53 protein-coding genes and 4 pseudogenes (2 of these 57 only partly in view) are annotated in these 56162 nt (G+C 63.3%); 28 read left to right on the top strand and 29 right to left on the bottom strand.

Annotated elements, in window-relative coordinates:
• The 10 genes from SFA35_RS10465 to SFA35_RS10510 form a co-directional block, all read left to right on the top strand.
• Positions 1 to 584 carry the final stretch of a molybdopterin cofactor-binding domain-containing protein gene (locus tag SFA35_RS10465; RefSeq protein WP_320577966.1) on the top strand. 2995 nt of this gene lie to the left of the window's left edge, so only the last 584 of its 3579 coding nucleotides appear in the window; its start codon lies beyond the left edge, outside the window; it ends in the stop codon at positions 582 to 584.
• Positions 585 to 669: 85 nt separating this feature from the next.
• Positions 670 to 1353: a TetR/AcrR family transcriptional regulator gene (locus SFA35_RS10470; protein WP_320577968.1), complete on the top strand. Its 684-nt coding sequence runs from the start codon at positions 670 to 672 to the stop codon at positions 1351 to 1353.
• Positions 1354 to 1996: 643 nt separating this feature from the next.
• A complete protein-coding gene (locus tag SFA35_RS10475) occupies positions 1997 to 3055 on the top strand; it encodes an aromatic ring-hydroxylating dioxygenase subunit alpha (protein WP_320577970.1) in 1059 nt (352 codons plus the stop codon).
• Positions 3042 to 3998, top strand: a complete 957-nt coding sequence (locus SFA35_RS10480) for a PDR/VanB family oxidoreductase (RefSeq protein WP_320577972.1) — start codon at positions 3042 to 3044, stop codon at positions 3996 to 3998. The genes SFA35_RS10475 and SFA35_RS10480 overlap by 14 nt, the downstream gene beginning before the upstream one ends.
• Before the next feature lie 76 nt (positions 3999 to 4074).
• A complete protein-coding gene (locus tag SFA35_RS10485; RefSeq protein WP_320577974.1) occupies positions 4075 to 5325 on the top strand; it encodes an FAD-dependent monooxygenase in 1251 nt (416 codons plus the stop codon).
• Between the two features lie 117 nt (positions 5326 to 5442).
• On the top strand, positions 5443 to 6663 hold the full coding sequence (locus SFA35_RS10490) for an ABC transporter substrate-binding protein (RefSeq protein WP_320577976.1): 1221 nt from the start codon (positions 5443 to 5445) through the stop codon (positions 6661 to 6663).
• A gap of 85 nt (positions 6664 to 6748) precedes the next feature.
• The gene (locus tag SFA35_RS10495; protein ID WP_320577979.1) at positions 6749 to 8686 is read left to right on the top strand and encodes an ABC transporter permease; all 1938 of its coding nucleotides are present in this window, start codon (positions 6749 to 6751) and stop codon (positions 8684 to 8686) included.
• Complete coding sequence (locus tag SFA35_RS10500) at positions 8683 to 9465, top strand: ABC transporter ATP-binding protein (protein ID WP_320577981.1); 783 nt, start codon at positions 8683 to 8685, stop codon at positions 9463 to 9465. Before SFA35_RS10495 ends, SFA35_RS10500 begins: the two co-directional genes overlap by 4 nt.
• Positions 9462 to 10217, top strand: coding sequence for an ABC transporter ATP-binding protein (locus tag SFA35_RS10505; protein WP_320577983.1), 756 nt, complete (start codon positions 9462 to 9464; stop codon positions 10215 to 10217). The genes SFA35_RS10500 and SFA35_RS10505 overlap by 4 nt, the downstream gene beginning before the upstream one ends.
• Positions 10218 to 10324: 107 nt before the next feature.
• Positions 10325 to 10723, top strand: a complete 399-nt coding sequence (locus SFA35_RS10510) for a RidA family protein (protein WP_320577986.1) — start codon at positions 10325 to 10327, stop codon at positions 10721 to 10723.
• 11 nt (positions 10724 to 10734) lie between these two features.
• Here the strand turns inward: SFA35_RS10510 and SFA35_RS10515 are convergent.
• A pseudogene (locus SFA35_RS10515) lies at positions 10735 to 11001 on the bottom strand (diaminopimelate epimerase); the annotation flags it as partial.
• On the bottom strand, positions 10974 to 11375 hold the full coding sequence (locus SFA35_RS10520) for an ACT domain-containing protein (RefSeq protein WP_320577988.1): 402 nt from the start codon (positions 11373 to 11375) through the stop codon (positions 10974 to 10976). The gene SFA35_RS10520 and the pseudogene SFA35_RS10515, both read right to left, overlap by 28 nt.
• 223 nt (positions 11376 to 11598) lie before the next feature.
• On the opposite strand from SFA35_RS10520, the gene SFA35_RS10525 reads away from it, so the two are divergent.
• The 4 genes from SFA35_RS10525 to SFA35_RS10540 are packed head-to-tail and all read left to right on the top strand — an operon-like array spanning position 11599 to position 15325.
• The gene (locus SFA35_RS10525; protein ID WP_320577990.1) at positions 11599 to 12390 is read left to right on the top strand and encodes a nuclear transport factor 2 family protein; all 792 of its coding nucleotides are present in this window, start codon (positions 11599 to 11601) and stop codon (positions 12388 to 12390) included.
• A gap of 57 nt (positions 12391 to 12447) precedes the next feature.
• Positions 12448 to 13869: an FAD-dependent oxidoreductase gene (locus tag SFA35_RS10530; protein WP_320577992.1), complete on the top strand. Its 1422-nt coding sequence runs from the start codon at positions 12448 to 12450 to the stop codon at positions 13867 to 13869.
• A complete protein-coding gene (locus SFA35_RS10535) occupies positions 13866 to 14207 on the top strand; it encodes a cupin domain-containing protein (protein ID WP_320577994.1) in 342 nt (113 codons plus the stop codon). Before SFA35_RS10530 ends, SFA35_RS10535 begins: the two co-directional genes overlap by 4 nt.
• A gap of 44 nt (positions 14208 to 14251) precedes the next feature.
• Entirely contained in the window at positions 14252 to 15325 is a 1074-nt protein-coding gene (locus SFA35_RS10540) for a polyamine ABC transporter substrate-binding protein (RefSeq protein ID WP_320577996.1), read from the top strand.
• Between the two features lie 4 nt (positions 15326 to 15329).
• On the opposite strand, the gene SFA35_RS10545 is transcribed toward SFA35_RS10540, so the two are convergent.
• A complete protein-coding gene (locus SFA35_RS10545) occupies positions 15330 to 15941 on the bottom strand; it encodes a TetR/AcrR family transcriptional regulator (protein ID WP_320577999.1) in 612 nt (203 codons plus the stop codon).
• Positions 15942 to 16052: 111 nt separating this feature from the next.
• On the opposite strand from SFA35_RS10545, the gene SFA35_RS10550 reads away from it, so the two are divergent.
• The gene (locus SFA35_RS10550) at positions 16053 to 17255 is read left to right on the top strand and encodes an MFS transporter (RefSeq protein WP_320578001.1); all 1203 of its coding nucleotides are present in this window, start codon (positions 16053 to 16055) and stop codon (positions 17253 to 17255) included.
• A gap of 137 nt (positions 17256 to 17392) precedes the next feature.
• Here the strand turns inward: SFA35_RS10550 and icmH are convergent, their stop codons facing one another.
• The 13 genes from icmH to SFA35_RS10615 all read right to left on the bottom strand — a co-directional run bounded on the left by icmH (position 17393) and on the right by SFA35_RS10615 (position 32695).
• The gene (gene icmH / locus SFA35_RS10555; protein WP_320578003.1) at positions 17393 to 18223 is read right to left on the bottom strand and encodes a type IVB secretion system protein IcmH/DotU; all 831 of its coding nucleotides are present in this window, start codon (positions 18221 to 18223) and stop codon (positions 17393 to 17395) included.
• Entirely contained in the window at positions 18208 to 18465 is a 258-nt protein-coding gene (locus SFA35_RS10560; protein ID WP_320578005.1) for a PAAR domain-containing protein, read from the bottom strand. Before SFA35_RS10560 ends, icmH begins: the two co-directional genes overlap by 16 nt.
• Before the next feature lie 235 nt (positions 18466 to 18700).
• A complete protein-coding gene (locus tag SFA35_RS10565; protein ID WP_320578007.1) occupies positions 18701 to 19189 on the bottom strand; it encodes a DUF6708 domain-containing protein in 489 nt (162 codons plus the stop codon).
• 335 nt (positions 19190 to 19524) lie between these two features.
• Positions 19525 to 20013 (bottom strand): DUF6708 domain-containing protein, encoded by a 489-nt coding sequence (locus SFA35_RS10570; RefSeq protein ID WP_320578009.1) that lies wholly within the window; start codon positions 20011 to 20013, stop codon positions 19525 to 19527.
• Positions 20014 to 20348: 335 nt separating this feature from the next.
• The gene (locus SFA35_RS10575) at positions 20349 to 20837 is read right to left on the bottom strand and encodes a DUF6708 domain-containing protein (RefSeq protein ID WP_320578011.1); all 489 of its coding nucleotides are present in this window, start codon (positions 20835 to 20837) and stop codon (positions 20349 to 20351) included.
• A gap of 335 nt (positions 20838 to 21172) precedes the next feature.
• On the bottom strand, positions 21173 to 21784 hold the full coding sequence (locus tag SFA35_RS10580) for a DUF6708 domain-containing protein (protein ID WP_320578013.1): 612 nt from the start codon (positions 21782 to 21784) through the stop codon (positions 21173 to 21175).
• Positions 21785 to 21996: 212 nt separating this feature from the next.
• Positions 21997 to 22485, bottom strand: coding sequence for a DUF6708 domain-containing protein (locus tag SFA35_RS10585; RefSeq protein WP_320578015.1), 489 nt, complete (start codon positions 22483 to 22485; stop codon positions 21997 to 21999).
• 390 nt (positions 22486 to 22875) lie between these two features.
• Complete coding sequence (locus tag SFA35_RS10590) at positions 22876 to 26079, bottom strand: T6SS effector BTH_I2691 family protein (RefSeq protein WP_320578017.1); 3204 nt, start codon at positions 26077 to 26079, stop codon at positions 22876 to 22878.
• Positions 26076 to 26969 (bottom strand): hypothetical protein, encoded by an 894-nt coding sequence (locus SFA35_RS10595; protein WP_320578019.1) that lies wholly within the window; start codon positions 26967 to 26969, stop codon positions 26076 to 26078. The genes SFA35_RS10590 and SFA35_RS10595 overlap by 4 nt, the downstream gene beginning before the upstream one ends.
• A complete protein-coding gene (locus SFA35_RS10600; protein WP_320578021.1) occupies positions 26966 to 28996 on the bottom strand; it encodes a type VI secretion system Vgr family protein in 2031 nt (676 codons plus the stop codon). Before SFA35_RS10600 ends, SFA35_RS10595 begins: the two co-directional genes overlap by 4 nt.
• A 105-nt stretch (positions 28997 to 29101) precedes the next feature.
• Positions 29102 to 30829 carry a hypothetical protein gene (locus SFA35_RS10605; protein WP_320578023.1) on the bottom strand — a complete coding sequence of 576 codons (1728 nt, stop codon included), beginning with the start codon at positions 30827 to 30829 and terminating at the stop codon, positions 29102 to 29104.
• Between the two features lie 257 nt (positions 30830 to 31086).
• Complete coding sequence (locus SFA35_RS10610; protein WP_320578025.1) at positions 31087 to 31650, bottom strand: type 1 glutamine amidotransferase domain-containing protein; 564 nt, start codon at positions 31648 to 31650, stop codon at positions 31087 to 31089.
• Positions 31651 to 31786: 136 nt separating this feature from the next.
• On the bottom strand, positions 31787 to 32695 hold the full coding sequence (locus tag SFA35_RS10615) for a LysR family transcriptional regulator (protein ID WP_320578027.1): 909 nt from the start codon (positions 32693 to 32695) through the stop codon (positions 31787 to 31789).
• 140 nt (positions 32696 to 32835) lie between these two features.
• Here SFA35_RS10615 and SFA35_RS10620 point away from each other — a divergent pair, with 140 nt between their 5' ends.
• Positions 32836 to 33894, top strand: a complete 1059-nt coding sequence (locus SFA35_RS10620; protein ID WP_320578029.1) for a tartrate dehydrogenase — start codon at positions 32836 to 32838, stop codon at positions 33892 to 33894.
• Between the two features lie 97 nt (positions 33895 to 33991).
• Positions 33992 to 35392 (top strand): dicarboxylate/amino acid:cation symporter, encoded by a 1401-nt coding sequence (locus tag SFA35_RS10625; RefSeq protein WP_320578031.1) that lies wholly within the window; start codon positions 33992 to 33994, stop codon positions 35390 to 35392.
• 34 nt (positions 35393 to 35426) lie between these two features.
• Here SFA35_RS10625 and SFA35_RS10630 read toward each other — a convergent pair whose 3' ends face one another.
• Together SFA35_RS10630 and SFA35_RS10635 are read right to left on the bottom strand one after the other, a co-directional pair.
• Positions 35427 to 36653, bottom strand: a complete 1227-nt coding sequence (locus SFA35_RS10630; protein WP_320578033.1) for an MFS transporter — start codon at positions 36651 to 36653, stop codon at positions 35427 to 35429.
• Positions 36654 to 36871: 218 nt separating this feature from the next.
• On the bottom strand, positions 36872 to 38062 hold the full coding sequence (locus SFA35_RS10635; protein WP_320578035.1) for an MFS transporter: 1191 nt from the start codon (positions 38060 to 38062) through the stop codon (positions 36872 to 36874).
• Between the two features lie 107 nt (positions 38063 to 38169).
• Here SFA35_RS10635 and SFA35_RS10640 point away from each other — a divergent pair, with 107 nt between their 5' ends.
• The 3 genes from SFA35_RS10640 (at position 38170) to SFA35_RS10650 (ending at position 41492) form a co-directional block, all read left to right on the top strand.
• On the top strand, positions 38170 to 39090 hold the full coding sequence (locus SFA35_RS10640) for a LysR family transcriptional regulator (RefSeq protein ID WP_320578038.1): 921 nt from the start codon (positions 38170 to 38172) through the stop codon (positions 39088 to 39090).
• 36 nt (positions 39091 to 39126) lie between these two features.
• A complete protein-coding gene (locus SFA35_RS10645) occupies positions 39127 to 40986 on the top strand; it encodes an ABC transporter ATP-binding protein (RefSeq protein ID WP_320578040.1) in 1860 nt (619 codons plus the stop codon).
• Positions 40987 to 41243: 257 nt separating this feature from the next.
• A complete protein-coding gene (locus SFA35_RS10650; RefSeq protein WP_320578041.1) occupies positions 41244 to 41492 on the top strand; it encodes a hypothetical protein in 249 nt (82 codons plus the stop codon).
• 40 nt (positions 41493 to 41532) lie between these two features.
• On the opposite strand, the gene SFA35_RS10655 is transcribed toward SFA35_RS10650, so the two are convergent.
• The 3 genes from SFA35_RS10655 to SFA35_RS10665 form a co-directional block, all read right to left on the bottom strand.
• A complete protein-coding gene (locus SFA35_RS10655) occupies positions 41533 to 42975 on the bottom strand; it encodes a hypothetical protein (RefSeq protein ID WP_320578043.1) in 1443 nt (480 codons plus the stop codon).
• Positions 42976 to 43199: 224 nt separating this feature from the next.
• Positions 43200 to 44036, bottom strand: a complete 837-nt coding sequence (locus SFA35_RS10660) for an aldo/keto reductase (RefSeq protein ID WP_320578045.1) — start codon at positions 44034 to 44036, stop codon at positions 43200 to 43202.
• A 98-nt stretch (positions 44037 to 44134) separates the two neighbouring features.
• Complete coding sequence (locus tag SFA35_RS10665; protein WP_320578047.1) at positions 44135 to 45028, bottom strand: LysR family transcriptional regulator; 894 nt, start codon at positions 45026 to 45028, stop codon at positions 44135 to 44137.
• A 123-nt stretch (positions 45029 to 45151) separates the two neighbouring features.
• On the opposite strand from SFA35_RS10665, the gene SFA35_RS10670 reads away from it, so the two are divergent.
• On the top strand, positions 45152 to 45580 hold the full coding sequence (locus tag SFA35_RS10670; protein ID WP_320578054.1) for a cupin domain-containing protein: 429 nt from the start codon (positions 45152 to 45154) through the stop codon (positions 45578 to 45580).
• Between the two features lie 18 nt (positions 45581 to 45598).
• Here the strand turns inward: SFA35_RS10670 and SFA35_RS10675 are convergent, their stop codons facing one another.
• Both SFA35_RS10675 and SFA35_RS10680 read right to left on the bottom strand, forming a co-directional pair.
• Positions 45599 to 46243, bottom strand: a complete 645-nt coding sequence (locus SFA35_RS10675) for a rhomboid family intramembrane serine protease (RefSeq protein ID WP_320578055.1) — start codon at positions 46241 to 46243, stop codon at positions 45599 to 45601.
• Positions 46240 to 46563, bottom strand: coding sequence for a hypothetical protein (locus SFA35_RS10680; protein WP_320578058.1), 324 nt, complete (start codon positions 46561 to 46563; stop codon positions 46240 to 46242). The genes SFA35_RS10675 and SFA35_RS10680 overlap by 4 nt, the downstream gene beginning before the upstream one ends.
• A 165-nt stretch (positions 46564 to 46728) precedes the next feature.
• Here SFA35_RS10680 and SFA35_RS10685 point away from each other — a divergent pair, with 165 nt between their 5' ends.
• Positions 46729 to 47235, top strand: a complete 507-nt coding sequence (locus SFA35_RS10685; RefSeq protein ID WP_320578059.1) for a hypothetical protein — start codon at positions 46729 to 46731, stop codon at positions 47233 to 47235.
• A 134-nt stretch (positions 47236 to 47369) separates the two neighbouring features.
• Here SFA35_RS10685 and SFA35_RS10690 read toward each other — a convergent pair.
• Both SFA35_RS10690 and SFA35_RS10695 read right to left on the bottom strand, forming a co-directional pair.
• Positions 47370 to 48751 (bottom strand): annotated as a pseudogene (locus tag SFA35_RS10690) (IS3 family transposase).
• Between the two features lie 100 nt (positions 48752 to 48851).
• Positions 48852 to 48959: pseudogene (locus SFA35_RS10695) on the bottom strand (LysR family transcriptional regulator); the annotation flags it as partial.
• Here SFA35_RS10695 and SFA35_RS10700 point away from each other — a divergent pair.
• A pseudogene (locus tag SFA35_RS10700) lies at positions 48960 to 49223 on the top strand (aldehyde dehydrogenase family protein); the annotation flags it as partial.
• Here SFA35_RS10700 and dctA read toward each other — a convergent pair.
• Entirely contained in the window at positions 49224 to 50531 is a 1308-nt protein-coding gene (gene dctA / locus SFA35_RS10705; RefSeq protein WP_320578061.1) for a C4-dicarboxylate transporter DctA, read from the bottom strand.
• A 77-nt stretch (positions 50532 to 50608) separates the two neighbouring features.
• Entirely contained in the window at positions 50609 to 51778 is a 1170-nt protein-coding gene (locus SFA35_RS10710; protein WP_320578063.1) for a mandelate racemase/muconate lactonizing enzyme family protein, read from the bottom strand.
• A gap of 147 nt (positions 51779 to 51925) precedes the next feature.
• On the opposite strand from SFA35_RS10710, the gene SFA35_RS10715 reads away from it, so the two are divergent.
• Entirely contained in the window at positions 51926 to 52789 is an 864-nt protein-coding gene (locus tag SFA35_RS10715; RefSeq protein ID WP_320578065.1) for a LysR family transcriptional regulator, read from the top strand.
• 24 nt (positions 52790 to 52813) lie between these two features.
• Here the strand turns inward: SFA35_RS10715 and SFA35_RS10720 are convergent, their stop codons facing one another.
• Both SFA35_RS10720 and queD read right to left on the bottom strand, forming a co-directional pair.
• On the bottom strand, positions 52814 to 52957 hold the full coding sequence (locus SFA35_RS10720; RefSeq protein WP_320578066.1) for a hypothetical protein: 144 nt from the start codon (positions 52955 to 52957) through the stop codon (positions 52814 to 52816).
• Positions 52958 to 53173: 216 nt separating this feature from the next.
• Entirely contained in the window at positions 53174 to 53530 is a 357-nt protein-coding gene (queD, locus tag SFA35_RS10725) for a 6-carboxytetrahydropterin synthase QueD (RefSeq protein WP_320578068.1), read from the bottom strand.
• A gap of 171 nt (positions 53531 to 53701) precedes the next feature.
• Between queD and SFA35_RS10730 the strand changes: the two genes are divergently transcribed.
• The 4 genes in view from SFA35_RS10730 to SFA35_RS10745 are tightly spaced (at most 5 nt apart) and all read left to right on the top strand, a layout consistent with a single transcriptional unit that may run on beyond the window.
• Positions 53702 to 54010: a PepSY domain-containing protein gene (locus SFA35_RS10730; RefSeq protein ID WP_320578070.1), complete on the top strand. Its 309-nt coding sequence runs from the start codon at positions 53702 to 53704 to the stop codon at positions 54008 to 54010.
• Positions 53994 to 54323 (top strand): PepSY domain-containing protein, encoded by a 330-nt coding sequence (locus SFA35_RS10735; protein ID WP_414058539.1) that lies wholly within the window; start codon positions 53994 to 53996, stop codon positions 54321 to 54323. The genes SFA35_RS10730 and SFA35_RS10735 overlap by 17 nt, the downstream gene beginning before the upstream one ends.
• Positions 54323 to 55015 (top strand): response regulator transcription factor, encoded by a 693-nt coding sequence (locus SFA35_RS10740; RefSeq protein WP_320578072.1) that lies wholly within the window; start codon positions 54323 to 54325, stop codon positions 55013 to 55015. Before SFA35_RS10735 ends, SFA35_RS10740 begins: the two co-directional genes overlap by 1 nt.
• A gap of 5 nt (positions 55016 to 55020) precedes the next feature.
• Positions 55021 to 56162 carry the 5' portion of a sensor histidine kinase gene (locus tag SFA35_RS10745; protein ID WP_320578966.1) on the top strand. The gene runs 193 nt beyond the window's last position, so only the first 1142 of its 1335 coding nucleotides appear in the window; its start codon is at positions 55021 to 55023; its stop codon lies beyond the right edge, outside the window.

Here is a 56162-nt window from a genome sequence, read left to right on the forward strand (position 1 = left end):
CGGCGCTGACCGGGTTGTCGAAGGCGCCGACGCCGTGGACCGAAGACCAGCTCTACGCCTACATGACCAGCGGCTTTTCTGCCGAGCACGGTGTCGCGACCGGGCCCATGGGTCCGGTGGTCAGCGAGCTGGCGACCCTGCCCGACGAGGATCGCCGGGCCATCGCCCACTACCTGGGCACGCTGGAAGGGACGCCGGCTGCGGCGCCGCGCGCGGCTGTGGCGACGGCCCCCAGCGCCGCGAGCCTGGCCAACGGCCGGCGGGTCTTCGAAGGCGCCTGCCAAGGCTGTCACAGCGCCCAGGACGGTGGCCCCGAGTTGTTCGGCGTGAGCCCGTCGATGGCCGCCAACACCAACGTGCACAGCGACCGCCCGGACAACCTGATCAAGGTCATCCTGCAGGGTATCGGCAACCCTGCGGTCAAGGACCTGGGCTATATGCCGGCGTTCAAGGACAGCCTTTCCGACACCCAGGTCAGCGATCTGGCGGCGTACCTGCGCTCGCGCTTTGCTGCCGACAAGCCCGGCTGGCCGGCGCTGGACAAGCAGGTGGCATGGTTGCGCGCCAATCCCGGGACGCATTGACGGTGGCGCGCTGCTCAGCTCTATAGAAATTAAACGGCCAATCAATTAATTTGGCGGCTACGACTTCCCAAGGTAGCCAGCATTGATGGAAACGCTCAGCGGGCCGGCGACGGCCAAGGGTAAAGGCAAAAGAAAAGGACCGGGCCGCCCGGAAGGCGCGAGCAACCTGCGCGATGTGATTCTGGACGCTGCCGAGGAGTTGTTCGCCAACCTGGGATTCGCCGGCACGACGATGCGCGAGGTGTCGGAGCAGGCCAAGGTGACCCAGGCGCTGATCACCTACTACTTCGGTTCCAAGTACGGGTTGTTCGAGGAGGTCTTCCTGCGCCGTGGCAGCGCCATCTCCGATGAGCGCCTGAAGAATCTGCAGGCGCTGCAGCAGCAGGGCGGCGCGGTACCGGTGCGAGAGATCGTGCGGGCGTTTCTGCTGCCCACCGTGGTGCTGCGCACCAGCCTGCAGGGGCGGCATTTTCTACGTCTGCAGGCGCGCCTGCACACCGAGCCGCCGGAGATTTCCTATGCGCTGCGCGACCGCGCCTACGGCACCTCGACCCAGCGTTACGTGGATGCGTTGAAGGAAGCGGTGCCGGGGCTCAGCGACCTCGATGCGAATTGGCGGATTACCTTGATGGTCGGCACCTACCTGTATGCCTTTTCCGACAGCCATCGCATGGAAGAGCGTTTGCCCGATGGGCAATACGACCCGGATGACTGGCAGTCGCTGATCGAACAGGTGACCAGTTTCGTGGTGGGTGGCATGTCAGCCTGAGCGCCTGGGCTTGGCGATAGGGAGGGGTAACCGGCGTGGGAGGGGGCAAAGCCCCCGAGAGGGAGCGCCAGCGACCGGTTTGATCTTCAAGGCACCACAATAGGCAGCTCGGCCCAATGCAGTGCACCACACCCTCGGCAAAATCACTCAGCAATCCCGGAAAACCCATAATAATTAGCTAGTTAATTAAATTGCACGAGAGGGGTAACCGGCGTGGGAGGGGGCAGAGCCCCCGAGAGGGAGCGCCAGCGACCGTTTTGATCTTCAAGGCACCACAATAGTCAGCTCGGCCCAATGCAGTGCACCACACCCTCGGCAAAATCACTCAGCAATCCCGGAAAACCCAAAATAATTAGCTAGTTAATTAAATTGCACGGGAGGGAAAACCGGCGTGGGAGGGGGCAGAGCCCCCGAGAGGGAGCGCCAGCGACCGGTTTGATCTTGAAGGCACCACAATAGTCAGCTCGGCCCAACGCAGTGCACCACACCCGCGGCAAAGTCACTCAGCAATCCCGGAAAACCCATAATAATTAGCTAGTTAATTAAATTGCACAACTTGGCATGACCCCTGCTTAACGTTAACCACAAGAATTAAACGGTTGACCAATTAATTAGTGCTCCGCCCCGGAGCAGAGGAGTCGTGATGAACCTGATAGCCGTTTCCTCACATCAGCCCGTTACCGCCGCCGATGGCTGCCAGGACCCGGTGCTGCTCAATGAATGGCACGTGGTCGGCTACAGCAGCGACTTTGTCCCAGGCACGATCTACCCGGTACGCTTGCTCGAACGCGAACTGATCGTCTGGCGCAGCGATGACGGCCAGGTGCATGTCTGGGAAGACCTGTGCATCCACCGTGGCGCGCGCCTGTCCAAGGGCTGGATCAAGAACGACCAGGTGGTGTGCCCCTACCATGGCTGGCAGTACAACGGCGAGGGGGCCTGCACCCTGATGCCGGCGGCGCCGGACGAAAAGCCGATGAAGAAGGCCCGCGCGTTTCCCTACCAGGCCGTCGACCGCTACGGTTTCGTCTGGACCTGCCTGGGCACCCCAAGCGCGGACATTGCGCTGTTCCCGGAGTGGCAGGACGACAGTTTCAAGAAGGTCCACAGTGGCCCTTATGCCTACGCCGCGAACGGCTTTCGCGCCGTGGAAAACTTCATCGATGCCTCGCATTTCCCGTTCGTACACGCCGGCCTCAATGGCGTCATGGACAACCCCGACCGCCTCGAGCCCTACACCGTGGAGGAGGTCGACACCGGCCTGCGCTCTTCCGAAGTGCGGGTGTTCCAGCCGTGGGGCGATGCCCGTGGCAAGCCACTGGTTGCCTTCTACACCTACCATGCGTTTCGGCCGCTGGTGGGCTACTTTTCCAAGCGCACCCAGGACGCCGACGCCAGTGGCCAGGTCATCAGCGACCAGTCCGACACCTTCTGCACCTTGTTCACCGTGCAGCCGCTGGATGCCGTGAACTGCATCGTGCGGGTCTGCGCGGCGCTCAACGTCAACCCCGCACCGGACGCCGAGTCGGTGCGTGCGCGAGCCGACGTGGTGTTCGGCCAGGACCGCGAGATCGTCGAAAGCCAGCGCCCCGAGCGCATCCCCACCGAGCTGCGCTACGAACTGCACCACCGCACCGACCTGATGGGCCAGCGCTACCGCACCTGGCTGCGCAACAAGGGCATCAGCTATGGGGTTATCTGACGGCATGCTCCAGGTCCGCCTGCAGGCCATCGAATACGGCGCGCCGGGTGTCAACCTGTACACCTTCGCCAGCCTCGACGGCCAGCCCCTGCCGGTGTTCGAACCGGGCGCCCACGTCGACGTGGCGCTGGCCCCGGACCTGCTGCGCCAGTACTCGCTGCTGTGGCCGCCGAGCGATCCGGCGCAGTACCGCATCGCCGTGCAACTGGCCGAAGTGGGCAAGGGCGGTTCGCGCAAGCTGCACTTCGAGTCGGTGGTGGGCGCGACCTATCAGGTCTCGGCGCCGCGCAATCACTTCGCCTTGCAGGCAAGCGAGGATCCCTGTCATTTGTTCGCCGGCGGCATCGGCATCACCCCGATCGTGTCCATGTACCGCCAGCTGAAGGCGGCCGGGCGAGCGGTGGTGCTGCATTACTGGGCAGGCGATGCGCAGCACATGCTGTTCCACCGCGAGCTGTGCGCCGATCCTGCGGTACGTCTGTATCACACCCGGGTCCCTGGGCAAGCCGCGCCACGCCTCAAGGATGTACTCGCCGCCATCCCGGCCCAGGCGCAGCTGTACTGCTGCGGGCCGCAGGCAATGATCGACGAGTTCGACCAACTGACGCTGCAGCGCCCCGCAGGGACCGCCCACCGCGAGCGCTTCAGCGCCACCACCGACGCCTTGCAGCCGGGCGATACGTTCCGCGTGCACCTGCAGCGCTCGGGATTGACCCTGAGCGTGGCGGCCGAGCAGAGCCTGTTGCAGGTCTGCGAGGCGGCCGGTGTCGACGTCGCCTACTCCTGCGAGGAGGGCGTGTGCGGTGCCTGCGAAGTCAAGGTCCTGGCCGGCAGCGTCGAGCATCGCGACACCGTACTCAGCCCGGCCCAGCGCCTGCGCAACGACAGCATGATGATCTGCTGCTCGCGCGGCATTGGCGACAGCCTGGTACTGGACCTGTAGCGCGTCTGCGGCAGGTCGTGACTGAACCCCATTGACAGCCCCGGCGGCCTGCGTCCGCCGGGCAAGAGGAACACCCATGGACAGAGCATTGCGAGTCGGCATCATCGGCGCCGGCATCGGCGGCGTCACCCTGGCCCGCGCCCTCGCGCAGCAAGGCATCGAGGCGCGGATCTTCGAGCGCGCGGCGATGTTCGGCGAGGTGGGCGCGGGCGTGCAGATGACCCCCAACGCGGTCAAGGTGCTCAGCGCGCTGGGCCTGGACGAGCAGTTGAAAAAAATCGGCTTTCTGCCTGAGGCCATGATGGGGCGCAACTGGAAGACCGCCCGCGAGCTGTTTCGCACGCCGCTCAAGGCCAGCTGCCGCGAGCTGTACGGCGCCGACTTCTACCACGTGCATCGCGCCGACCTGCACGCGGCGCTGGCCAGTGGCATCCAGCCTGGCCAGGCCAGCTTTGGCGCGCACTGCGTGGGCCTGGAGCAACGCGCCAATACGGCGGTCGCGCAGTTCGCCGACGGCAGCGAGTTCGAGGCCGACCTGATCGTCGGCGCCGACGGCGTGCGCTCGGTGATCCGCGAGCGGCTGTGGGGCCAGGAAGCGGCCAACTACACCGGGCACATGTGCTGGCGTGCGCTGGTCAAGGTCGACCAGCATCCGCTGCCCTTCGTCAGCCCCGACTCCAATTTCTGGATGGGGCCCAAGGGCCACGTGGTCACCTACTACGTCAAGGGCGGGGCGATGGTGAACATCGTCGCGGTCAACGAAAGCCCGGCCTGGGTCGAGGAGTCATGGAATGCCAAGAGCTCACAGGCCGAGTTGCTGGCAGGCTTCCAGGGTTGGCACCCGAACCTCATCGAGCTGTTCAAACGCGCCGACCCCGACGCCATCTACAAATGGGGCCTGTTCGACCGCGACCCGATGCCCACCTGGTCCAAGGGCAACGCCACCCTGCTGGGTGACGCCGCGCACCCGATGCTGCCGTTTCTTTCCCAGGGCGCGGCCATGGCCATCGAGGACGGCTATGTGCTCGCCCGTTCGTTGGCCCACCACGGCTCGCAGCACCTGCAACAGGCCTTGCAGGCCTACGAGGCAGAGCGCCTGCCGCGCACTCGCCGGGTCCAGCTGGAAGCTCGCGAGCGCGGCCGCACCTATCACCTGCCTTCGGCCTGGTCGCAGCTCAAGCGCGACATGGCCTACCGCTGGCGGCAGTTGCTCAATCCCAATGCGGTGGGCATCCAGGCCAACTGGGTCTACGAGTACGACGCCCGCGACTGCGGCTCGCGCTTCTCCGCTTTTCAGGCACCTGCGGCCCGCCTGAAAAGCGCCTGAATCATGGCTGGCAAGCCAGTTGGCATAGCTGTTGCTCTGGCCTGTACTGCCCACGTGAAGCACCCGGAAACGCCCTGATGCTGTGCAAGCCTTTGAATCGATCAGTTGGAGAACACCATGGATACGCGTGCACGTTTCACCCAGTCGAACCTGCTGGCGGGGGCGATCGCTTTATGGATCAGCGGAGCTGCCTGGGCAGCCGACACCATCAAGATCGGCGACATCAACAGCTATAAATCCCAGGCCGTGTTCACCGACGGCTATAAAAAAGGCATGGAGCTGGCGGTCGAGCAGATCAACGCTGCCGGCGGCATCGATGGCAAGAAGCTGGAGCTGCTGACCCGCGACGACAACGCCAACCCCGGTGACGCCATTCGCCAGGCCGAAGACCTGATCGAACGCGAACACGTCGACGTACTGGCAGGCGCTTTCTATGCACACATCGGCACCGCGCTGTCGGACTACGCCAAGCAGAAGAAACGCTTCGTGCTGATCACCGAAGCGCTCAGCGACAACATCGTCTGGAGCGCCGGCAACCGCTACACCTACCGCCTCGATGCTTCCACCTACATGCTCACTGCCGCCCTGGTCGACGAAGCGGCCAAGCTTCACAAGAAGCGCTGGGCGCTGGTGTACCCCAACTATGAATTCGGCACGGCGGCGGCCAGTGCCTTCAAGACCCTGCTCAAGGCCCGGCAGCCGGACGTCGAGTTCGTCACCGAGCAGGCGCCGCCGCTGGGCAAGGTCGACGCCGGCAGCGTGGTCCAGGCCCTGGTCGATGCCAAGCCGGACGCGGTGTTCAACGCCCTGTTCGGCGCCGACCTGGCCAAGTTCATCCGCGAAGGCACCACCCGCACCTTCTTCAGCGAACAGCTGCCGGTGCTCAGCATCATCACCGGCCAGCCGGAATACCTGGAGCCGCTCAAGGACGAGATACCACCGAACTGGACCGTTACCGGCTACCCCTGGTACAGCATCGACACCCCGGCGCACAAAGCCTTCGTCGCGGCCTACCAGGCCAAGTACGGCAAGGAGAACCTGCGCTTTGGTTCGGACATCGGCTACTCGGCGATCCAGTCGATCGCCGCCGGGATCAAGGCCGCAGGCGGCAAGACCGACTCCGAGTCGATGGTCGAGGCGTTCAGTGGCCTCAAGCTGAAGACCCCGGACGGCCCGCTGGAATTTCGCAAGATCGACCACCAGGCCACCTGGGGCCTGTACGTCGGCAAGCTGGCGGTCAAGGACGGCGGCGGGGTGATGGAGAACTACGTGTTCAAGCCAGGCGATACCTTGCTGCCCTCGGATGACGAAGTGCGCAAGCTGCGCCCGGCCGAGTAAGCGGCTGGCGGGCGTATGGGTGCAGGTTGGCCCGTGCGCCACGCCGGCCGGCTGTTTTGCGGTGTGACCTCCAAAGGTGGGACCCATGGATTTTTCAGCTTTTCTTGCGCAGATGCTCAACGGCCTGGCCGAGGCGTCGTCACTGTTTCTGGTGGCCGCCGGCCTGTCGCTGATCTTCGGCGTGACACGCATCGTCAACTTCGCCCACGGCTCGTTCTACATGCTGGGGCTGTACATCGCCTATTCGCTGGTCGAACACCTGGTCGGCAGCCTCGGCGCCAGCGGTTTCTGGCTGGGCCTGGCGCTGGCGGCGATCAGCGTCGGGGTGATCGGCGCAGCGGTGGAGATCGTGCTGCTGCGGCGCATATACAAGGCGCCGGAGCTGTTCCAGTTGCTGGCGACTTTCGCCCTGGTGTTGGTGATCAACGACGCGGTGTCCGGCTACTGGGGCGCCGAGGAGTTGCTGGGCCGGCGGGCACCGGGTCTGTCCGGTTCGCTGAGCATCCTCGGTCGGCAGTTTCCCACCTACAATTTTTTCCTGATCGTCATCGGTCCCGTGGTGCTCGGCCTGGTCTGGTTGCTGCTGGTGCGCACGCGCTGGGGCGTGCTGGTGCGCGCTGCCACCCAGGACCGCGAGATGCTCGGCGCCCTGGGGGTCAACCAGGCATGGCTGTTCACCAGTGTGTTCGCCTTGGGCGCGATGCTCGCCGGGCTTGGCGGCGCGGTGCAGCTGCCGCGCGAGCCAGCGAGCCTGGCGCTGGACCTGCGCACCATCGGCGAGGCCTTCGTGATAGTCGTCGTCGGCGGCATGGGCTCGCTGCCGGGTGCCTATGTCGCCGCGCTGCTGATCGCCGAGGTCAAGGCGCTTTGCATCGGCCTGGGCACGGCGACGCTGTTTGGCGTGACCCTGTCGTTCTCCAAATTGACCCTGGTCATCGAGTTTCTGGTCATGGCCGTGGTGCTGGTGGTACGCCCCTGGGGCCTGCTCGGCAAGCCCCAGGCCGGCAGCCGCAACTCGGCGCCGGTGGAGGCGCCGCTGCGTCCCGGCTCGGCCTCGTTCAAGGGCCTGATGGCGGCCGTGCTGGTGTTGCTGGCAGCATTGCCGCTGCTGTCGACCTGGCTGCCCTACGCCAGCGTGCTGGCCCAGGACGTGCTGGTCACCGTGCTGTTCGCCGTGAGCCTGCACTTCATCATGGGCCCGGGCGGCATGCACTCGTTCGGCCATGCTGCCTACTTCGGCCTGGGGGCCTACGGCGCGGCGGTGCTGTTCAAGGTGCTGACCATGCCGATGCCGCTGGCATTCGCCTGCGCGCCATTGGTGGCGGGGCTTGGTGCCTTGCTGTTCGGCTGGTTCTGCGTGCGCCTGTCCGGGGTGTACCTGGCCATGCTGACCCTGGCGTTCTCGCAGATCGTCTGGTCGGTGGTGTTCCAGTGGGAGGACGTCACCGGCGGCTCCAACGGCATCACCGGCATCTGGCCGCCGAGCTGGCTGTCGAGCACGGGCTATTACTACCTGACCCTGGTGCTGGTGGCGGCCAGTGTCTGGCTGGTGCGGCGCATTCTCTTTGCGCCGTTCGGCTACAGCCTGCGTGCGGCGCGTGATTCGGCCTTGCGTGCGGACGCCATCGGCATCGACGTCAAGCGTGTGCAGTGGCTGGCGTTCGTCATCGCCGGGCTGTTCGCCGGGCTGGCCGGCACGCTGTACATCTTCTCCAAGGGCAGCATCTCGCCGGACGCCATGGCGGTCGGCAAGTCGGTGGACGGCCTGGTGATGGTGCTGCTGGGCGGCATCCAGAACCTGTTCGGGCCGGTGGTCGGCGCTACGGTGTTCAGCGTGCTGCAGGACTACATCATGCGCGCCACCGATTACTGGCGCGCAGTATTCGGTGGGGTGATCCTGCTGCTGGTGCTGGTCTTCCCCCAAGGCATCGCCGGCTTTTTCCAGCAGTTGGCCCAGGGGTGGCGTGGGTGGCGGGCCAGGCCCCTGGCAACACCCCGCGTGGTAGTGGAGGAGCGGTCATGACGCTGTTGCAGGTGCGCGATCTGCACAAGTCCTTCGGTGGCGTGCGCGCCGTCGACGGTATCAATTTCGACTTGCACGAGGGCGAGCTGCTGGCGCTGATCGGGCCCAACGGCGCGGGCAAGTCGACCACCTTCAACATGGTCGGCGGCCAGCTCAAGGCTTCCGGCGGCTCGATCAAGCTGCTCGGCCAGGAACTGATCGGCCGGCGGCCGCGCGATATCTGGCGGATGCAGGTAGGGCGGACCTTCCAGATCGCCGAGACCTTCGCCTCGCTGAGCGTGGTGGAAAACGTGCAGATGGCTTTGCTCTCCCACCACGGCCAGGGCTTTTCCCTGTTCAGCGCAGCGCGCAGGCAGCACCGCGAACAGGCTCTGGACCTGCTGGCCCAGGTGGGCATGCAGGCCCATGCCGAGCGCCCGTGCAGCGAGCTGGCCTACGGCGACGTCAAGCGCGTGGAGCTGGCCATGGCCCTGGCCAACGACCCGCGGCTGTTGCTGATGGATGAACCGACTGCCGGCATGGGCCCTGAGGAGCGCAACGCGCTGATGGCCCTGACCAAGCGCCTGGTGGTCGAGCGCAAGATGGCCGTGCTGTTTACCGAGCACAGCATGGACGTGGTGTTTGCCTACGCCGACCGCATGATCGTGCTGGCCCGCGGGCGCTTGATCGCCGAGGGCGACGCCGGGTACATCCGCAACCATCCGCAGGTGCAGGAGGTTTATTTCGGCACCGGCAAGACCTTCGAAAACCCAACCCCGACCGCACAGGTGACGGTATGAATGCGCTCCATTGCCCCGCGGCGGTGGCCGAGCCGCTGCTCGAAGTCGCCGCGCTGAACGCCTGGTATGGCGCCGCGCAGGTGCTCTATGACGTCCACCTCAACGTGCGCCGGGGGGAAGTGGTGGCGCTGATGGGGCGCAATGGTGCGGGCAAGTCGACCACCCTCAAGGCCCTGATGGGCATGCTCGCCAAGCGCCGGGGCGAGGTGCGCTTCATGGGGCGCGAAGTCGCCGCGCTGGCGCCTTACCAGCTGGCGCGCCTGGGTTTGGGCTTCGTGCCCGAGGACCGTCGGGTGTTCACCCATCTGACCGTGACCGAGAACCTCGAAGTCGGTCGCCAGGCCGAGCGCCAGTGGCCCGACGGCACGCCGGCCTTGAACTGGACGCCGGCACAGCTGTACGAGTTCTTTCCCAACCTGGGCGCCATGCAGAATCGCCCGGGCGGGCAGATGAGCGGCGGCGAGCAGCAGATGCTCACTGTGGCGCGCACCTTGATGGGCAACCCGTTCCTGATCCTCTTGGACGAGCCTTCCGAAGGCGTGGCGCCGGTGATCGTCGAGCAGATGGCGCACATGATCCTGGCGCTCAAGGCCAAGGGCGCGAGCATCCTGCTGTCCGAGCAGAACTTGCACTTCGCCGGGCTGGTGGCTGACCGCGCGTACGTGCTGGAGAAAGGGCTGATTCGTTATGAAGGCAGCATGGCCGAGCTGGCCGACAACGAAGAGGTGCGCAAGGCGTACCTGACGATGTAGGCGCCGCGTATGGGAGGGGCAGGAGCAGCGCGCCAGCAGCCGGTCTGCCCTACCACCTCTGGCCGATAGGGGTAAACTGCTTTGCACCATCCTGTCGAGGAGCCACCATGCCAGACCGCGAAATCATCGTACCCGAGTCCATGAAGCTGATCCCCGAGCGCATCGGCTACGTCCCGGCCGTGAAGGTCGGCGACACGCTGTTCTGCGCCGGCCAGATCGGCCGCACCGCAGAACTGGTGGTGATCGAGGACCCCGAGCAGCAGTTCATCGCCGCCTGGGAAAACCAGCGCACGGTGCTCGAGGCCGGCGGTTGCAGTTTCGACGATGTGGTCGACATGACCACCTACCACGTCGACCTTGCCACCCACATGGACCTGTTCCGCCGGGTCAAGGATCGCTACTTCCCCGACAGCCAGTGCGCCTGGACCTGCATCGGCGTGCAGGCCCTGGCGCATCCGGCGCTGTTGCTGGAAATCAAGTGTGTGGCCGTGCAACGGCGCAGCTGATTCAACCGGTTTCAACTCACTCGGCGGGCCGTGCCGAACAGCGCGACACCTTGCAGCGCACCGTCCTGTTCGACCAACCGCACCGGCGCCGTGCCGCCCGGCATGCGCACTTGCACCTGGCCCGCCTCGATCCATCCCGCGCGCCAGGCCGCACAGGCCACGGCGCTGGCGCTGGTGCCGGAGCTGGCGGTGGCGCCTTCGCCTCGCTCGAACACGCGCGCCTCAAGCACCCCCGGGGTCACTGGGAGGTTCATTGCTGCGACTGCGCCAATGCCCGCAAGACCGCCAGCGCGCGAGGCCCATCCGCCTCGCCGACGAAGATATGGTCGTGATAATACGCAGCGATGACATTGCAGCTGATCCCGGCATCGGCCAGGGCGCGGGACACTGCCGCAGTCAGCCCCACCGCCTGCAAGGAAGAATGAATTTTCAGGGTGATCCATGCCGCGATGTAGTCGTAGCCCAGGCCCGCCTGCTGCGCCTGTTCAAGCGGCAGGATCAGGGTCAGCCCTTCGGCCTCGCGAAAGCTGCCAATGATCTCCAGGCCGCTGGGCAGCTTGGCATCCGCGAGGGTGCAGAACACGTAACGGCCATCGTTGAGCTGTGGGCTCATGCCGCTGAGCAGCTTGTGCATCGAGGTTTCGCCGGGCATGGTAGGTCTCCCTGTAGGATTCGCGAAGTGGACGAAATGTCCAGGCCGGCGGCATTATTGATCAGGTTGTTGTGGCACAAGGAAATGAAATTGATGCAAAAGGAAACATCTCCCGTGCTGGCCCCCTGTGTTTCGATAACGAGCAGGGTGCCGGCCCCGAGAGGCCGCCAGGCCGCTTCCAGTCATCCACCGGTTTACCAGGCCCAGCTCCCCGATGCCCTGCATGCCAGCCGACACCGCCGAACAAACCCCGTTGACCCTCGCCGTGGTGCTGCGCTACCACCTGGCCTGGAAGCACCGCGACCTGGAGGCGATTCTCGCCCTGTACCACCCTCAGGTGCAGTACCACGACTTTTTCCAGAACCGCTGCATGGGCCTGGCCGAGCTGCGCGAGTACGTCGGCGGCACCTTGCCGCGCCACCCCGACGAGTACCTTGAGCACAGCGACCGCATCCGCGTCGACGGCAGCACGGCATTCATCCAGTACCAGACAGCCCTGCAAGGCAGCGGCGAGCGCCTGGTGTTTCGCAGTAGCGAGGCGATCACCGTCAGCGACGGTCTGATCCTGCGCATCAACGAATATGCTTCGCTGCTACGCGAAGGCCAGGCGCAGGCGGGGCGCCAGGTGCCGGCGATCAGTAAGCTGGGGCTGTCGGCGCGGCAGTTGAGCTTCATGGCCCGGGATCTGGCCGACTATTTCACTGGCCAGCAGCCGTTCCTCGACCCCGAGCTGGACCTGGCCCGGGTGGCCAGTGCCACCGGCTACAGCCGCAACCAGCTGTCGTATCTGCTCAACCAGGTGCTGGGGCAGAGCTTCTACCGCTACGTGACCCAGGCCCGCCTGGGCTACCTGCTCGAACGCCTGGCCGAGCAGGGCGAGGCGGCGCCGGTCGAGCGGTTGGCGGCCAGCGCCGGGTTCAATTCCACCTCGGCGTTCTACAAGGCGTTTCGCAGCCACACCGGCAGCACGCCCAAGGCCTGGCTCAAGCGCCATTGCGCGCGTGCCCGCAGATAACACAAAGGCCCAGCGCTGCCCGTAATCTCTGCCGGCAATCAACCGGTGGAGAGCGAGATGAGTGACTGGGGTGGCGTGAGCCTGTGGATGGAGCAACTGGGCGAGCTGCAGCCGCGGCCCACCTTGCAGGGGCAGTTGCAGGCCGACGTGGTGATCATCGGCGCCGGCTACAGCGGGCTGTGGACGGCGTACTACCTCAAGCAGCAAGCCCCGCACCTGGACATCGTCATCGTCGAAGCGCAATGCGCAGGTTTCGGCGCTTCGGGTCGCAACGGCGGCTGGCTGATGGGCAACCTGCTCGGCGAAGACCGTCTGCTGGGCCCGCTGCCGGCGGCGCAGCGCCACGCCAGTCATGAGTTGCTGCATGGCATCCCGGATGAAGTGGCGCGCGTTTGCCAGGTCGAAGGCATCGACTGCGAACTGCGCAAAGGCGGGGTGCTGTACTGTGCCGCGCGCTACCCCGAGCAGGAGCGGCGCCTACGCGAACAACTCGATGCCGCCCGTGCTCAGGGTCTGGGCGAAGATGACTATCGCTGGCTCGACGCCCAGGCATTGCGCGAGCAGCTCAACGTCGCCGGTGCCTATGGCGCCTTGTATTCCCCGCACTGCGCGACCGTTCAGCCGGCCCGCCTGGTGCGCGGCCTGGCCGACGCCGTCGAGCGCCTCGGCGTGCGTATTTTCGAGCGCAGCCCGGTGCTCGACTGGCAGCCCGGCGCGGTCCGCACTGCCCATGGCCGCGTCAGCGCCAATTGGGTGGTGCCTGCAGTGGAGGGCTACGCCAGCGCGCTGCCACCCTTGAACCGCTATCAACTGGCCGCGCAGAGCTTGATCGTTGCCACCGAACCCTTGCCCGCCGATGTCTGGGCCGAGATCGGCCTGGCGCGCGGCCAGGCCTTCAGCGAGAACAGTCGCCAGGTCACTTACGGCCAGCGCAGCCGCGACGATCGGCTGATCTTCGGTGCGCGCGGCGGCTACCGCTTCGGTGGCCGCCTGCGCAGCAATTTCGACCTCACTGACGCCGAGCGCACGCTGCGCCAGCAGCTGTTCGGCGAGCTGTTCCCGAGCCTGCGCAAGGTGCGCCTGACCCACGCCTGGGGCGGCAACCTCGGTGTCGCCCGGCGCTTTCACCCGCACATGCTCGCCGACCGCCGCCAGCAGGTGGCGCTGGCCGGTGGCTACGGCGGCGAAGGGGTAGGGGCGAGCAACCTCGGCGGGCGCACCCTGGCGGCGTTGATTCTCGGCCAGGACAACCTGTTGACCCGCCAGCCGTGGGTACTGGGCGATCGCCCCCTCACGGCGCTGCCGCGCTGGGAGCCCGAACCGCTGCGCTGGCTCGGCTACAACGCCATCATCCAGAGCTTCGTCCACGAAGACCAGGTGCTGGCCAACCCCCAGGCGCCGCGCTGGCGCCGGCACATGGCCGAAGGCCTGGCCGGCTGCATGGAGCGCCTGATGAAGTCCAAGGAGCCCTTTGCATGAAGATCGAGCATTTTCGCGACGCCATCCATCTGCCGCTGGACCCACCGACCTCGGTCGGCGTCCCGCTCGGCGAGCCGATAGCCCAGGTCGCAACCACCAGCGTCAGCCACGGCGACCGCGTCGAGGCCGGGGTATGGGAGTGCACCCCGGGCCGTTGGCGCCGGCAGATCGTGCAACAGGAGTTTTGCCACTTCGTGCAAGGACGCTGCACCTTCACCCCCGACGATGGCGAAACCCTTCATATCCAGGCCGGCGACGCGTTGATGTTCCCTGCGAACACGACGGGCATCTGGGATGTACAAGAAACCGTTCGCAAGAGCTATGTGCTGATTTTCTGAACTGCCTTCATCCATAACGCCTAGAACAAAGGTTGAGGTCCCGCATGTTGAAGTCGATCGCTGCGTTGCTGTTGGTTGCATCCACCGCCCAGGCGGCGGACACCGTCCGTATCTATAACTGGAGCAGCTACATTGCCCCGGACACCTTGCAAAACTTCACCGCGCGTACCGGGCACGCCACCCAGTACGACGTCTACGACAGCAACGAGGTGCTCGACGCCAAGTTGATGGCCGGGCACTCGGGCTATGACGTGGTCTTCCCGTCCAACCACTTCATGGCCCGGCAGATCACCGCTGGCGCGCTCAAACCGCTGGACCGCAGCCGCTTGCCCAACTGGAAAAACCTCAACCCGACCCTGCTCAAGGCGCTGCAGGCCAATGACCCCGGCAACCGCTACGGCTTCCCGTACCTGTGGGGCAGCACCGGCATCGGCTTCAACGTGGCCAAGGTCAAGGCGGTGCTGGGCGACGTGCCCATCGACTCGTGGGATATCGTCTTCAAGCCGGAAAACATGCAGAAACTGGCCCAGTGCGGCGTGGCCATGCTCGACAACGGCCCGGAGATCCTGCCCATCGCCCTCAACTACCTGGGCCTGCCGCACCACAGCCAGAACAAGGCCGACTACGACAAGGCCCAGGCCTTGCTGTTGAAGATCCGCCCCTATGTGCGCTACTTCCACAACTCCAAGTACACCAGCGACCTGGCCACCGGTGACGTCTGCCTGGTGGTGGGCTTCTCCGGCGATGTGATGCAGGCCGCGTCCCGCGCCAACGAAGCCGGCAACGGCCAGCAGATCGCCTACACCATTCCCAGGGAAGGCTCGCCGATGTGGTTCGATATGGTTGCCATGCCCGCCGACGCACCCGACGAAGCCGCCGGCTACGCCTACCTCGACTACCTGCTGGAACCCAAGGTCATGGCCGGCATCAGCAATGCCGTGCACTACGCCAACGGCAACAGCGCTGCCGAAAGCCTGGTCGACCCGGCCATCCGCAACGACCCGATGGTCTACCCGCCAGAGAGCGTGATGCAGAAACTCTTCGTGCTGCAGGCCATGCCGCTGCAGACCGACCGGCTGCGGACCCGCGTCTGGAGCCGCATCAAGAACGGCGAGTAAGGGTTCAGCGACGCAGGTTGTCCCAGACCTGCATGACCTGAGTCACCGCGGCATCCAGCGTGGTGTGTGGCACGCCGTCGCGCGCCTGCGTCGACAGCCCCAGCATGAAGCTGTCGAACACCGCCGCCACGGCCTCGGCCGCAGTATCTTCGGCCAACTCGCCCGCGGCGATCGCGCGCCGCACGCACGCCACGATGCCCGCCCGGTTGAACGCGCGGGCATCGGCCAGCGGCTGCGACGCCGCGCGGCTTTCTGCCGATCCCGCGCTTATACCGCCCAGCGCCACCAGGCAGCCTGGTGGATGCTCCCGTTCACATTGCATCCGCGCCGAACAGCGCAGCGTGCGCTCAATCGCTTCACGCGGCTGCAGGGTGGCATCGAACAGGCTGTCGGTGACCCGGCCATGGGTCTCAAGGTAGCGCTCGATGACTTCTTCGAACAATGCCTGCTTGGAGCCGAACGCGGCGTAGAAACTTGGCGCGGTGATGCCGCCGCCGATACCGGCCTTGAGCAGGCCAAGCGTAGTGGCGTCATAACCATGCTGCCAGAACAGATGCAGCGCCTGGGTGATCGCCACGTCCCGATCAAATGTCCGGGGGCGTCCCATTCGAGCCATGAACCATTCTCCTGAGTGAAGAGATACATACTACTCGATACATAAGTCGTTGCACATCTCGCTCCCTGCCTCTATATTTATATCGATCAGTATATTAATAAGGGGTCTCGCATGATCGAAGCACAGCAACACCGCAGGCTGCCGATGAGCGCGCTGCTGGCACTGGCGATGACCGGGTTCATCTGCATCCTCACCGAGACTCTGCCGGCCGGGCTGCTGCCGCAGATTGGCCAGGGTCTGGGCATCTCCCCGGCGCTGGCAGGGCAGATGGTGACCGCCTATGCGTTGGGATCGTTGCTGGCGGCCATTCCACTGACGATTGCCACCCAGGGCTGGCGCCGGCGGCGGGTGTTGCTGCTGACCATCTTCGGCTTTCTCATCTTCAATTCGATCACCGCAATGTCCGCCGATTACTGGCTGACGTTATTGGCGCGTTTTTTTGCCGGCATGTCCGCCGGCCTCGCCTGGAGCCTGATCGCGGGCTACGCGCGGCGTATGGTCGAGCCGCAGTTGCAGGGGCGGGCACTGGCGGTGGCGATGGTCGGTACACCGGTGGCGTTGTCGCTGGGCGTGCCTTTGGGCACCTGGCTGGGCAGCCTGCTGGGCTGGCGGATGGCGTTCGCCTCGATGTCGCTTCTGACCCTCGTGCTGATCGCCTGGGTGCTGATCAAGGTGCCCGACTACCCGGGCCAGTCGGCCGCCTCGCGCCTGCCCTTGCGCCACGTCATCCGCACGCCGGGGGTGCGGCCGGTACTGGGGGTGGTCCTGACCTGGATGCTGGCGCACAACATTCTGTACACCTATGTCGCCCCGTTTGTCGCGCCCGCCGGGTTGGTCGGGCAGGTGGACCTGGTGCTGCTGGTGTTCGGGGTCGCGGCGCTGCTGGGGATCTGGCTGACCGGGCGCCTGGTCGATCGGCACCTGCGCAGCGCAGTGCTTGGCAGCCTTGGCGCTTTCGCCGGCGTGGCGCTGCTGTTCGGCCTGTTCCAGCAGCTTCCGGCGGCTGTCTACCTCGGGGTGTTCATCTGGGGCCTCAGTTTTGGCGGCGCGGCCACGCTGCTGCAAACCGCCCTGGCGGATGCCGCCGGGGAGGGCGCCGATGTGGCGTTGTCGATGAATGTAGTGGTGTGGAACAGCGCGATCGCCGGCGGCGGGCTGTCGGGCGGCTTACTGCTCGGGCAATGGGGCGCCGGGAGTTTTGCCTGGGTGGTGTTGGTGCTGGTTGCAGGCAGCCTGCTGATCGCCGCGCGAGCGCGGGTCAGCGGCTTTCCGGGTGGGGAGCGGCAGTTGGGTGGGATGGTGGTGGGGCATTGAGTTGGGGCGAGTGGACTGTGCAATGAGCTGCCCTTGCGGCCTCTCGCAGGAATAACCGAACGCCGATGGAAAGGCGCAAAGCCGCCGAGCGGCCGCATGGCCGGGTTTGTCCCTGACGGCGGCGCGGCAGCCGTAGCTTATGGATTCATCAGAGGATGCAGCGACTCGAGCACTTCCAGCGTGATACTTTCCAGGCGCATGGAATAACTCGTGTAGATGATCGCCATCACCACGGCGGCAGCAGCATACGGCGACCACCACGGCCATTCCCGGCGATGGCGTCTCTTGCGATGCACCACATGGGCCAATGGGTCCGGGAATTCGCGCACCGGGCCTCGCTGTTTCCGGATGACGCGATGCATCCGTACCAGCAGGGCCTGGGTTTGCTCATCGCAGTCCTTCTCCTGGGCATATTTGCCTTCCAGCCCTAATGCGACGCAGAAATACATGAACTCCAGAACGTCCTGATACTTGGCCGGCTCCTCACTCATGCGCTCGATCAGGATGAAGATCTTTTCGCCGCCATTGGTTTCCTGATGAAACTCGCTGAGCAATGAGTGCTCGCTCCAGATAGACGATGCGCCCCAAGGCCGGCTCATGACCGCTTCATCCATGAACAAACACATGCAGTAGGAGAAGGCCTTGAACGAAGCGTCGTCATAGCCGCACTGCCCGACCTCCGCGAGGATGTTGCGGATCTGGTCGCTGACCTGTTGGTACAACCGTGGCACGTCGTCGTGGCCGTCCAGCGTGCCCAAGCGAATGGCGAGGCCGAACAGCACGTTGTTGGTGTCGAGCATGATGTTCGTGAATGCGCCACGCAGCATGAACGGCGCGTCAACCTCCAAGCCCAAGCCTTCATTCACCTGTGGAGGCGCCTCGTCGTAACCGCTGGGGGTCAATTCCCTGAAGGATGGCGGCAATTGCGCGGCAATACTCGGCTGATCCTTCATCAATCGATCTTCCATCCGCTATCGCCTTCTTCCAGTGTGCCGCCATGGCTGGTGCTGTCACCCACGCGTGCAATCGGCCGACCTTCATCCAGATGATGCGGCGAGCCGGTCTCGATGACAGCACCGCAACTGATCAGATCGCCAACTCGAGCGATCGGGCGGCCGTTGCTCAAGGTGCTGGATGAACCGGTGATGACTTCGCCATCGCCGTGGATAGGACAGTGATGACGGTGGCCGACCAGGACTATTGCTTTCATAAGGGGGTTCCTTTTGCACGGTCTTGTTGTTTTTGGTTGCTGGTTGAACGATGATGACGGCAACTAGTGCAACCCAGCAAAGTTCCTCGGGGTAGCTCTAGGTTGACGTCGTCTATGTGCTTCGGAGGATAGGTGAAACTGTCAGGATATATGCCGGTTGTGGCTGGAAAATTTGGCCCTGGTAGATCATATTTCCAGCCGTAGGCGCGAGGTGAAAGCAGGGGATTATTTTCTTTCACCGATGATCCTCCACCAGTGCTACCGGTGCTGTTCGTGACTCGATATCTATATCGGCTGGCCAGCACACTCGTGGGGCAAACCGCCGTGCAATGTTGAAGAATTGAGGTTCGTTATTCCAATCCCGTGGAGGCTTATCGAACTTGGGCAAGGCTTCGGGGCCCTGTTGCATGAATAACTGTGCCATGGCCCAGTACATTTCGGCCTCATAACCGCGATGGGCAAAGAGAAAGCGATCAACCAGTTCGCCACTCTCGGGATCTTTGATAGCGAGACTGACTGTCTCGGCTAAACCGCCTGTCCCCATCGGGCCATATACGCTGCAGAATTCGGCGTGCAGATTGTCCCAGTCGTAGACCTCCACCCGAACACCCCACGCGGCGGAGCTCAGCGGTTTCAATCCGCAGTGGTGGAATCGGTAGACATAGATTTTTCTGCGGGCTCGATTGAATCGAATGGGTTCGTCTACAGGCGCATGCAAATCCATTCGCCAGAACCATATTCCCGCCCATATTGAAGTTATCCAGAGGAACAGTAACGTGAAACTATCGATTAGTTTCGGGGACTGTCCATTGGGAAGTGTGAAGTCGAGTGCAATTATTATAGGTGCGAATGACAGTGCAAAAAAAGCTAAGCTACTACATAAAGGGAAACCTCGAGCCAGCAAAGTTCCTCGGGTTAGCTCCAGGTAGACGTCGTCTATGTGGTTCGGAGGGTAGGTGAGACTGCCAGGATATACGCCGGTTGTGGCCGGAGAATTTGGTCCTGGTAGATCGTATTTCCAGCCGTACGCGCGAGGCGAAAGCAGGGGATGATTTTTTGTCACCGATGACCCTCCACCGGTGCTTCGGGAGCAGTTCGTGACTCGATATCTATATCGGCTGGCCAGCACACTCGTGGGGCAAACCGCCGGGCAATGTTGAAAAATTGAGGTTCGTTATTCCAGTCCCGTGGAGGCTGATCGAACTTGGGCAAGGCTCCGGGGCCCTGTTGCATGAATATTTGCGCGATGGCCCAGTACATTTCGGCCTCATAACCGCGATGGCCAAACAGAAAGCGATCAACCAGTTCGCCATTTTCGGGATCTCTGATAGCGAGATTGACTCCCTCGACTAAACCGCCTGTGCCCATCGGGCCATATACGCGGCAGAATTCGGCGTGCAGATTGTCCCAGTCATAGACCTCGACCCGGACGCCCCACGCGGTGGAGCTCAGCGGTTTCAATCCGCAGTGGTGGAATCGGTAGACATAGATTTTTCTGCGGGCTCGATTGAATCGAATGGGTTCGTCTACAGGCGCATGCAAATCCATTCGCCAGAGCCATATTCCAGACCATATTAGAGTGATCCACAGCAACAGTATCCATATAGTTAACTCCATTTCAGGGAGGCGCCCATCGGCGAGCACGGAATCGATCGCAATGTCTATAGCGCCGAATGCCAGTGCAAAAAAAGCTAAGCTACAACACAAATGGATACCTCGAGCAAGAAGAGTTCCTCGGGGTAGCTCCAGGTAGACATCGTCTATGTGATTCGGAGGGTAGGTGAGACTGTCAGGATATACGCCGGTTGTAGGTGGAGAATTTGGTCCTGGTAGATCATATTTCCAGCCGTACGCGCGAGGCAAAAGCAGGGGGTTCTTTTCTTTCACCGACGATCCTCCACCGGTGCTTCGGGAGCAGTTCGTGACTCGATATCTATATCGGCTGGCCAGCACACTCGTGGGGCGAACCGCCGTGCAATGTTGAAAAATTGAGGTTCGTTATTCCAGTCCCGCGGAGGCTGATCGAACTTGGGCAAGGCTTCGGGGCCCTGTTGCATGAATATTTGCGCGATGGCCCAATACATTTCGGCCTCATAACCGCGATGGCCAAACAGAAAGCGATCAACCAGTTCGCCGTTTTCGGGATCTCTGATAGCGAGACTAACTGTCTCGACTAAACCGCCTGTGCCCATCGGGCCATATACGCGGCAGAATTCGGCGTGCAGATTGTCCCAGTCGTAGACCTCGACCCGGACGCCCCACGCGGTGGAGCTCAGCGGTTTCAATCCGCAGTGGTGGAATCGGTAGACATAGATTTTTCTGCGAGCTCGATTGAATCGAATGGGTTCGTCTACGGGTGCATGCAAATCCATTCGCCAGTACCATATACCAGACCATATTAGAGTGATCCAGAGCGACAGTATGCCTATAGTTATCTGCATTTCAGGGAGGCGCCCATCGTCGAGCACGGAATCAATCGCAATGTCTATAGGGCCGAATGACAGGGCAAAAAATACCAAGCTAAAATACATAAGGAAACCTCGACCAAGAAGCGTTCCTCGGGGTAGCTCCAGGTAGACGTCGTCTATGTGGTTCGGAGGGTAGGTGAGACTGTCAGGATATATGCCGGTTGTGGGTGGACAATTTGGTCCTGGTAGATCATATTTCCAGCCGTAGGCGCGAGGCAAAAGCAGCGGGTTCTTTTCTTTCACCGATGATCCTCCACCGGTGCTTCGGGAGCAGTTCGTGACTCGATATCTATATCGGCTGGCCAGCACACTCGTGGGGCAAACCGCCGTGCAACGTTGAAGAATTGAGGTTCGTTATTCCAGTCCCGTGGAGGCTGGTCGAACTTGGGCAAGGCTTCGGGGCCCTGTTGCATGAATAACTGTGCCATGGCCCAGTACATTTCGGCCTCATAACCGCGATGTGCGAAAAGAAAGCGATCGAGAACTTTGCCACTCCCCGGCTCTGTGATAGCAAGGCTGACGGTCTCGACAAGGCCTCCAGTCCCCATCGGGCCATACACGCTGCAAAACTCGGCATGCAGGTTGTCCCAGTCATAGACCTCCACGCGAACTCCCCAAGCAGTGGTACTCAGGGGTTTCAAACCGGCGTGATGGAAGCGATAGACATAGATCTTTCTCCTGGCACGGTTAAATCGGATTGGCTCATCAACGGGGGCATGCAAGTCCATACGCCAGAAATAAATCCCATACCAGATTCCAGATACAAAAAGGGTTATTAGCAGAAATGTCAGCATCGGATCCGGCAGGCGGCCGGTACCGTTGTAATGATTGATGGGGATCACGATCGACATAACAGAAGCTCCAAAGAATACAAGGCTCCCGCAAAGAGGCGCACCCCTCGCCATCAAAGTGCCGCGTGGTAGCTCCATATAAATATCATCAATGTGGTTTGGGACTGCTGAGAGACTCTGGGGGCAGATAGGACCGGCCGGGGGCGAGTTTGGGCCTGGCAAATCGTATTTCCAACCATAGGCGGGAGGTGAAAGCAATGGCTGAAATTTTTTCACAGACGATTCCCCGTAATTCCCTCGGGTGCTGTTCGTGACTCGATATCTATATCGGCTGGCCAGCACACTCGTGGGGCAAACCGCCGTGCAATGTTGAAAAATTGAGGTTCGTTATTCCAGTCCCGTGGAGGCTGATCGAACTTGGGCAAGGCTCCGGGGCCCTGTTGCATGAATATTTGCGCGATGGCCCAATACATTTCGGCCTCATAACCGCGATGGCCAAACAGAAAGCGATCAACCAGTTCGCCATTTTCGGGATCTCTGATAGCGAGACTGACTGTCTCTACTAAACCGCCTGTGCCCATCGGGCCATATACGCTGCAGAATTCGGCGTGCAGATTGTCCCAGTCGTAGACCTCCACCCGAACACCCCACGCGGTGGAGCTCAGCGGTTTCAATCCGCAGTGGTGGAATCGGTAGACATAGATTTTTCTGCGAGCTCGATTGAATCGAATGGGTTCGTCTACAGGCGCATGCAAATCCATTCGCCAGAACCATATGCCAGACCATATTAGAGTGATCCAGAGCGACAGTAGGCATATGGTTAACTCCATCTGAGGGAGGCGCCCATCGGCGAGCACGAAATCGATCGCCATGTCTATAGCGCCGAATGACAGGGCAAAAAAAGCTAAGCTACAGCACAAAGGGAAACCTCGAGCTAGAAGAGTTCCTCGGGGTAGCTCCAGGTAGACATCGTCTATGTAATTTGGAGGGTAGGTAAGACTGCCAGGATATACGCCGGTTGTGGCCGGGGAATTTGGCCCTGGTAGATCATATTTCCAGCCGTAGGCGCGAGGCCGGAGAAGTGGTTCGTTTGTCATCTTTTTTCCATGCTCAAAATGGCTTGTAATGTTCAAGGGTATGTGCGACATCGTCTAACTACGAACCGCAGTGCATGTTATGGTTGCAAAAGCGTTTTCTGATGATAAGTCTGGCCAGTAGATGAGTGTGAGCGTGGCTGCCTCGATGTAATCATTTCCAGTGGGCGGAAGAATGTCGAATTCTTCGAAAAAATCCGTGAGCGCTAGCGCGTCCCGATTCTCTTGGCTGACGGTCCGCTTAGCGACTGAAGGAGTAGCAAGTGGTTTGGCGGTATTATGGGTTTCGGTGTTGAGAATGGATCTACCCCATACTTCACTTTCTAATCCCTGGTTCAGATCGTTTAGCATGCCTTGGGCGATGATCTCTCCGCCTTCATACCAATCTTTCAGCTTTTCTTTGCCACGGTGAGCTCTGAGACTCCAGCGTAGGGCTGATCTGATTTCGTCATAATGAGGAAGTGAAAAGTGATATCGAAGCTTATATTTCCACTCGTATTTTATCTCCATAGATTCATACGCTCTTAGCCCACCGGCATGCACGCCGCTTGTAAGTGTTCCGTCACGATGGAATTCGACGGCCGCGTTCACTCCCAGGGTTATCGCGTTGAGTTCTGAAATCGCACTGTTCGCTTGTGCAGAGCTTTTCCAATGAACCTTCGGTGTTTCATTGGCGTTTCCAAAGAAACTACGGCGTGCCCAGCGTTCCAGTGGGGTTGATTCTTGGTTTTGCCCGAGCTTGCTTAAAGAATAGCCGAGCAGGCTGAGAGCTAGCGCTATGCCAAGAAATCCCCACAAAAATATGGATGCGGCGAAGGCGGCAGCTACTCCGAAGAACGCTCCGCCTACCGTCGGGAGTGTGGAAATTCGATAAACTTTTGATGCGAATTCGTCTCCATTTCGTGTAGCTCTATCGCCAGCAATATTCGCAATCGCCGCATCATGCAAACCCGTTAAAGCCATTATTACCCCGCCCGCCATAGCAAAGCGGCTCCCGATTTTGGCATATTCCTTGGCCAAGTCGGCCGCCTGTGTCGAAGGCAAGAGCGACCGGGTGATAGCTGGGCCGCCGTCTCTGATGGCCAATCCAACTAACTCGACTCCACCCCCGAATACACCCAACATGCTTCCCTGCAAGGCCAACACAGCCTCGGGAGCCTTATCGCCTATCACCTTTTCTGCCGCTTTCAAATTCTTGCCCAGCGAGTCATTCAATAAATACAGCGACCCCACCGAGATCAACAAATCGGCACTTCCGGCTATCCCCCTCAGCCCGGCGAACCCGCCTCGCACCCAGCGTCCTGCCAGTTGCGAGCTGACCTCGAAGCCCTGCAGGAGCTTGCGCGTCTGCATATCCAGGGTGCCGACCTCCACGGCCACCGGCAGCAACTCGCGGCTCGACACCAGGCCGTGGTTGCTCGCCGGTCTGGCGTCTTGTGCCAGGCTGCTCTTGAGGTCCTCCAAGGTGCCTTCGACCCAGACTGATACCCCGACCACCAGGTGCGCCAGCTTGGGGTCCAGCACCGAGAGGCTGAGTACGCCGCCCATGATCAATGGCTCGACCTTTTCGCGGGTGCGCTTGACTGCTCGGTCGGCGCCATTGGCCAGCTTGTGTTGCAAGCTGCGGATGTGTGCCGACTGCAGCGCGTAGTACTCGCTGAGCTTCATCTGCACGCGCAATTCGGTCAGGTGCACACCGTTGTAGAGCAGCTGGCTGGCCGAGTTGAGGCGCGAGATGGCCAGTTCCACACCGGGGCCCAGTAGCTCCTTGAGGCGCGCTCCGGCGGAGTTCATGGCTGCCAGCAGTTGCGCAATGGCTTCCTGCAGATGCGCGCGGCGCAGCTTTTCCGCTTCCTTGCTCAGGAGTGTCTTGGTCAGCAAGGTGTACAAGCGGTTGCTGTCCTGCCAGTCGATCGGGCCATCGATTTCGAATATCGGCAGCAGACAGGACAGCAGGTTCTGGTCGCGCAGCAGCAGGGCCTGGTAAACCGGGCCTTTGGGGTCCTGGAGCAGCTTGAGCCATAGCTGCGCGGTCGGCCCGTCAGCGTTGCCCGGGGCCTCGCTGATGCCGCCGCGAAGGCACAGCGAGAGCATCTTGGCGTAGGCGATGGCGCAGTTCAGGTCGTTGGCGGCGTAATCGTGCTGCTGGATGAGTGCGAATTTTGCCGAACCGAACGCAGCAGCGTAGAGCGCCGCATAACGGTCGATCTGCTGCTGATAGTCTTGCAGCTGCTGGTCGTAGGCGGCCTGGAAGGCGGCGCGGCGAGGTTCGTCGTAGCGTTCTTCCAGGCGTTCGTTGGATTCGTTGACCAGGGCGTCGACCAGGCGTTGGCGCTCGGTGGCCCAGGGCACGATGTGTGGGTAGGGCTGTTTGCTCATCGGGCGGTGCCGGGGCACCTTGGGCTCGGCCCACTGCCGGTTCAGCTCGCGGATGGTCAGCAAGATCTGTGAAGTCTGCTGCTGGTAGGCCCGCTCCGGCTCCTCCAGCCAGTATTGCCGGGCGTGCGCCCAGCTGGCGCGCAGGCCGTTGTATTCCTGCACCAACCCTACCGTATCGTCGATGATCACGGCCACCAGGCCGTGCGCTAGATTGTGGCGGGCCATGCCGTCGCGCAGGTACTGGCGCAGGGGCATGCGCCGATCCGCCCTTGAGTGAAAGCCGTGGACGCTGGTGAAGCCTGGGACGAAGTCGCGGTATTCGTAGACGTGCTCGAGGACCTGCGGCTGGTCGCCGGTCATCGCCAGGCCGGTGGCGGCGGGGTCGTTGCGCGCGGTGGCGAGGTCGAGCCTCTGCAAGCGCGCAAAGCCGGTGCCGGCCTTGTAGGCGTCGAGCACGCTCCTGGGCCATGGGTCGCCGGAAAAGGCGATGTCAGCGGTACTGTATCGAGCGGTGTCGATGTTGAGGAAGGAGGCGGGGATATCGTGATCGCCGTGAATGCAGGTGCTCGACAGCACGTTGTAGCTGGCCGCCCGCCGGCGGTACGGGTCGATCTGGCGCAGGTAGCCGTCGGCCATGACCTCGTAGGCCTGCCAGACCTTCTGGTCGAGCAGGACATAGAGATAGCCGGCGCGCAGGGTGCGCAGGCCCAGTTGCGTGTCGGGCAACTCGGTTGCAACTTCTGGCCATACCGGCTCCTTGGGCACCAGCGCGCGGCGCAGGGGCAGGATGGGCAAGCCGCTGCGCTGGCAGACGTTACAGGCTTCGAGGCAGAAGTTGCATTCGTTTTCGAGGGTGGTCAATTGGGCAATGTCGCGGATCATCGGGCCACTCCATGATGGTGGTGCCAAAGCACATCGTCCCAGGCGTCCTGGGTCATGCTGTCGAAGGCTGCCGCGAGGCTGCGGCGGCCGGCACCGGCTTGGGCGATGAAATCGCGGATCAGCGAATGTCGATGCAGGTCCGGGTGCACAGCCAACTGATGCAGGGCGAGGGTGATGATGTCCCGGGGCTCGTACAGCTTGAGTTGGCGCGCCTGCTGCACCTGGCGCAGCACATCGGGAGTGGCGGTCGGGGGCAGCGCCCCGCAGCGGTGCCACCACAGGCGCATGATTCTGGCGATGAGCGGGGCCTCGGCCAGGGTCGAACTGGCGCGGGCATCGAGCATCAGGGGCTGAGCCTGATCTGTACTCAGCACACAGGGTTCGCCGTGGCTGGCTGGATACAGCCAGCGGCGGACCGGCCACCAGGGAACGGGGCCCCCAGCCTGGTGACAGGCGGCCAGCAGTTCCAGGCGCAGCGGTTCGTGGATGGGGCAAAACCTGCCTTGGGGCGCCCCCGCCAGCCGGCCGAGCTCGATCAGATGCCGACCGATGGCTTCGGCAGGTTCCGTGCTGCTCAGCCAGCCGCAGACGTAGCGGCGGAATCCGGGCTCATCCTGCTCGCCGCTGCGGGCCGAGCGTTCCAGCAATGGCTGCGGCGCGGATTCACCCGCTGCGGCCAGGCGCACCAGCAGCGGGCAGGACAGCAGGGCATGGGCCAGGTCGGGCCTGGGCACGGGAGTCAGCGCCTGGCTGCCCAACTGTTCGCGCAGATGGTCGGGGTGCAGCGCGTCGTCTGTCGCGCAGCCGGCCAAGGGATCGAGCAACAGGTACAGGGGCCAATGGTTGGCGAGGCATTCGTGGGCAAGGGCTTCGAGGCGATGGAGGATCATTCGTCGCCCACCTCGCAGTCCCTGGCGACCTGGGGCTCAAGCTGCACCCGCGACGGCGTGGCGACGCCTCGGGCGGTCCGATTGAGCGGGCCAAGCACCTGGATGCTCACGCCTTGCAAGTGAACGCCCTCGGCATCCACGGTGAGGCTGCCGCCCGGTGCCTGAAACACCAGGCGCTCGCTGGCCTCCAGCCGCCAGGTGGTGCTCTCGACCTTGACGCCACCACTGACCACCAGGCTTTGTTCGCCCTTGACCTGCTCCTCGTAGTCGCCACCTATCTCGATAAGGTGGTCAGCACGGGTGACATCGAAGCGGTTGTTGCCGACGCTGTCGCGCAGGTCGCCCCCGACCTTGGTATCCAGGCGGGTCTGGACGTTCACGAAGCGGTTGTTGCCGACGCTGATCGACTGATCGTTGCCGACGCTCACCCGCTCGTCATGCCCGACGCTCTCCGTACGGTCATGCCCGACCTCGGTCGTTTCGTCATGCTTGACCCGGTTGTTCTGGTCCCGCTCGGCATGGATGAATACCTCCTGCTGGCCCAGTTCATCTTCGAAGCGCAGCTCATTGAAGCCTTCGCCCTTGTGGGTCTGGCTTTTCAGCGACATGCGCGTCTTGTGCCTGGGCAGCTCATAGGGCGGCCGGTTGTCGGCACGGTAGGCTCGGCCGATGATGATCGGCTGGTCCGGGTCGCCGTCATTGAAGCCCACCAGCACCTCCTGGCCGACTCGCGGAATGGCCATGGCACCCCACATGGTGCCGGCCCAGCCCTGGCTGACCCGCACCCAGCACGAGCTCTTGTCGTCGTTGCTGCTCTCGCGGTCCCAGGGGAAGCTGACCTTGACCCGGCCCCACTCGTCGCAATAGATCTCCTCGCCGGGCGGTCCGGTGACGGTTGCGGTCTGAGTGCCGCTGATGCGGGGTGGGGGCAGCAGTTCGGCTTTCCACTCGGCGCGGCCATCGACCAGTTGGGCGGTCTGGGTGTAGTAGGTGCCTGAGGGCGCGCCCACGGCGTCCTCTTCCTGACTCAGGGCTTGGGCGCCTTGGTGCTCGACATAAACGGGCCGCCACCAGGCGTTCAGCGCCTGGCGCGGATGCTCGACCAACTGGAATTCGCGGCCCGGCCGCACCCGTGGATCATCGCCCGTGGCCTCGGCCACCCGCGCGCTGTTGCGCAGGGCCAGCAGGCGCGTCTCGGTGAAGGGCTGGCCGGCGGCGTCGCGCTTGTAGCGGCCGGGGTAGTCGAAGCGTTCGTAGTCAGGCCCCTGGCGTTGCAGGTCGCGGCCCTGGTGCGAGTGCTGCAGGTTGTAGCGCGGGTGGGTGAAGGTGTAGTCGCGTTGCACCTGGCGGGCGGTGCAGACCTTTTCGGTGTAGCTGAAGCGGTTCAGGGCTGGCTGCGGCTGATCACCGCCTGCGGCCCCCTGGTAGAGGACGCTGCATGCGTCTTTTTCGCCGATGGCGGCCAGACACAGGATGCGGTCGGTGTAGACCAGGCGGTGGCCCTTGTCATCGTGTTCGAAGCTGTACAGCAGGCCTTCTTCGGCGGCGAGGCGGGCGAGGAAGGCGAGGTCGGTTTCGCCGGCCTGTACGCAGTATTCGCGGGGCTGGTGAGGCGAGGTAAGGTGTTGCTCGCGGTTGAGCAGGTGATGCTCGCCGAGCACCTGGTCGATGATCTGCGGCACGCTCTGGTGCTGGAAGATGCGCCAGTTCGAGCACAGGGCCAGGCGCGCCAGCTGGGGTTCGATCACCACTTGGTATTGGGTGCGGCGAAAGCCGCTCTGGCCGACCTGCACGCTGCTGATCAGGCCATGGACGTGGCGGACCGGGGTGCCGCCGTGCCACAGGGTGAACAGCGCGGCGCAGTCGAGCAGGCCGGCGAAGTCGATGTCGGGGTCATGGCTGGACAGGGTCAGGCTGAGGAGGAAGGGCTGGGAGAGGCCTTCGGTGAGGTGGAAGCTGACAACCTCGAATTTCGCCTCGCTGGCGAGGGCCGCAAAGGTGTAGCGCAGGTCTGATTGGCGTGCCATGGAATCCCGTCCATTCTTTTATTTTTTGACGTCGGGAAAATGGCATATCTGCAGGCGTGCGCCAGCGCTAAATTGTAAGTAATTGATAATGATCGGGTCGGTGCATCAGCGTCGGGCTTTGCCTGGTTTCGGTTTGGCCACCACGGTGATCTGCCTTCCATCCCGTGGGTCGCTGAGTTGCAGAATCATCTGGTCATCCTGCTCGACCACTGAGTCCAGCGTGACGCCGCGCTTGGCATTCTCGATAAAAGTTTGGGGCGCAGTCACCTCGACGAAGATTCGCCAATGGCGCTGGAAATCGCTCAGGCGACGTTTTTCGATCATCAGGGTCAACAGCTCCGTTCGGTCGCCAACGCTGTACAGGAAGGCTGAATCGGTCTGGCAAAATAGCTTTGGCTCACCGATACGGCGGGCAAAGAACCATTTGTCACCGATGCGCAGGCCGTCGCGGCGGCTGATGAAATCCGGGGTGCGGTCGGCCCGGGCCGATACCCAGCCGACGGTGGCAGGGCAGCCAGGGTTGCGGCTGCGTCCATCCACCGGTGCGGCCATGCCTTGGGCGGTGACCACGCCCTGATAGTCGACCGAATCGGCGACGGCATAGCGGTCGAACGGGATGACGGGCTTTGCCGGCAACCCCAACGCCGAGGTCAGCAGCGCCCGCGGCTGTTGCTCCGGGGCCGGGAAAGGGGAAAAGTCCGGGCAGCCGCTGTGCCCGTAAGCCGGAGAGCGTTTCCAGTCCTGTTTGAACAGCACCACCCCGCCCTCGGCCTGCAGCAGGGCGCTCAGGTTGGGTCCGTCGGTGCGTATCAGCAGGCCCAGCGGGGTAGGGCCCGCCGCCGGCACTGAGGTCATCATGCGCTCCCCGCCCACGTCGCTCAGCTGATAGTCCCGGTCCTGCACGCGGATCGCCGGAATGCCCCAGCTCAGCAGATCTTCGAGGTCTTCGAAAGGGTACGCGCTGGCATGCTCGCGCGCTTCGATCAGCAGCGTCAGCGGCCCGCTGATGTGCGCGACGGGGTGCTCGACCGGCGGCACTTCCCGGGTGCATACAGCGTCGCGCTTGAAGGCGAAGGCGGCCAGGGCAGCCTGTTCGGTGTGGTTGGCGATCTGCCGCTGCTCCATGGCCAGGGCGCCGGCTGCGGCCACCACCAGCACGCCGAGCGCCAGCCCCAGTGGGCGAAGCCAGGGCTGGGGCCGTACGAGGGCCACCGGCGAGTGCGGATGGGCAGTTCGCACGCTGCCGCAGGCCGCCAGCAGCAGGGTCATGGACAGCAGCCACAGCACCGCGCCCCAGCCATAGCCGTAGACCTGGTATTGGCCACCGCCCTCGTCGGCCAGGTAAGTGTCCAGCCGCCAGGTGTCGAGCGCGAGCACAAAGGCTAAAGGGCCAGAGACAAGGGTTCGGCGCCGGGTGCTTAAACGCACCAGCGTCCAGAGGAACAGAGGGTTGGCCAACCAGGCCAGGGTCTGGCCCAAACCCAGCCAACCCCAGGCCAGCAGCTCGCCGCCATACCACATGTGCTTCTGGTCGGCGCCCAGCCCCCTGAAGCCCAGGGACAGCAGCCAACAGGCCAGGGCCAGCGCGCAGAGCACATTGCACGAGAGCCAGCGCGGCCGGATCGGCGCTCCGGGGGAGTGAAAGCGCGCGCAATAGAGCTGCAGCAGCAAGCCGAAGAGGGCCGCTGCGGCGACTTCGCCAAGGGGCAGCTCACTGTGCCGAAGGTAGCCGATATACAAGGCGGCCCAGCTGGCAGCGTTGAGAATCCAGAACGCACAGGCGGCGAACTTCCTGCGCACGATGGAGCCGTGGCCGGCTATGATTTTTTGCAACACCCTTAGCAGGGTGGCGAGTAGAAACCCCGCGCTGGCGCCCAGCATGAAGGGGGAAAGCGTTTTGATGAAACCCGGTATCAGGTCAGCCGGCGCCACTGGATCGTCCTTGGAGGGGCACACCGTCGGAAGGCGCGGCGTCCTGTTGCCAAGGTTTTCGGCCGGTGACCGGCCAGCTTTAGGCAGATCACCACAGGCGTGCCTGCCGGGCCAGGCTCAGGGGCGCCTGGCCTGGCGAGTTCATCCAGGAACGGGGGTTACGCTGCCTGCAGCGCTGCGGCGATGGCCTGGTTGAACGCCGGGATGTCCTTGGGGGTACGCGAGGTGATCAGCGTCCAGCCGTTGGCGGGGCACTGCTTGACCTCGGCATCGACCCAGCCGGCGGCACCGGCATTTTCCAGGTCAAGCTTGACGCTCGGATAGGAGGTCAGGGTCTTGCCAGCGATTACGCCTGCGTTGATCAGCAGCCAGGGACCATGGCAGATCGCGGCGATGACCTTGCCCGCGTCGGCGAACTCCTTGACCAGGCGCTGGGCGTTTTCGTCCAGGCGCAGGGTGTCGGCATTCACCGTGCCGCCGGGAATCACCAGGGCGTCGAAATCTGCTGCCTTGAGCCCGGCCAGCGCCGCCTGCGACTCGACGGTGCGATCCTTCTCGGTGTCCTGGACGAAGGTCTGGGTGGTGCCGCCGTCACTGGAACCGTGGGTCACCTCCGCCCCCTGGGCCTTGAGGGCTTCCAGCGGTTTGACCAGTTCGTCCCGTTCGATCCCGGTGTTGGCGGTGATGAAAAGAACCTTCTTGCCTGCCAATTCGTTGCTCATGAGTGCTGCTCCATCTTCATATCGAGGGAAGTCGCGCCGGCGATGATTGCGCCGATGCGTTGAAGATGGGAGGGTGCGGCGATTTTGAAAGTTCAGCCTGATTGCGACCCAGGTTTGTCGCGCAGGCTCAGGTTGCTCAAGCGTTCTGCACCTTGTCCAGGTGTTTGAAACGCTCGACGAGGAAGTCGATCAGGCTGCGCACCCTGATCGACAAGTGCGCCGTCTGCGGGTAGACCGCGTAGACGTCGGCCCGCGCCGGGCTCAGGTTTTCCAGCAACAGTTTGAGGCGCCCGCTGCGCACATAGCGGGCGATGTCCCACTCCGCCCGCAGCAGCACGCCGTAGCCCTCCAGTGCCCAATTGAGCGCCACTTCACCATCGTTGCAGGCAAGGGCGCCGTGCACCTTGACGTTTTCGGTGCGCCCGCCGCTGTTGAAGCTCCAGACGCCGAAGGGAGTTTCGTTCTGGCGAATGAAGATGCAGTTGTGACCTTGCAGCTCACTGAGGGTCTGCGGCGTGCCATGGCGTTCCAGATACTGCGGGGAGGCGCAGAGCAGCCGGCGATTGGAGGCAATCTTGCGCGCATGCAGCGCGGCGTCCGGCAGGGATCCGAAGCGGATGCCGAGATCGAAACCGTGAGTGGCAAGGTCGAGCGGGTGGTCGCTGATTTCCAGCTGGATCTCGACCTCCGGGTAGCGGGCGAAATAGCCAGCCAGTGCCGGCGCGATATGCCGCCGGCCAAAGCCCAATGACGCATTGACCCTGATCAAGCCTTTGGGCGTGGCGCGGCTGCTGCGCACCAATTGTTCGACCTCGTCAATCTGCGTGAGGATCCGCGCGCAGTGGGAAAAGTACACTTCTCCTTCGGGCGTGAGGCTCATGGAACGCGTGGTTCGATGGACCAGGCGCACGCCTAGCCGGGCTTCCATGGCGGCCAGGCGTTTGCTCACCGCCGGCGGTGTCAGGCCCAACTCGCGGGCGGTGGCCACCAGGCTGCCCTGTTTGGCCAGCAGATGGAAGAAAGACAGATCCTGGGTCGAGCTCATTGATAACCTCAGTTCATGAGTGTAGTTATTTCAGGTTAACCAAAAGCTTATTTTCACTACATATACTCCAGGCGTACCCCTGCTGAACAGCTGTCTGGCGGGGCTAACGGCAGAACAACAACAAGCGACTGGAGTACATGATGGCGACTTACAAGATTGCGGCAGTACCTGGCGACGGCATTGGCGTGGAGGTGATCGCGGCCGGCGTCGAGGTGCTCGAGGCATTGGCCCGCCGCGCGGGCACCTTCACCCTGCAGTTCAAGCATTTCGATTGGAACTCCGAAAACTACCTCAAGCACGGCTACTACATTCCCCAAGGGGGGCTCGAAGAGCTCAAGTCGTTCGACTCGATTTTCTTTGGCGCGGTGGGGGCGCTGAATGTGCCGGACCACGTTTCGTTGTGGGGCCTGCGCCTGCCGATCTGCCAAGGCTTCGACCAGTACGCCAATGTGCGTCCGGCGCGGGTACTGCCCGGCGTCAAGAGCCCGTTGCACAACGGTGACCAGATCGACTGGGTGGTCGTGCGGGAAAACTCCGAAGGCGAGTATTCAGGCAACGGCGGGCGCGTGCACCGCGGGCTGCCGGAAGAGGTGGCGACCGAAGTCTCGGTGTTTACCCGCACCGGCGTCGAACGTATCCATCGCTTTGCCTTCGAGTTGGCGCGCAGCCGACCTCGCAAGCATCTCACCCTGGTGACCAAGTCCAATGCCCAGCGCCACGGCATGGTGTTGTGGGACGAGATTTTCTACGAGGTCGCCAAAGACTTTCCCGACGTCCAGCATGACAAGGAACTGGTGGATGCGGTGACCACGCGCATGGTGCTCAAGCCGGCGACGCTGGATGTCATCGTCGCCACCAACCTGCATGCCGACATCTTGTCCGATCTCGCCGCAGCGCTTTCCGGCAGCCTGGGCATCGCTCCCACCGCGAACCTGAACCCCGGTCGCCGGTTCCCGTCGATGTTCGAGCCGATTCATGGCTCCGCGTTCGATATCACCGGCAAGGGCGTCGCCAACCCGATCGCCACGTTCTGGACCGCAGCAATGATGCTCGAGCACCTTGGCGAAATCGCCGCCGCGCGCCAACTGATGTCGGCCATCGAGGCGGTCACCGAGGCGGGGGTGCACACCCCGGACCTGGGCGGCACGGCCACGACGCGCCAGGTCACCGACGCGGTGCTGCAGCTCATCGCCCGCTGATCGACCTCCCAGCACAGAAGTATTGCGCCACGGAAGTCGGCTGCCGGTCGGCCGAGCTTCCGGGCTCTCCTGAAAAAAACAATAACCAGGGCCCGTCATGAAACGCATCTTCGGCAAACTCTACGTGCAAGTGCTCATCGCCGTGATCTGCGGCGCTATCGTCGGCGTGCTGTATCCCGGCGCCGCCACCGATCTCAAGCCGATCGGCGACGCCTTCATCAAGCTGATCAAGATGCTGCTGGCGCCGGTGATCTTCCTCACCGTGGTCACCGGCATTGCCCGTATGGAAAACATGAAGGAACTGGGACGGGTAGGGCTGCGCGCCCTGCTGTATTTCGAAGTGGTCTCGACCCTGGCGCTGGTGGTGGGCCTGGTGGTGGTCAATGTGTTCAAACCCGGCGCCGGCATGAATGTCGACGTTGCCTCACTCGACACCGGCAGCCTTGCCACTTATACCTCGGCGGCCAAGCATTCATCGTTCATGGACTTTCTTCTGGGGATCATTCCCGACACTGTGGTAGACGCCTTTGCCAAGGGCAATGTGTTGCAGATCCTGATGTTTTCCATCCTCCTGGGCATTGCCTTGGCCCAGGTGGGCGCGCGTGCCGCTGCGATAGTCGAGGCTTTGGAAAGTCTGATGCAGGGGATGTTCCGCATCGTCAACATGGTCATGCGCCTGGCACCCTTGGGCGCTTTCGGCGCCATCGCCTTCACCATCGGTAAATACGGATTTGCCTCGCTGTTTTCCCTCGGCAAGCTGATGGCCTGCGTCTACCTGACCTGCGTCGTCTTCGTGGTGCTGGTGTTGGGCCCCGTTTGCCGCTATTGCGGTTTCAGCCTGTGGAAATACTTGCGTTTCATCAAGGAAGAACTGTTCACGGTGCTCGGCACCAGCTCGTCCGAATCGGTGCTGCCGCAGATGATCACCAAAATGCAAAAGGCCGGCGTCTCGAAACCGGTTGCGGGCATGGTCATTCCTTCCGGCCTGACCTTCAACCCTGACGGCCAGGCGATCTATTACACCATCGCGGCTATCTTCATCGCCCAGGCCACCAACACACCATTATCGCTGAGCGACCAATTGATCGTGCTGGCCGTGCTGATGTTCACTTCCAAGGGCTCCGCCGGGGTCACAGGCTCGGGGTTCATCATCCTGGCCGCGACCTTATCTTCGCTGGGCACCATCCCGGTGGCAGGCATGGTGCTGTTGCTGGGTGTTGATCGGTTCATGTCGGAGGCGCGCGCCATCACCAACACCATCGGCAACGGCGTCGGCACGTTGGCGATTGCCAAGTGGGTGGGTGCGTTGGACAGCGCCAAGCTGCACCGCGCACTGAACAATGCGCCGGAACCCGAGCCACAGCCCAGCGCCGCCGAGCGCAGGGATGACGGGCACCGGCTGGGGCGCCGCGAAGCGACCCCAGGGGCTGGACTCGACAGGGCGCCAGTGCAGGCCAGGCCGGTGGCCGGCATGGCGGGGGCGATCAGCCGCGAGTGATCGATCGCGCTTGATCACGCTGCGCGAGCAGGGCTCAGCAGGGTTCGGCCACCAGCTCGTTGCTGACCTTGCGCCCCAGCACCAGCACCGTTGCAAATCCGCAGCCGACCAGCGCGGTGGCCAGGCTCATCAGCACCGAGCTGCCCAGCTGGTCGACGATCTGCCCACCGAAGAACGAGCCCAGGGCGATGATCACCTGGAACAGGGCGACGAACAGCGGCATGCCCCGTTCGACGTCCTTGGGGGCGACGACGAACATCCAGATGCTGGCGCAGGCCGGGAAGGCGCCAAAGGCGAAACCCCAGAGGCCGATCAGCAGGGCGGCGCCGGTCAGCCCGGTGGCAAAGTGCGGGAACAGCGCGGTGCTGACGCCGATCATCACGGCGACCAGCAGCAAGGTGTTGCGCACGCTGCGGTTGGCGGCGAAGCCGGCGAAGATGTTGCCCAGCACGCCGGCCATGCCGTAGAGCAGCAGCAGCGAACCGATGGTCGGCCCATCGAAGCCGGCACTCTTCTTGAAGAAGGGGGCGACGTAGGTGTAGGCGGCGAAGTGCGCCAGGCCGATCAGCAGCACGGCGATCAGGCCGACCCGCGCCTGGGAATTGATGAACAGCGCCGGCAGGTCCTGGATACGAATGGCCTTGTCCGGATTGAGCCGCGGCAGCAGGAAGACCTGCGCCAGCAGCACCGGCACCCCCAGCAGGGCGGTGACCAGGAACGTCATGCGCCAGCCCATCAGGCCACTGAGCCAGGTGCCCACGGGCACACCCAGGACCGTGGCCAGGGTCACCCCAACCATGATGATCGAAGTGGCCTGGGCCACGCCCACGCCCTTGGGCGCCAGGCGCCCGCTCAGGGCAATCGCCGTGGCCCAGAACCCGCCGATGCTGATGCCCAGCAGCACGCGGCCGAACAGCAGCAAGCTGAAGTCGCTGGCGTAGGCCACCACCGAGTTGGCGATGATCATGATCAGGGTCAGGCCGATCAGCAGATAGCGTCGGTCCATGGCGCCAATGCCAATCGACAGCAAGGGCGCGGCGAGGGCGGCCATGATCCCGGGCAGCGTGACCATCAGGCCGGCGTGGCCGGCACTGATGCCCAGGTCGCTGGCGACGTCGTTGAGCACGCCCACCGGCAGAAACTCGCTGGTGACCAGGGCGAAGGCGCCCACGGCGACCGAGAGGATCGCCAGCCACTGCTGCTTGACGCTCTGTTGACTGTGTTCAGGGAGGCCGCGAGGGGCCTGGCTTGCGCTTGGCATGGTACTGGGTTCCAAGGGTAAGGGGCGTCTGCAGGCAGGCGCGAGAAGCGGGGAATCGAGGCAGGCGATTATAGGGGCCGGTTCGGCCAGGTACAGAGGCGGGCAGTTTGATAGTCATCATCAGCGTCATCGATAGGACGCCTCAATCGCAGCGGGGATTGTAACGGTTGCAGCGCCAGGCAAACGGCAGCGACCGAGCGTCGCCGCCGTGCCGGTCATCAGCCTCTGCGCATCATCAACAACGCAACGATGACCGCCAGCGCAGCGATCAGCGTGGCCAGGATGCCGATCGAGCTCAGGCCATAGTGGCCGATGCCGATGCCGCCGATAATGGCGCCCAGGCCGATGCCGGCGTTGGCGGCGGAGATGTTCATGGTCGCCGCCAGGGCTTGCGCCTGGGCCCCGGCCTGCATGACGCGAACCTGGCAGACCACGAACAGGGCGGTGTAGCCGATGCCCCAGGCCACCAGCGCGACGATCAGCCAGAGGTGTTGGGTGGCCAGCGGCACGGCCGCCAGCATGCCGGCGCCGGCCAACAGCAGAAACAGCACCATGGCCGCCAGCGGCTTGCGGTCGACCATGCTGCCGCCCAGGTGGTTGCCGAGCATGCCGATTGCGCCGAAGCCCATCAGCCACCAACCGACCTGCCCGGCGGGAATGCCGCCCAGGCGTTCGAGGATGTCGGCCAGGTAGGTGTAGGCGGTGAACAGCGCGGTGAAGGTCAGCACCGACAGCAGCAGGTGGGCGAGAAAGCGCGGCTGGCGCAGGATCGCGGTCTGCTTCTGGTCGGGGTGGGCGCTGGCCGACACCGGCAGCTTGGGCATCACCAGGTGCATGAGCACGCCGATCAGCAGCGAGATCGCCGCCAGAATCCAGAAGCTGCCACGCCAGCCCACCGAGTCTGCGGCCAGGGTGCCCAGGGGCACGCCGAATACCAGCGCGGCGGTGATGCCCAGATAGACCCGGCCAACGGCCTTGCCTGACTGGCCCGGGCCGGCGAGTTGCCCGGCGGTCTCGCTGGCCGTGCCCCAGAACACTGGCAAGGCGAGCGCCGGGATGAAACGCGCCAGGGCCATGACCCAGATGTTGGTGGACACGGCGGCCAGCACGTTGGCGCCGGCGAACACCATGAGGATCAGGGTGAAGAGCTTCTTGCGCTCGACGTGGGCCAGTTTGGCGGTGAGCAGCGGGCCGAACAGCATCACGGTGAAGGCGAACAGGGTCACCACTTGACCTGCCAGGGCGATGGAGATGCCCAGGTCACGGGACAGCGCCGGCAGCAGACCGACGATGAGAAATTCAGTGGTCACGATAATGAAGGCCGCCACGGCCATGATCAGGATCTGCAAGCCTGAGCGGGAGGTTTCGGCCGGGGCCAGGGCGGCGTTTGCCACGGGTGAGGACTGCATGGCGCTTGACTCCAGAGAGGTTTGCCATAGGCTATTGGAGAAATCGCAGTGGAATCTGGCTGCTTTTTACCAAGTGGCTGGAATTGGATTCACTAATCGGAGGCTCGATGTTTTCCTCGGAACGGCTCAAGGGCATCGATGTGTTTGTGATCGTCGCCGATCTGGGCAGCTTCACCGCGGCCGCCGAGCGCCTGAACCTGACCAACTCGGCGGTCAGCAAGAGCATCGCCCGCCTCGAAGGGCGGCTGGGTACGCGGTTGTTCCAGCGCACCACCCGGCGTCTGTCGCTGACCGAGGCCGGCGAGACCTTCTACCGGACCTGCACCACCGTGCTCTCGGACCTGGAGGAGGTCGAGATTGCCCTGACCTCGACCCAGACCGAACCGCAAGGCAAGGTGCGCATCGACCTGCCGGCGTCCTATGGGCGCCTGCACGTGCTGCCGCTGATTCTGGAGTTCATGAAGCAGCACCCGCGGCTGTCGCCCCATGTGTCGTTTTCCGATCGCTACGTCGACCCGGTCCACGAGGGCATCGACATCGTCGTCAGGATAGGCGGCTCGAATGCCTGGCCAGCGTCCATCGGCCATCAGTTCTTCGGCACCCAGAAACTGATCTTCTGTGCCTCGCCCGATTACCTCGAGCGCTACGGCGAGCCCCTGGCCGAGGCGGACCTGGATGGTCATCTGTGCGTCGGCTATGGCCTCAACGACGGCATGGCCATCCCCTGGTACTTCAAGGGGCGCCAGCCGGGGGACATGGAACGGCGCATCATGCACCCGCACATTGCCGTCGGCGATGGTGAGGGGGAGGTGATGGCCGTGCTCGCCGGCCTGGGCATCGCGCAATTGCCCACCTGGCTGGTACAGGCCCATCTGCACAGTGGCAGGCTGGTCGAAGTGCTGCCGCACCTGGCCACCGAAGGCCTGCCGATGAACCTGGTCTGGCTGAAAAGCCGCGAGGCGCTGCCCAAGGTGCGAGCCTTGATAGAGTACCTGGGTGCCCATCTGACTCCCGCCGGGCGGCGCTGATTGCCCGGCCTTATTTCGCTTGTTCTGGAGACCACCATGCTTCGTGTATTCGAACGCAGGCTCGACCCCTTTCCCCCTGACGAAGTGCCGCCGCCGCCCGAGGGGCTGGCGCGCTTTCTATGGGCCTGCACCCGCGGGGCGCGCGGCTATGTACTGGCGCTGGCGGTGCTCAGCGCCGCCGTGTCGATCTACGAAGCCTGGCTGTTCTCGTTTCTCGGCCAGGTGGTCGACCTGCTGACCACCTGGCAGGCCGGCGGTGCGGCGGCCGAGCACGAGCGCCAGGTGTTGTGGGGCATGGGCCTGGTGATGCTGGCCAGCATCGCCCTGGTGGCACTGCGCACCATGGTTCAGCACCAGATCCTGGCGATCAACCTGCCGCTGCGCCTGCGCTGGGACTTCCACCGGCTGATGCTGCGCCAGAGCCTGTCGTTCTTCTCCGACGAATTCTCCGGGCGCGTCACCACCAAGGTGATGCAGACCGCGCTGGCCGTGCGCGACGTGCTGTTCACCCTGATCGAGATCATTCCCGGCATCGGTGTGTACTTCATCGCCATCATCGCCCTGGCCGGTGGTTTCGCGCTCAAGCTGATGTTGCCGTTCCTGGCCTGGGTGGTGCTGTTCGGCCTGGCGATGTATTACTTCGTGCCGCGCCTGGGCCAGGTCGGTCAGGAGCAGGCCCATGCTCGCTCGTCGATGACCGGGCGGATTTCCGACGCATACACCAACATCACCACGGTCAAGCTGTTCTCCCACTCGCGCCGCGAAGCGCATTTCGCCCGGGCGGCCATGGAAGACTTCAAGCTCACCGGCTTGCGCCAGATGCGCCTGGTCAGCCAGTTCGAAATCGTCAACCAGGCCCTGGTGGTCGCCTTGCTCATGGCGGCGGGGGGCTATGCCCTGTGGCTCTGGCACCTGGGCGAAATCGGCACGGGGGCGGTGGCCGCCATTACCGCCATGGCACTGCGCATCAACGGCATGTCGCACTGGATCATGTGGCAGATGACCTCGCTGTTCGAAAACGTCGGCACCGTGCAGGACGGCATGGGCACCCTGACCCAGGGGGCCAAGGTGCAGGACGCGGCGGATGCCGGCGTGCTGGTGACCCGCGGCGGCGCGGTGACCTTCGACAACGTCAGTTTCAACTACGGTGGCGAGCGCCAGGTGCTCGATGGCCTGAGCCTGAACATTCGCGCCGGTGAGAAGATCGGCCTGGTGGGTCGCTCCGGCGCCGGCAAATCGACCTTGATCAACCTGCTGCTGCGCTTTTATGACGTCGACAGCGGCGCGATTCGCATCGACGGCCAGGACATTGCCCAGGTCACCCAGGACAGCCTGCGCAGCGCCATCGGCATGGTCACCCAGGACACCTCGCTGCTGCATCGCTCGATCCGCGAAAACATCGCCTATGGCCGCCCGGACGCCACCGACGCGCAGATTCGCGCGGCGGCGGCCAATGCCCAGGCCGATGGCTTCATCAGCCGCCTGAGCGACAAGGAAGGCCACACCGGCTACGACACCCTGGTCGGCGAGCGAGGAATCAAGCTCTCGGGCGGCCAGCGCCAGCGCGTTGCGATCGCCCGGGTCATGCTCAAGAACGCCCCGATTCTGCTGCTCGACGAGGCCACCAGCGCGCTGGACTCGGAGGTCGAGGTGGCGATCCAGGAAAGCCTCGACGAAATGATGCAAGGCAAGACGGTGATCGCCATCGCCCACCGGCTCTCGACCATCGCCGCCATGGACCGGCTGATCGTCATGGATGACGGGCGCATCGTCGAGCAGGGCAGCCACAGCGAGCTGCTGGCCAGAAATGGCATCTACGCGCGCCTGTGGCAGCACCAGAGCGGTGGCTTCCTCGGCGAGGACCAGGGCGTGGCCGAGGCTGCCGATTCGGAGTGACAGGGCGGCTTGATCCGCCGCGGGCGAGGCGTGTCCCTGCGGGCCAAAAATGTGGGAGGGGGCAAAGCCCCCGAGAGGCCGCCAGGCCGGTTTGATCCGTCGTTTGCGAGGCGTGTCCCTCGCCAGCTTCGCCGGCTTCTTCGTCACCGGGACGAGATCCAATGGCGTAGCGGTGGGCAGGCAGCCCAGGCGTCGCCGACTGAACTGTGCCGGCACGGCGTGGACTGAACTAGATACCCGCTCAAGGAACCCGCCCCATGAACAATGACACCTTCAATCAATACGACGCCGAACGCCTGCACCAGCGTGTGGCGGCAGAGTTGGGCCTTACTGTCGACGAGTTGCGCCAGTGGATGATCAACGACATCGAACGGGTGACCGAGGGGGGCGAGCATGTGGGGCATATGGTGGTGTTCCGCGAGTCGACCCCGCCCGAGATCCTCGACAAGGTCCAGCACAAGCAGAGCCAATTCACCGCGATGACCGGCGTGATCGACGACGGCTGAAGCGCCGTCGACCACGCCAGCCTGGCCAGGGGCCGGTGGCCTAGGCCGCTTTCAGGTTGGTGAAGAACGCCAGCGACGGCATGAAGAAGTACTCACCGCCTTTCATGGTCACCGCTTGCGGGACGCTGGGCACGCTGATGATCTCACCAGGTTTGCCCCAGGCGGCAGGGCTGCTGACATCCCGGCGCCCCTGGCCTACGGGCAACTGGCCGATGACCGGATCGATTCCCGGCGCATGGGTGCCCGCCGGGCTGTCCGCTGGCAGCTGCGGGAAGTCGGGATTGTTGGCCCAGTTGATCTGGGTGAATTCGAACTGATCGCCGATATTACTGTTGAATGCCATGAATAAAAGGCCAACGTCCTGTTCCGGCTTGTTGTCGGTTTTGCCGTCGTTCGGATTGTCCAGTCTCTTGCCATAAGTCAATCCACGGCGCGCCATCAGATGCGCACGCTCCTGCTCGGCGGTCTGGCCAAACCCGCCACTGCCCCGTGGGTTGGTCTTGCGGATATGGCCCAGGAACGGACACTTGGCACCTTCCGCGTCACTGCCATAGTTGAAGTTGTTGGGCACCGGGTGGTGATTGCCGTCGGCGAACTGCGAAGTCACCGGTGTGCCATCCTCGAAGCGCCCCAGCACCATCGCGCCGGCGCGTTCCCTGTCCACGCCGGCAAGCTTCAGGCTGTCGGCGAAGGCCAACTCCTGCTCCTTGAACCTTTTGACGTTCTGTTCGAGTTTGCGAAAGATGAAGTAACTGCCGAAGTGCCTGGACGGGTCGGGCGCCGCCGGGTCGCTGACGATGGCCTGCTGCAATGGGAAATCAGGGTTCCAGGTGCTGGTACCGTCCTTGAGCAGCCGCTCCGCTTCGAGATCCTCGTGCAGAAACAGCGGCTGGCTGCGGCCGTCCACATAGCCGAAATGCTCGATGCCATCACCGTTGCTGTTGTGCATGGCGCGGCCCTCCTGGGTGCCAAGAATGTTGACGCCGGGGTGCGCAGCGATGAGGTGGTGGATCTGCGCCAACTTGTGCGCCATGGGGTCGGACTTCGCATCGCCGATGATGACCAGCCCATGCAATGCCTTGGGGTCGTGAAAATACCCGTCCCAGGTATCCGGGTGAGGATCGTTGAGGCCGGTGGTGGCCTGCATGCCTGCCGCAAACGACGGGTCGGCCGGGACCGCAGTCACCTGCAAGGCCGCATAACCGGCTGCGGTCAGCCCGACCCCGACATAGGGCGTGCCTGAACCTCTGCCGCACTTGTAGGCGTTGATTTCCTGCAGGTGGGTCAGGGTCGATTTCAAATGGGCGGCGATGGCAGACAGAAAACTCCTGCCTGCACTGGCCGAGGCAAATTGCAGGAACAGCAGGGTAGAGTGGTCCCGCGCATGCTCTTTCAAGATGTTGGGTTGCAGATTTTCGAGCATTGCCAGATCGTCACCACTGGCATCTTTCCAGGCGATCGAGTTGGTCAATGTCACGGTCATGTCGATAGGCTCCATTGTTATTAGATAATGAGGCTATCTTCCTGCGGACAAGGGCGGCATAGACAATACGAGGAGGGAGGCGCGAAGTTGCTTCCCGGGCGACGGCATTCCTTCATTCAATGCACGCGCTTGGCACCGTTCGAAAACGGTGCCACCACGCGACAGCGAAAAAAGCTTTACAGAGCATAGCAGGGCTTTGCCGACCGGCAGTCGGCAGGGGTGCCCTACAGGCCCATTTCAATGGTTTCGGGATCCGGCCCCAGACGTCCGGTTTGCTTGATCCCGGCAATCGCCTGCAGTTCGTCGCGGCTCAGCTCGAAGTCGAACACATCGATGTTGGCGGCGATGCGCTGCGCATTGGACGAGCGCGGGATCACCACATGGCCGTTCTGCAGGTGCCAGCGGATGATCACATGCGCGGACGTCTTGCCGTGGCGCTGGGCGATCTCGGCGAACAACGGCAGCTTGAGCAGCTCGCCGCCCTGGCCCAGCGGGCTCCAGGATTCAGTGACGATGCCTTTGTCGCGGCACCATTGGCTCAGTTGCGCCTGGTTGAAGTCGGGGTGAATCTCGATCTGGTTGACCGACGGCGTCACCCCGGTGTCGTCGATGATGTGTTGGAGGTGGTCGGCATTGAAGTTGGACACGCCGATAGAGCGCACCCGGCCTTCCTGCTGCAGGTGCACCAAGGCTTTCCAGGTGTCGCGGTAGGCGGCTTTTTTCGGGATCGCCCAGTGGATCAGGTACAGGTCGAGGGTTTCCAGGCCCAGCCGCTGCAGGCTGGCATCGAAGGCGCGCAGGGTGCTGTCGTAGCCCTGGTCGGCGTTCCACAATTTGCTGGTGATGAAGATCTGCTCGCGGGCCAGGTCACTTTCGGCCACGGCGCGGCCGACCCCGGCCTCGTTGCCGTAGATCATCGCGGTGTCGATGTGCCGGTAGCCGGCTGCCAGGGCGGCCTTGGACGACGCGTACGCCTGAGCGTCGTCCAGCTGCCAGACACCGAGGCCCAGTTGCGGAATCTGTACGCCGTCGTTGAGTGTGATCAGTGGGGCGGATGGCATGAGGGTCTCCTGCTCGTGGTCAAGGGGATTCTAAAGGGTTCGAGAGCAGGTGAAGCGATAAAGTTGCGTCCCGGGCCTGGAGCGTCGGCCGGCCTCGGTCAGTCACTGGCGCGCAGCGCGGCGATCACCCAGCGCACCGCCAGTGACGATTGACGCCGGCTCGGGTAGTAGGCGTGCACCCCGGCGAAGGTCGGGAACCAGTCCTCCAGCACCCAGCGCAGGCGGCCGGCCTTGACCTGTGGCTCGGCCAGGGTCCTGGGCACATAGGCCAGGCCGAATCCTTTCAAGGCGGCGTCGAGCATCTGATAGCTGTTGTTGAACACCAACTGGCCGCTGACCTTGACCTCGATGCGCCGTTTGCCCTTTTGCAACTCCCAGGGCAGCAGCGCGTCCCGGGTCGGCAGGCGCAGATTGATGCAGTTGTGCTGGGTCAATTCCTGCGGCTTCTTCGGCGCCGGTGCTCGCGCCAGATAGTCCGGCGAGGCAACGATCGCCAAGGTTTCATCAGGGCCGATGCGCACCGCGATCATGTCCTTCTCCACCTGGTCGCCCAGGCGCACGCCAATGTCGATGCGCTGCGCGACGATGTCCGCCAGGCCATAGTCGTTGATCAGTTCGATATGCAGTTCGGGATGGTCGCGCAGCAGCGGCTGGATCTTCGGCCATACGTAGGTGTTGGCGGTGTAATCGGTGGCGGAAATGCGTACGGTGCCCACCGGTTTCTCACGCAGTTCGGCCACTGCCTGCAGCTCCAGCTCGATCTCTTCGAGCTTGGGCGCGACCGAGTCGAGCAGGCGCTGGCCGGCTTCGGTGGGGGCCACGCTGCGGGTCGTGCGATGCAGCAGGAGCATCCCCAGCTTGGTCTCCAGCGCGGTGACCGTACGGCTCAGGGAAGACTGCGATACGCCCAGCTGTGCGGCGGCGCGGGTGAAGCTGCGCTCGCGGGCGACGGTCAAAAGGGCGACGAGGTTGTTCAGGTCCGGCGTGGCCATTTATTCACCAGTGCAAGAGTGTATGCAGATTTTGCCACCTAGTCGCTGGAGGCTCAACGCATTAGATTGCCCTTGAATGCTTTCAGTTGGCCATCCTTGGCCCATCGACCCGTGAGTTGAACCATGAGCACCCTGACCCAGACCATCACCCGCAGCGCCAGCCAGCCTTCCGTCAAAGGCCCCGACACCCTGTTCACCGGCAACGTGCGTATCGACTACGCCTTCCAGCTGCAAGCCCCGGGCCGTGCCTGCGGCGCCATCGTCACCTTCGAACCGGGCGCGCGCACGTTCTGGCACGCCCACCCGCAGGGCCAGGTGCTGGTGGTGTTGAGCGGGGTCGGCTGGACCCAATGCGAAGGCGGCCCGCGCACTGAAATCCGTGCCGGCGACGTGGTCACCTGCGGCTGCGGCAAACGCCACTGGCATGGCGCTGCCGCGACCACGGCGATGTCGCACATGGCCGTGACCGAAACGGTGGATGGCAAGAACACCGACTGGATGGAGCCGGTGACCGACGAGCAGTACCTTGGGGGCGAGCTGGTGACCGATTGAGCCGACGGTTAGCCGCTGTCAGCGAGCCCCTGTCCGGCCGGGCGCGCGCGACAGGGCCAGGCCCAGCAGCAGGCCGCCGGCCAGTCCGCCGAGGTGGGCGCCGTTGTCGATGCCTTGCTGGGTAAAGCCGAAGAACAGGTTGTAGCCGATCAGGATCAGGATCGAAGTCAGTTGCCGTTTCGCCGTCGCGGCAGGCAACTGGTGGCGATACTTGAGCATGTACACCAGCAGCCCGCCGAACACCCCGAAAATGGCACCCGAGGCCCCCGCGCTGTTGATGGTCGGGTGCCAGAAGATGCTGGTCAGGCTGCCGGTGATTCCGGCGAACAGGTACAGGCCCAGCAGGCGCCAGCTACCGTAGAGGCGCTCGGTCAGGCGGCCGACCTGATACAGCGTGACCATGTTGAGCAGCAGGTGGAGCAGGCCGAAATGCACGAACATCGAAGTGATCAGCCGCCACCACTCGCCGCTCAGGGTCAGCGGGCCGAAGTTGCTGCCCCATTCCAGGGTCATGGCCGCATTGGGCGACATCACGCCGACGCCGCTGGCGCACATCGCCAGGAAGACCAGTGTGTTGACAGCGATCAGGGTGTAGGTGACCCAGGTCGCCGGGGCCGTCTTCACGCCGCTTGCCGGGTCCGGGTGCAGGGGGGCTTCGATCATTTGCAATAGCCTCGTTTACGCTGGTGCTTGCTGCAATAGGCATTGTCGTCGTTGCTCGAGTCGTGCTGCAAGGGGGCGGCTTCGCGCGGTGACTGGCAACTGTGGTAACCCCGTACCCAGCCTTCGGCGTAGCTGTCCTGAAGGTGCACACGGGCGTCGCCGACCCGGGCGTCGTAGCCCAGCTCGCGCTTGCGTGCGTCGCATCCGGCGGCATAGCCGTCGCTATAGGCGCCCGGTGGTATCGGTCGGTAGAACAGGCAGGAGGTTTGCAGAAGGCAGGCCAGCAGCAGGCTGGCGAGTGCAAGGCAGTGGTTGAACATTCAAGCGTCCGTTTTTGATCTGTCGCCCAGCGTATCGGCGTGGGCCGAGGATGCTTGAGGCGCCTCGATCCCCCCTGCGTTTGAATCCACGGCTGGAGCGAATACAATGTGCGGCCTTATTCACGCCATGAACAGTGGCCGCCGACTACCAGGAATCACGCCGCCATGGCTTCTTCGGACAAACAGCAAAAACGTGCCCAGCGGGCCAAGGCCAAAGCCAAGCAGAACCGCACCGGCCGGGCCAAGGCCAACGTCGCCCACCCACTGCTGGCCAACCCGCTGATCAACGAGCCGTTCGACGACGTCGAGATCGACCTGAGCACGTTCGACTTCGAGGACATCCAGGAGAACGGCTTCGACCCGGCGGACTTCGATGATCTGTTCGAGGCCATGAAGGCCGCCGAGGGTATCAGTCTGCTCGCCATGTGCCTGGTGTTCCTGCAATACCCGGTGCTGGAACTGGTGATCGCCGAGGAAGCAGAGGACCCGGCCACCGACTTCATGATGGGCCTGCTGATCACCTATCGCGGCATCTTTCACGATGAGGACGAGGACAGTGCCGTCGAATGGGTCGGCGGCGAGTCGTTCCAGAAGGCCTACAACGAAGCCTCGATGATCCTGCAGAAGAAGAACGCCAGGCGCCCGGCCGCGAAAGACAGTGGCCGTGATTGATTCCGAGGCCGCCAGGCTGGTGTGATCTTCCCGCGCCTGGCGCGATCTCCAATATGGCCACCACCGGCCGCCCGTGCGGCCTATCGCGGGCTCCTACGTTTTGGGGTGCGCCCCTTTGATTGGACAGTCTCCGGCTAGGCTATAGCAGACTGAGCCCTGTAAGCCACAGGGCTCAGTCCGCCAAGCGTCATTTTCATTCGATCATGGTTGTAATAATGGATGTACTCATCGATTGCAGCACGCAGGTCGGCAGTACTCTTGAAGCGCTCACGGTAGAACATTTCTGATTTCAACGTGCCGAAGAAGCTCTCCATTCTGGCGTTGTCCAGGCAGTTTCCCTTGCGGGACATGCTCTGCTCCAACCCCATTTCTTCCAGTCGATCTCGATAGCGATAGTATTGGTACTGCCAGCCTTGGTCCGAATGCAGCATGGGCTTGGCGCCTTGCGGCAATCCAAGCAGCGCCTGTTCAAGCATCTTGCCAACCAATTCGTAGTGCGGCGAGGTGTCGACCTGGTAGGCCACGATTTCGCCGTTGTACAAATCCAGCACCGGGGACAGGTACAGCTTTTCCCCCGCCACTTTGAATTCAGTGACGTCGGTGACCCATTTTTCATTCGGCCGCTCGGCGGTGAAATTGCGTTCAATCTTGTTGTCCGCAATACGTCCGGGCTGACCGCGATAAGACTTGTACTTTTTCTGGCGTACCGTGCATTTGAGGCCCAACTGCGCCATCAGCTTGCGCACGACCTTGTCGTTGACGACCTGGCCGTCGCTACGCAGGGCCAAGCCCATCCTACGATAGCCCAGGCGACCCTTGTGCCTGGCCTGGATGGCCTGAATCCGGGCTTTCTGCGGCGCATACTTGTCCCCGGTCGCAAGCAGCTTGAGCTGGTGGTAGTAGGTGCTGCGAGGCAGTCCCGTTATCTTGAGCAGACGATCCAGCGGGATCTCCTGACGCAGGGCTGAAACTATCCGGGCTTTCTCTTCTCGACTTTCTTGAGCCTCGCCTTCTCCTCTCTTAAGGCTTTGAGCTTTTTTAGGACGGCGTTCTCCGCCTGAACCCATCGAAGCTTGTCCAGCAACTCGGCATGGGAGAGCTCCTCATCGTTGACTGCTTTGGTTTCAGTGGAATTGGCCGTGGGCTTGAGTGGTTTGGGCATGACGGGGCGCGATCCTTTCTTGACTGCCGCCAGGGCATTGGTTGCGCCACTGTAATACTGAGACTGCCATGCCGCTATCTGGGTGGAGTTGCCGAGGTTGAAAACGGCCGCCGTCTGGCGCAGGGAAAGTTTCTCGCGCCACATGCGCTCCAGAACAGTGAGCTTGAACTGGGGAGTGTAATATTTGAAGCGCTTTTGCAGGCTGGCAGCTCCGTGGATGCGGTAGGCCTGCACCCAGCGGCGAAGCAGCGAGGGATCTATCTGGAACCTTCCGGCAATGGGCCGGAAGCCGTAGCCCCGCTCCAGGAAGGCCTGAATAGCGGTCAGCTTGAACTGCTGGGTGTACTTGATCATGCAAGAAGCCCCTAAGGTTGGATTTGATGTCCAATCTCAGGGGCGCAGTTCATTTTTTTCGATTTACAGGTATGCATGCAAAACAGTCGTAGGAGCGCGCGAAGCCCGCGATCGCTTGCACCAGCGTGCTTTCGGCCAGCGCGGCCTGGGCGCTGAAGTCGGGTAGCAAGGCAATGCCCAGGTGCGCCAGCGCCGAGTCGCGCAGGGCGGCGTCAGCTGCTTCCCCCGCGACGGCAACATCGCCCGCGAGTTCTCCCGGCGGGTGCAGGCAGGCATGGTCGAAATCAACGTGCCGATCCCGGTGCCCATGGCCTGGCACGGTTTCGGCGGCTGGAAGAAGAGCCTGTTCGGCGACATGCACGCCTACGGCAGCGAAGGCGTGCGCTTCTACACCCAACAGAAGTCGATCACGCAGCGATGGTCGGAGAGCATCGACACGGCCGCCGACTTCGCCATGCCGGTGGCGAAGTGATCAACTGGCCTTGACCGTGGGTGCCGGCACTTCGCCCGGCGCCCGCTTCATCGCCGCGATCTCCCGCTCGGCCATGCCCAAGTCCAGCGCGCCATCCCACTTGGCGATGGCGATCGTGCCGATGCCGTTGCCGATCAGGTTGGTCACCGCCCGCGCCTCGTTGAGAAAGCGGTCGACGCCGAGCAGTAGCACCATGCCCACCAGGGGAATCTCGGGCATCACTGAGAGCGTTGCCGCCAGGGTGACGAAGCCGGCGCCGGCGACTCCGGCCGAGCCCTTGGAAGTCAGCAGCAAAACGCCAAGCACCACCAGCTGATCGCTGAAGCTCAACGGCGTATTCGTCGCCTGGGCCACGAAGATCGCCGCCATGGTCAGGTAGATACAGGTGCCATCGGAATTGAAGGTGTAGCCGGTCGGCAGCACCATGCCCACTACCGATTTGCGGCAGCCGAGTTTCTCCAGCTTGACCATCATGCGTGGCAGCACCGCCTCGGTGGAGCAAGTGCCGAGGGTCACGAGAATCTCGTCCTTGAAATAGCGCAGGAAGCTCAGCAATGGGATCCCCGACCAGCGCGCGATGGAGCCCAGCACCACGACGATGAAAGTCAACGTGGTCAGGTACAGCGCCAGCATCAGGTGGCCCAGCGAGAGCAAGGTGCCGATGCCGTATTTGCCGATGGTGAAAGCCATGCCCGCACCCGCGCCTATGGGCGCCAGGCGCATGACCATGGCAACGATCTTGAACAGGCCCTGCAGCAGCAGGTCGATGATGTTCACCAGCGGCTTGGCCGGTTCGCCGATCTGCACCAGGGCCACCCCGAGCAGCACCGAAATGAAGATCACCTGGAGCATGGCGCCCTTGGCGAAGGCGTCGACGAAGGTGGTGGGGATGATGTTCATGAAGAAGTTGATTGCGCCGCCCTGGTCATGGGCGGCTTGCGCATAGCCCTTGATGGCGTCGCCGTTGAGCGAGGCGATGTCGATGTTCATGCCCACGCCCGGCTTCATTACGTTGACCACCAGCAGGCCGATGAGCAGTGCCAGCGACGAGACCACCTCGAAATAGATCAGCGCTTTGCCGCCAATGCGTCCGACCTCCTTGATGCTGCCCATCTTGGCAATGCCCACCACCACGGTGCCGAAGATGATCGGCGCCAGGAGCATCTTAATCAGTTTGATGAAGCCATCGGCGAGCGGCTGCAGTTTGGCCCCGAGGTCGGGAACGATGTAGCCGATCAGGCCGCCGATGACGATGCCGATCAAGACTTGCACGTATAGAAGTTTGTACCAGCGCGTGGCTGTGTTCATGGCTGTACCTCAGTGTTGTTTTTGTATGAGGACGAGCACGGCCCCGCTGTCGGGGCCGTCTGTAGCAGAGAGGTGGATCAGGCTTCGCCGAGTTCGCGCATGACCTGGTACAGCGCGGCTTTGGCTTCGAAACCGACGCCGGGGATATCCGGCAGGCCGACGTGGCCGTGTTCCACCTGGATACCGTCGGCAAAGCCGCCAAACGGCTGGAACACGTCGGGGTAGGACTCGTTGCCGCCAAGATGCAGACCCGCCGCGATGTTCAGCGACATCTGATGGCCGCCGTGCGGCACCACCCGGCGCGACGACCAACCGAGGTCCTTCATCACCTCGAGGGTGCGCAGGTACTCGACCAGGCCATAGGACAGCGCGCAGTCGAATTGCAGGTAGTCGCGGTCGGGGCGCATGCCGCCATGGCGCAGCAGGTTGCGCGCGTCTTGATGCGAGAACAGGTTTTCGCCGGTAGCCATCGGCAGTTCGTAGTGGTTGGCGAGTTCGGCCTGCAGAGCGTAGTCCAGCGGGTCACCGACTTCTTCGTACCAGAACAGGTTGTACGGTTTGATGGCTTCGGCGTAGGCGATGCCAGTCTTGAGGTCGAAGCGGCCGTTGGCGTCCACGGCCAGGCGCTGACCATCGCCGACCACTTCGAGCACCGCTTCGATGCGGCGGATGTCTTCGTCGAGCGGCACGGCGCCAATCTTCATTTTCACCACGTCATAGCCACGGTCCAGGTAGCTCTGCATTTCCGCCTTGAGCTTGCTCTGGTCCTTGCCGGGGTAGTAATAGCCGCCGGCGGCGTAGACCCAGACCTTGTCGTCGGCCACGCCGTCGCGATAGCGGTCGGCGAGCAGGCGATACAGCGGCTTGCCTTCGATCTTGGCCACCGCGTCCCACACCGCCATGTCGAGGGTGCCCACTGCCACCGAGCGCTCGCCGTGGCCGCCGGGCTTTTCGTTGGTCATCAGGGTTTTCCAGATGGCGAACGGGTCGAGGTTGTCGTGAACGCTGTCGAGCAACGACTCCGGGTCAGCCTCGCTGATGCGCGCGAGAAAGCGATCACGCATCAGCGCGCCCTGGCCGTAGCGGCCATTGGAGTTGAAGCCATAGCCGATCACCGGCTTGCCGTCGCGGATCACGTCGGTGATCACCGCGACCACCGAGCAGGTCATTTTGGAAAAGTCGATGTAGGCGTTGGCGATGGGCGATGCTATGGAAACCGTCTTTTCCCGAATGTCGACGATGCGCATGATGGTCCTCTCTGTTTTTTATAGGGCCGGGTGGCTCACAGGCCCTGGCTGGGCAAGCCACCCCGGGTGCAGGAGAACTCTAGGGCTGGACGCTATTTTGCGGCCAATGCTATTAATGGAAGACCCTATGTGTACAAGGCATCACCCATGGAACTCGTGTGGCTGGAAGACTTTCACGTGCTGGCGCAGAGCGGAAATTTCTCCCGCGCGGCTGAACTGCGCCACGTCAGCCAGCCGGCTTTCAGCCGCCGTATTCGCGCTTTCGAGAGCTGGATCGGCGCCGAGCTGTTCGAGCGCAGCGCCCAGGGCGCGACCCTCACCGAGGCCGGCAAGAGTGTGCTGGACAACGCATCGCAGTTGACTCGGCAGCTTTACCAGATGCGCAGCGAGGCCCGCGAGATCGCCGGCAAGGCGGCGCGCACGCTGCACTTTGCCGCGACTCACTCTTTGTCATTCACGTTTTTTCCGGCATGGATTCGCCAGGTCGAGGGCGGGGCACCCATCGAGGGGTTGAGCCTGCACTCGGACAATATGCTCGAATGCGAGCAGCAGTTGCTCAGTGCCAAGGTGCAGTTCCTGATCTGCCACCAGCACCCGGGCGTGCCGCCGCGTTTCGCCAGCCAGCAGTTCGAGAGCAAGGTGATTGGCGCGGATGTCCTGCTGGCTTTGCACTCGGCGCAGCTGGCGCCCGGCGATCCGGCGCCGTTCCTGGCCTACACCGAGGAGTCGGGCCTGGGCCGGATCGTCGCTTCGCACCTGGCCACGCACCCGACTGGGCCAGCGCTGGAGACGGTGTTCAGTTCCCATCTGGCAGCGGTGTTGTTGTCCATGGCCGAGCAAGCCAAAGGCATCGCCTGGTTGCCTCTCAGCCTGGCCGGCGGCGAAGTGCAAGCAGGGCGCCTGGTCCGCTCGCGGGTACCGCTGGCGGACATTGACACCGAGATTCGTATCTTCCGCGCCAGGACGCCCTTGGGCCGGTTTGCCGAGGCGTTCTGGGCGGGGCTCGGCTAGCCTGCGCGACGCCTGCTGTCGAAGCTATGCGAATATCGAACAGATCGCGTCTGCCAGGAACCACGCAATCCAGATTGCCAGCAGCATGATCAACACCCCGGCGAAGGCGCGGGACAGGGCTTTTCTCACGAATTGATGACGGGAAGGGTTGGGCAACTGGGCTTTCACGGTTTGCTCTCCACCCATGGGTTTACGGTTCGCAGCAAGCGCACGATGCGCTCGAGCCCGGAATGGCAGATAGGCAACGTATGGCAGTTCACGACAACTTATCCTCTGAAAGTGTAGGTCGTGATCAGACAGCAACCGCAGTAAATAAATTTCCGTATCCCCACCATCGAACAAATTTAATCCCGGCGTGCACGACCGGGTGGGGAGGCCGGGAAATCAATCGCCGGTATACTCGCAACCGCTGGTGCAGGTCTCGTGGATGCGCACCTTGGAAAGCTCTGGCAGCAGCGGTTTCATCTGCGCCCAGATCCACTTGGCCAGCACCTCGCTGGTGGGGTTTTCCAGGCCGGGAATGTCATTCAGGTAATTGTGGTCGAGCTGCTCGTACAACGGCTTGAACACCGCCTTGATTTCCGAAAAGTCGCGAATCCACCCGGTGTGCGGGTCCACGGGGCCGGTCAGGTGCAGGGCCACCTTGAACGAATGGCCGTGCAGGCGCCCACATTTGTGCCCGGCGGGCACATGGGGCAGGCGATGGGCGGACTCGAACGTAAATTCCTTGAAGATTTCCACGGTGTATTCAACTCGCAAGCAGCTTAGGGCAGGCGCGCAGTTTAACAGCAAGCGCGCCCGCCTGCAGTTGCTAGCAATCAAGTGGGCAGGGGGGCGGACGTTCAGCTTGATTTAAGTTGCGCCCGTTAGTCTGCACGGGTTGAATCCCAAGACAGCAAAGGAAGACACACCATGAAAGCCATCACCACCCTCTTCGCCGCCGCCGCTCTGCTGGCCGCCAGCCCCCTCGCCCTGGCCAAGGATATCGGCCCTGACCAGGCACTGCGGCTGCGCGATGCCGGCACCATCCAGTCGTTCGAAAAGCTCAACGCCGCCGCCCTCGCCAAGCATCCGGGGGCGACCGTGGGCGATACCGAGCTGGAAGAGAAATACGGCAAGTACGTCTATCAGCTGGAGTTGCATGACGCCCAAGGCGTCAAGTGGGAAGTGGAAATGGACGCGGTAACGGGTGAAGTGCTTGGCAATCACCAGGACGCCTGACGCCGCTGGCCGCTGGCGCCAGTGCCTGCTGGCGTTGCCGCTGCTGGCCTGCTGCTGTGCGGCGCAGGCCCGTGACCTGGATCAGGACGAGGCCTTGCGGCTGCGCCAGCAGGGTGTGATCCTGTCCCTCGAACACTTGTTGCAGCAGGCCATGGCACGTTACCCCGGCGCGCGGCTGCTGGAAGCGGAGCTCGAGGAGCACGATCAGCGCTACGTGTACGAGGTTGAACTGCTGACCCCCGAGAACCGGGTCCGGGAAATCAAGATCGACGCCAGCAGCGGGCGCCTGATCACCGATAAGGAAGACGACTGATGCGTTTGTTGCTGGTGGAGGACAACGTGGCGCTGGCGGACGAGCTGCTCGCGGGCCTCAATCGTCAGGGCTACGCGGTGGATTGGCTGGCCGACGGGCGCGATGCCGCGCGCCAGGGCCTGACCGAGCCTTACGACCTTGTCGTGCTCGACCTCGGCCTGCCTGGCCTGCCGGGGCTTGAAGTGCTGGGCCAGTGGCGCGCCGCCGGCTGCCACGTGCCGGTGCTGGTGCTCACCGCCCGCAGCGCCTGGGCCGAGCGCATCGAGGGGCTCAAGGCTGGCGCCGACGACTACCTGAGCAAACCCTTTCACCCCGAGGAGTTGCACCTGCGGGTGCAGTCCCTGCTGCGCCGCGCCCGCGGCCTGGCCAACCAGCCGCAGCTGCACGGCGCCGGATTGCAACTCGATGAAGGCCGCCAGTGCGTGACCCAGGCGGGCGAGGAGGTGCAGTTGACCTCGGCGGAGTTTCGTCTGCTGCGCTACTTCATGCTGCACCCGGGGCAGATTCTGTCCAAGGGCCACCTGGCCGAGCACCTCTACGACGGCGAGACTGAACGCGACTCCAACGTGCTCGAAGTGCACGTCAATCATCTGCGCCGCAAACTCGGCCGCGAGGTGCTGGAAACGCGCCGGGGCCAGGGCTACATCTTTGGCGGCAACCCCGGCCAGGTCAGCGCCGTGGTGCCCGGGTGAAACCCATTCGCTCGATCCAGGGGCGCCTGAGCCTGGGGTTGTCGGCGGTGCTGGTGGTGGTCGGGCTGGGCGTGGCGCAACTGAGCCTGTGGCTGTTCGAAGGCGGCCTGCAACGCTACCTGGAGATCGGCCTGCGCACCGAGAGCGAAAGCCTGCTGATGGCCCTGGTGCGCGGCGACAACGGCTTGCAGCTGGACGAGCGGCGCCTGCTGCCGGCCTACCAGCGGCCGTTCTCCGGGCACTACTTCAGAATCGACGCCCACGACGGCGCCGGCGCCGGGCTGCACTGGCGCTCGCGCTCGCTCTGGGACCTGCAGCTGCCCTGGCCCGACGCCCCCGGGCTGCACAGTGACTTGACCCTGGGCCCCGAAGGCCAGGCGCTGCTGACGCTGCGCGCCGACTATCGGCGCCTGGGCGAAGACCTGTCGATCAGCGTGGCCCGCGACTACACGCCGGTACGCGCCAGCTTCCAGCGCCTGCAAGTGCTGGGCCTGGCCATTGCGGCGGCGGCCCTGCTGCTGATCCTGGCGTTGCAACGGATCACCGTGAAGCGCTCGCTGCGCCCCTTGGAGCGCGTCCGCGAGCAGATCGCCCAGCTGCAGCAGGGCCGGCGCAGCGCTCTGGATACCCAGGTACCCGAGGAGCTGGCGCCGCTGGTGGGGCAGATCAACCACCTGCTGGCCCACACCGAAGACAGCCTCAAGCGCTCGCGGCGGGCCATGGGCAATCTGGGGCACGCCTTGAAAACTCCACTGGCGGTCCTGCTCAGCCTGGCCGAAAGCCCGCGGCTGGCCGATCAGCCGCAGGTACGGGCGACGTTGCAGGAACAGTTGCAGCAGATCCAGCAGCGACTGGACCGCGAGCTCAACCGCGCACGGCTGGCCGGCGATGCGCTGCCCGGAGCGCCATTCGATTGCGCCATCGAATGGCCGAATTTGCAGGCCTCGCTGCGCAGCGTGCATGGCGATCATCTGCAACTGCGCTGCCAGCATCCGCCAGGTGCGCGCCTGCCCTGGGACCGCGAAGACCTCCTCGAGCTGCTCGGCAACCTGCTCGACAACGCCTGCAAATGGGCGGATGCCGAGGTCAGCCTGACCCTCGACGAAACCGACCAGGGCTGGACTGTGCAGGTCGACGACGACGGCCC

This window comes from Pseudomonas sp. HR96 (assembly GCF_034059295.1).
Classification (GTDB): Bacteria; Pseudomonadota; Gammaproteobacteria; order Pseudomonadales; family Pseudomonadaceae; genus Aquipseudomonas.

Coding starts and splice junctions, on each gene's coding strand:
- SFA35_RS10635 (WP_320578035.1), bottom strand. CDS start 38,062: ATGCAGTCCTCACCCGTGGCAAACGCCGCCCTGGCCCCGGCCGAAACC.
- SFA35_RS10500 (WP_320577981.1), top strand. CDS start 8,683: ATGACGCTGTTGCAGGTGCGCGATCTGCACAAGTCCTTCGGTGGCGTG.
- SFA35_RS10535 (WP_320577994.1), top strand. CDS start 13,866: ATGAAGATCGAGCATTTTCGCGACGCCATCCATCTGCCGCTGGACCCA.
- SFA35_RS10525 (WP_320577990.1), top strand. CDS start 11,599: ATGCCAGCCGACACCGCCGAACAAACCCCGTTGACCCTCGCCGTGGTG.
- SFA35_RS10510 (WP_320577986.1), top strand. CDS start 10,325: ATGCCAGACCGCGAAATCATCGTACCCGAGTCCATGAAGCTGATCCCC.
- SFA35_RS10590 (WP_320578017.1), bottom strand. CDS start 26,079: ATGATCCGCGACATTGCCCAATTGACCACCCTCGAAAACGAATGCAAC.
- SFA35_RS10545 (WP_320577999.1), bottom strand. CDS start 15,941: ATGGCTCGAATGGGACGCCCCCGGACATTTGATCGGGACGTGGCGATC.
- SFA35_RS10570 (WP_320578009.1), bottom strand. CDS start 20,013: ATGGATTTGCATGCGCCTGTAGACGAACCCATTCGATTCAATCGAGCC.
- SFA35_RS10710 (WP_320578063.1), bottom strand. CDS start 51,778: ATGCGCATCGTCGACATTCGGGAAAAGACGGTTTCCATAGCATCGCCC.
- SFA35_RS10550 (WP_320578001.1), top strand. CDS start 16,053: ATGATCGAAGCACAGCAACACCGCAGGCTGCCGATGAGCGCGCTGCTG.
- SFA35_RS10595 (WP_320578019.1), bottom strand. CDS start 26,969: ATGATCCTCCATCGCCTCGAAGCCCTTGCCCACGAATGCCTCGCCAAC.
- SFA35_RS10630 (WP_320578033.1), bottom strand. CDS start 36,653: ATGCCAAGCGCAAGCCAGGCCCCTCGCGGCCTCCCTGAACACAGTCAA.
- SFA35_RS10620 (WP_320578029.1), top strand. CDS start 32,836: ATGGCGACTTACAAGATTGCGGCAGTACCTGGCGACGGCATTGGCGTG.
- SFA35_RS10610 (WP_320578025.1), bottom strand. CDS start 31,650: ATGAGCAACGAATTGGCAGGCAAGAAGGTTCTTTTCATCACCGCCAAC.
- SFA35_RS10640 (WP_320578038.1), top strand. CDS start 38,170: ATGTTTTCCTCGGAACGGCTCAAGGGCATCGATGTGTTTGTGATCGTC.
- SFA35_RS10645 (WP_320578040.1), top strand. CDS start 39,127: ATGCTTCGTGTATTCGAACGCAGGCTCGACCCCTTTCCCCCTGACGAA.
- SFA35_RS10585 (WP_320578015.1), bottom strand. CDS start 22,485: ATGGATTTGCATGCGCCTGTAGACGAACCCATTCGATTCAATCGAGCT.
- SFA35_RS10530 (WP_320577992.1), top strand. CDS start 12,448: ATGAGTGACTGGGGTGGCGTGAGCCTGTGGATGGAGCAACTGGGCGAG.
- SFA35_RS10740 (WP_320578072.1), top strand. CDS start 54,323: ATGCGTTTGTTGCTGGTGGAGGACAACGTGGCGCTGGCGGACGAGCTG.
- SFA35_RS10505 (WP_320577983.1), top strand. CDS start 9,462: ATGAATGCGCTCCATTGCCCCGCGGCGGTGGCCGAGCCGCTGCTCGAA.
- SFA35_RS10625 (WP_320578031.1), top strand. CDS start 33,992: ATGAAACGCATCTTCGGCAAACTCTACGTGCAAGTGCTCATCGCCGTG.
- SFA35_RS10665 (WP_320578047.1), bottom strand. CDS start 45,028: ATGGCCACGCCGGACCTGAACAACCTCGTCGCCCTTTTGACCGTCGCC.
- SFA35_RS10490 (WP_320577976.1), top strand. CDS start 5,443: ATGGATACGCGTGCACGTTTCACCCAGTCGAACCTGCTGGCGGGGGCG.
- SFA35_RS10715 (WP_320578065.1), top strand. CDS start 51,926: ATGGAACTCGTGTGGCTGGAAGACTTTCACGTGCTGGCGCAGAGCGGA.
- SFA35_RS10540 (WP_320577996.1), top strand. CDS start 14,252: ATGTTGAAGTCGATCGCTGCGTTGCTGTTGGTTGCATCCACCGCCCAG.
- SFA35_RS10475 (WP_320577970.1), top strand. CDS start 1,997: ATGAACCTGATAGCCGTTTCCTCACATCAGCCCGTTACCGCCGCCGAT.
- SFA35_RS10650 (WP_320578041.1), top strand. CDS start 41,244: ATGAACAATGACACCTTCAATCAATACGACGCCGAACGCCTGCACCAG.
- SFA35_RS10495 (WP_320577979.1), top strand. CDS start 6,749: ATGGATTTTTCAGCTTTTCTTGCGCAGATGCTCAACGGCCTGGCCGAG.
- SFA35_RS10520 (WP_320577988.1), bottom strand. CDS start 11,375: ATGCCCGGCGAAACCTCGATGCACAAGCTGCTCAGCGGCATGAGCCCA.
- SFA35_RS10685 (WP_320578059.1), top strand. CDS start 46,729: ATGGCTTCTTCGGACAAACAGCAAAAACGTGCCCAGCGGGCCAAGGCC.
- SFA35_RS10580 (WP_320578013.1), bottom strand. CDS start 21,784: ATGTCGATCGTGATCCCCATCAATCATTACAACGGTACCGGCCGCCTG.
- SFA35_RS10675 (WP_320578055.1), bottom strand. CDS start 46,243: ATGATCGAAGCCCCCCTGCACCCGGACCCGGCAAGCGGCGTGAAGACG.
- SFA35_RS10560 (WP_320578005.1), bottom strand. CDS start 18,465: ATGAAAGCAATAGTCCTGGTCGGCCACCGTCATCACTGTCCTATCCAC.
- SFA35_RS10655 (WP_320578043.1), bottom strand. CDS start 42,975: ATGACCGTGACATTGACCAACTCGATCGCCTGGAAAGATGCCAGTGGT.
- SFA35_RS10565 (WP_320578007.1), bottom strand. CDS start 19,189: ATGGATTTGCATGCGCCTGTAGACGAACCCATTCGATTCAATCGAGCC.
- SFA35_RS10680 (WP_320578058.1), bottom strand. CDS start 46,563: ATGTTCAACCACTGCCTTGCACTCGCCAGCCTGCTGCTGGCCTGCCTT.
- SFA35_RS10670 (WP_320578054.1), top strand. CDS start 45,152: ATGAGCACCCTGACCCAGACCATCACCCGCAGCGCCAGCCAGCCTTCC.
- SFA35_RS10615 (WP_320578027.1), bottom strand. CDS start 32,695: ATGAGCTCGACCCAGGATCTGTCTTTCTTCCATCTGCTGGCCAAACAG.
- SFA35_RS10470 (WP_320577968.1), top strand. CDS start 670: ATGGAAACGCTCAGCGGGCCGGCGACGGCCAAGGGTAAAGGCAAAAGA.
- SFA35_RS10730 (WP_320578070.1), top strand. CDS start 53,702: ATGAAAGCCATCACCACCCTCTTCGCCGCCGCCGCTCTGCTGGCCGCC.
- SFA35_RS10600 (WP_320578021.1), bottom strand. CDS start 28,996: ATGGCACGCCAATCAGACCTGCGCTACACCTTTGCGGCCCTCGCCAGC.
- dctA (WP_320578061.1), bottom strand. CDS start 50,531: ATGAACACAGCCACGCGCTGGTACAAACTTCTATACGTGCAAGTCTTG.
- icmH (WP_320578003.1), bottom strand. CDS start 18,223: ATGGAAGATCGATTGATGAAGGATCAGCCGAGTATTGCCGCGCAATTG.
- SFA35_RS10575 (WP_320578011.1), bottom strand. CDS start 20,837: ATGGATTTGCATGCACCCGTAGACGAACCCATTCGATTCAATCGAGCT.
- SFA35_RS10485 (WP_320577974.1), top strand. CDS start 4,075: ATGGACAGAGCATTGCGAGTCGGCATCATCGGCGCCGGCATCGGCGGC.
- SFA35_RS10480 (WP_320577972.1), top strand. CDS start 3,042: ATGGGGTTATCTGACGGCATGCTCCAGGTCCGCCTGCAGGCCATCGAA.
- SFA35_RS10660 (WP_320578045.1), bottom strand. CDS start 44,036: ATGCCATCCGCCCCACTGATCACACTCAACGACGGCGTACAGATTCCG.